Raw genomic sequence first — 50,764 nt, forward strand, 5'->3', positions numbered from 1 at the left:
CTCGCGGCTGGCGCTGACCGTCCCCTATCTGCTGACCCGCAGCCTCTGGTCCTCGCTGATCGCCCACATTACCCTGGACTGGTCGATCTTCGCGCTGGTGCTGCTGGGCGCGGCCAGAGGGTAGGGCGAGAGGGTAGGGGGCCAACCCCTTGCCCTGACTCAGCTTCCGGCGCTTTGCGCGGTTGACATCCCCGGCCGCCTCGCTTATCCACCGCCCCTCACTCGCGGCGGCCGCAAGGTTGTCCGCGTCAACGCTATTGTAATTCGGAGCCACGTCGTGAAGCGGACATTCCAGCCGTCGAAGCTCGTGCGAGCCCGCCGTCACGGCTACCGCACGCGTATGGCCACCAAGAACGGCCAAAAGATCGTCGCGCGTCGTCGCGCCAAGGGCCGCAAGCGCCTGACGGCCTAAGAGCGGGTCTCCCGCTCTTCTTTCCTGCTTCGGCAGGATCGTACGACATGACAAAAGCCGCCCCTTCCCTGAACCAGGCCTCCAGCCTGCGCCGGAAAGGGCGGCTTTTTTCATGACCGATTCCCAGGTTTCCGCCGCCCCCCTGGCCGAACCTCTCGCGCCCGACCCCAAGGGCCCGAAGATCGAGCGCATCAAGGTGCGCGCCGACTTCCTGAAGGCCGCCAAGGCCCCCTCGCTGTCGCGCGGCGCCGTCTTCATGCAGCTGCGCCCGCGAGGCGACGACGACGCCCTGATCCGCGTCGGCTTCACCGCTTCCAAGAAGGTCGGCGGCTCGGTGGAGCGCAATCGCGCGAAAAGACGCCTGCGCGAGGCCGCGAGGCTCCTTCTGCCCCTTCATGGACGGCCCGGTTGCGACTATGTGTTCATCGCCCGCGGCGGTACGCGCTCGCGGCCCTGGGGGCGTTTGCTTGACGATGTAAAAGCCGCGCTGATAAGCCTCGCGGCCGAAATAGACCGCGGGGGGAGACATCCCTCTCCATCTGCCCCTGCCGCGCCCGCCTCACCCTCTTCGCACGCGCCTGCGTCGAAGCCCTCCGATCCCGGTTAAGTCATCCATGCAGAACGACAACAAGAACACGCTGGTCTTCATCGTCAGCGCGTTCGCGATCCTTCTCGGCTACCAATTCTTCGTGCTGGGCCCGAACCAGAAGAAGATGGAAGAAGCCGCCCGCGCCAAGAAGGCCGCCGAGGCCCAGGCCGCCGCCGTCGCGCCTCCCGGCATGACCGTCGGTCCGGACGGCTCGCCCCAGCCGATCAAGCTGTCGCGCGACGTCGCCAAGGCCGCCAGCCCGCGGATCGCCGTCGACACCCCGGCCCTGGCCGGCTCGATCGCCCTGAAGGGCGCGCGGATCGACGACCTGTGGCTCAAGCGCTACGGCCAGACCACCAAGAAGAACGCCCCGCCCGTCGAGCTGCTGCGCCCGACCGGCGCCGAGAACGCCTTCTTCGCCGAATTCGGCTGGGCCGGCGCCAATCCGGCGGGCCTGCCGGACGCCAACACCGTCTGGACCGCTCCGGCCGGCGCGACCTTGCGCCCCGGCTCGCCGGTCGTGCTGACGCATGACAACGGCCAGGGCCTGATCTTCACCCGCACGCTCTCGGTCGACGCCGACGCCATGTTCACGGTGTCCGACAGCGTCAAGAACCAGGGTGGCCAGACCCTGACCCTGGCGCCCTACGCCTCGGTGCAGCGCTGGGGCATCCCCACCGATCTGGGCAAGAACCACATCGTCCACGAGGGCGGCATCGGCATCCTGGGCCAGGACGGCTACGAGCTGAAGCAGGCCAAGTACCAGGACTGGAAAAAGAAGAAGCCGCTGCAGGAGTTCTCCTCCAAGGGCGGCTGGACCGGCATCACCGACAAGTACTGGCTGGCGGCCCTGATCCCGAGCCAGGACGAGGCCATCACGGCCCGCTACAAGGTCACGCCCGTCTCCGGCGTCGATGTCTACGAGGCCAACTACACCGCCGCGGCGCGCGCCCTGGCCCCCGGCCAGACCCTGACCGAGACCACCCGCCTGTTCGCCGGCGCCAAGACCGTGCCGCTGCTGCGCCAGTACGAGTACAACGGCAACGCTCCCAGCGGCTGGGCCTTCTGGGACAAGCGCAAGGCCGACATCCCGCGCTTCGACGACGCCGTGGACTGGGGCATGTTCGCCCTGATCACCCGTCCGATCTTCAACGTGCTGGAGATCTTCTACAAGCTGGTCGGCAACTTCGGCATCGCCATCATGCTGCTGACCGTGACCCTGAAGCTCCTGCTCTATCCGCTGGCGGACAAGAGCTACGAGTCCATGGCCAAGATGAAGAAGATCGCCCCCGAGGTCGAAAAGCTGAAGGCCAAGAACAAGGAAGACCCGGCCAAGCTGCAGCAGGAAACCATGGCGCTGTACGCCAAGGAGAAGATCAACCCGTTCATGGGCTGCGTGCCCATGCTGATCCAGATCCCGGTGTTCTACTCGCTGTACAAGGTGCTGACGGTCACGATCGAAATGCGCCACGCGCCGTTCTTCGGCTGGATCCAGGACCTGTCCGCGCGTGACCCGACGACGTTCATGAACCTGTTCGGCCTGATCCCGTGGGATCCGGCGACGGCCCCGCTGATCGGCAACTTCCTGGGCGGCCCCCTGCACATCGGCGTCTGGCCGCTGCTGTACGGCTTCACCATGTGGCTGACCACGGCGATGAACCCGCCGGCCGGCGATCCGATGCAGCAGAAGATCTTCCAGTTCTTCCCGCTGATCTTCATGTTCACCCTGTCGCAGTTCGCGGTGGGCCTGGTGATCTACTGGTGCTGGTCGAACGTCCTGACCATCATCCAGCAGTACATCATCATGCGCCGCTACAAGGTCGACAACCCGATCGACCAGATCGTGGCTCGCCTGACCGGCAAGCAGACCGCGACGGCCACCTGATGACCGATCCGATCGATCCCATCTTCACCGAAGACGAGATCGAGGCGGCCCGGGTGCTCTTCGCCCAGCCGGTCTCGTTCATGATGGGGGCCGTCCGCATGGACGGCCTGCCGCCCTCCGACCTGCCGGAAGTGGCCTTCGCCGGCCGCTCCAACGTCGGCAAGTCGAGCCTGATCAACGGTCTGGTCGGCCAGAAGTACCTGGCCCGCGCCTCCAACGAGCCGGGCCGTACGCGGGAGATCAACTTCTTCCTGCTGGCCGAGAAGCTGCGTCTGGTCGACCTCCCGGGCTACGGCTTCGCGCGCGTCTCGCGCTCGACGGCCAGCAAGTTCCAGGACCTGGGCCGCCAGTTCCTGCGCGGCCGGCCCAACCTCAAGCGCGTCTACCTGCTGATCGACGCCCGTCACGGGCTGAAGAAGGTCGACGCCGAGGCGCTTGACGCCCTCGACATCTCGGCGGTCTCCTACCAGATCGTCCTGACCAAGGCCGACAAGATCAAGCCGGCGGAAGTCGAGAAGGTCGTCGAGGAAACCACCAAGGCCGTCGCCAAGCGTCCGGCCGCCTTCCCCCGGGTGCTGGCCACCTCGTCGGAGAAGGGCCTGGGGTTGCCGGAGCTGCGGGCGGAGATCTCGCGGACCTGCCTCGGCTGATCCTTCTCCCCTTGCGGGAGAAGGTGGCGCCGTAGGCGTCGGATGAGGGGTCTCTCAGAAATCAGACGCCGCGACAGCCGAAAGGCCGTCGCGGCGTTTTGCGTCTGCGCGACCCCTCACCCGACCCCACTTCGTGGGGCCACCCTCTCCCGCAAGGGGAGAGGGATTGGATGTTCCGAGCACGGATCATCCGCGCCGCTACATAAATTCGCAATAAAACTGTCGCCGAAACTTCTCTGGCCCCCAGGTTGTGGCGAAACTATGCCCTGCCCCGACAAAAACACGCGCGTCACCCGGTGTCATGCCCGGCCGCGAAGTGGGGGATGTTTCGATGAAGAAGACCGCTCTGTTGGCGCTGTGCGCCCTCGCGCCCCTGGCCATGGCGGCCCAGGCCGCGGCCGCCGATCTCGCCGACGCTCCGATCGCCACCGCCGAAGAGCCGGTCACGGCCTCGGAAGTCGTCGTCCAGGCCCAGATCGCCTACCGCAACCGCAGCGAGGAGACCGCCCCGGTCCTCGAATACGGCCTCGACTACTTCCAGCGCTTCGAGCCCCTGACCGCCGGCGACGCCCTCAAGCGCGTGCCCTCGGTGGCCTTCCTGTCGGACGTTCTGGAATCGGACGGCGTGCGCATGCGCGGCCTGGATCCGGGCTACACCCAGGTGCTGATCAACGGCGAGAAGGTGCCCGGCTCGGGCGTCGACCGCTCGTTCTTCGTCGACCGCATCCCCGCCGAACTGATCGAGCGCGTCGAGATCGTCCGCAGCGCCAGCGCCAACCGTAGCGGCGACGCCCTGGCCGGCGCCGTCAACATCGTGCTGCGCGACGCCTATTCGCTGGACGGCGGCTTCTTCCGCGTCGGGGCCCTGGGCTTCAACGATGGCCGCATCCGCGAGACCCTGGGCGGCGTCTGGGGCGGCCAGGTCGGCCCCGGCCGCCTGCTGCTGGGCGCCAACCTGCAGGGCCGCCGCAACCCCAAGGAAAAGACCAGCCTGCGCTACGCCAGCCCGAACGGCGCCTTCGTCAACCGCGAAGACCAGAGCGACGTGCGCAACGGCACCGACTACTCGTTCAACGCCAGCTACCAGACGCCCCTGGCCGGCGGCGACCTCGACCTGTCGGCCTTCTACGTCAAGACCGACCGCAAGCAGGACGAATACTCGCTCGAGTACAACACCCGCACCGGCGGCTCGACCGCGCCGATCGTGTTCGGCAAGACCACCGGCGGCAACCTGCTGACCATCAACCACCAGATCGTCGACACCGACCAGGAAACCCTGACCCTGTCGGCCAAGTACAAGCACGAGATGTTCGGCGGCGTCGGCTCGGCCCGGGTCACCTACGCCCGCTTCACCGAGACCGATTTCGACCGCGAGGACGACACCGACTACAATCGCTCCAAGCCGCGCTACACCTTCGACCGGACCACGACCGACATCGAGGACACCGAGACCACGCTGAAGCTGAAGCACGAGCGTGACCTGGGCGCGGCCAAGCTGGAGTTCGGCGTCGACCTGCAGGACAAGAGCCGCGACAGCGACATCCAGACCCTGCGCAACCGCTACAACATCGGCGCGACCGCGGTCAGCAACCCCTACGAAGCCGTCCCCGGCGGCGTGAACCAGATCGAGGAAAAGCGCGTCGATCCCTACGTCCAGCTGTCGGGCAAGGCCGGCGACGTGAAGTGGGAAGCGGGCCTGCGCTACGAGACCACCGACGTCTCGATCACCGACGAGACGGCCGCGGCCGCCCTGCGCGACACCAGCCTCGACTACGCCATCCTGCTGCCCTCGGCCCACCTGCGCTGGAGCCTGACCGACGACGACCGCGTCACCGCCTCGGTGGCCCGCACCGTGCGCCGCCCCGGCTTCGACCAGATCTCGCCGGCGGTTCTCGAGGAGGAGTACGGCGACAACGACTTCATCGGCAATCCGAACCTGAAGCCGGAAACCGCCTGGGGCCTGGACGTCGGCTATGAGCGCCGCCTCGGCCGTCAGGGCGTGGCGGGCGTCAACTTCTTCTACCGCGACGTCACCGACCTGATCGAACTGGCCGACACCGGCGTCGTGGGCTCGGCCGGCGGCACCGCCAGCGTGCTGCAGTCGCGCAACGTCGGCGACGGCAAGGTCTGGGGTCTGGAGTTCGACCTCTCCACCCCGCTGACCGTGGTGGGCCTGGAGAACACCGGCGTGTTCTTCAACTACTCCTGGCTCGACAGCGAGATCTCGGACGTGCTGGGCAAGCGTCGCTTCAACGGCCAGGCCAAGTACGTGGCCAATGTCGGCTTCATCCAGGACCTGCCGAAGCTGGGCGCGGCCTTCGGCGCCACCTACCGCAAGCAGGGCGAGGCCTTCGACCGCCTGATCGGCGAGGAAGTCCACACCACCTACGGCGGCGAGCTGGAGATCTTCGTCGAGAAGCGCATCGGCGAGCGCACCACCATCCGCCTGACCGGCTCGAACCTGCTGAACGGCAAGAAGAAGGAAAGCTTCGACAAGTTCGACAGCCTGGCCGACCAGAAGGCGCGCAACTACGCCGAGTACGAACTGGAATCGGAAGAAGCCGGCCCGGCCTTCCAGCTGATCGCCCGCATGGCGTTCTGATCCAGATCCCGAGCCTTCTCCCCTTGCGGGAGAAGGATAGGGGTCTCTCAAAAGCAAGACGCCGCGACAGCCGACCAGCTGTCGCGGCGTTTTCCGTTTAGACGCTCCTCCCCCGCTCGCGGGGGAGGGGGACCGGCGAAGCCGGTGGAGGGGGCGAGACTGGGCGGGGCGGCGGCGGTCGCCCCCTCCGTCACGTCGCCGATGGCGCCGCGCCACCTCCCCCGTTTCACGGGGGAGGAGAGGCTCGTCGATGCGTTCGACTTTCCTGTACGAAAAGGCGTGCTAGCCTGGCCCCATGTCGCAGGTTCTCCTCCGCCGCCTCGCCTTCGTCGCCCTGATCCTGGGCGTGCTCGCCAGCATCGCTTTGCTGAACAAGGGGCTGCAGGGGAACGTCCCCCTGGGCCAGCTGGCGGTGGTGCTGTTCCTGGCCTGCGTGGCCGGTTTCGCGCTGGTTTCGCGTCGGCGGACCTGAAGCGGCCCTAAGCCGCCCGGCCGTTGCCCTCGTCGGTCATGAAGCCCATCAGGGCGTCGATGCGCCTGACCAGTTCGGCGCGGCCGCCGCCGACCGAGAAGTCGGCCGTGGTGCAGCCGGCCAGGGCCGCGGCGGCCTCGACCAGGCGCGGATCCTTCACCGCCACGCCGACGGCGTTCAGCTCGGCCGCCTGAGCGGCCAGGGCCCGGCGGGCCTGGGCCGGATCGCTGTCCAGCGACTGGGCGGCCGACTTGACGATGCGCAGGGCCTGCGACAGGCGCGCGGCGGGCGTGCCGGCGGCGTCGGCCTTGCGCTTGCGCGGACCCTTGTATTCGGCCGAGTTGAAGCGGCGGCGGTCGGGACCGACGTACTGCACGGCCTCCACCCAGTCGCGCGGCTTCAGGGTCACGGCCTCGAGGCGGCGTTCCAGATCCTTGATCGTGAACGGCTTGCGCATGAACTCGTGGATGCCGGCGTCGCGGGCCCCGAAGATGGCTTCGGCGGTGGCTTCGGCCGTGCACATGATGATCGGGTTCTGGCGGCAGGCCAGGTCGCTGCGGCGGATCTTGCGGGCCAGGGCCAGGCCGTCGGCGCCCGAGCTGGCGTGCTCGACGAAGATCATCTGCGGGTCGACGGTGCGCACCATCCCCCAGCCCTGCTCGATGGTCGGGGCGGCGAAGACCTGCACATTGCCCACGTGGCGCAGCTGGTCGCCCAGCAGGCGGACGGCCGCGTTGCTCGGATCGACGACCAACACGCGCTGCATCTTGGCGGCGATGCGCTGCAGGGTGCGGGGGTTGTCGTCGAACACGGGGCGGGGCCTCCTCGCTGGTCGGGAAGATCGGACCCCGACTCTTAAGGCGCGAGGGTAAAAATCCGCTTGATGACCAGGCGGGCCCTCTGCGTCAGATCGCCTACCTCAGGTGGGCGATCTCAGATCGACAGCGAGGCCGACAACCCGGAGTCGAAGTCCTGCAGGATGTCGACGGCCTCTTCCACGTCGACGATGGCCGGCTGGCCCTCGGGGAAGCGGTAGCGCCAGAAGCTGGCGATGTGCGAGATCACCCCGACCTTCTCGCCCAGGGACAGGAACATCTCGGGCGCGCGCAGCAGGAACTCGCGGAAGGCCTGCGGCTTGCCGTTGTCGATCAGGTCCTCGAAGGCGTCGTCATAGACCTTGATCGTGCGCAGGATCGAGGCGCGCTCGACCACCACCCCGTGCTGCAGCCGCTTGCGGGCGTCGTCGACATAGCGGGCCGTCTCGGCCTCGCGGGCGCCGGTGATGATCATCTGGCCGATCTCGCCGGCCGTGGCGGTCAGCTGCGGCCACAGGCGCGTCAGCATCCACTTGTAATAGAGGAAGCCCTTCCAGCTGAAGACGCCCTCGCGGAAGCTCTCGCCCTCCAGGACCAGGGTCTCGCGCAGGGGCTCCAGCCGCTCGTCGACGTCGGTCGACAGCAGGGCCTCGACCAGGCGGGCGGCGGCCGCGCCGTTGACCCGGCCGCTGTCGCGATAGGCCAGGTCGATCAGCCGCGAGATCTCGACGGTGACGAAGCCCTGCATCTGCTCCAGGTCGCCGGGCGACAGGGCGAAGTAGCAGGGGGCCACGATCATGCCGTGGCGGCGCAGGTGCTCGCGCAGCAGGAACGGGTCCAGCGACGGCAGCATGTCGATCATGCGCAGCGTGGCCAGGTCCCGCGTCATGTCGGTGGGATCGTTGCAGGCCTCGCGCAGCAGGTCGATCCAACCACGCTGGCCCACGAAGAACGACTGGCCGCCCAGCGACAGGTCGCTGCGCTCGAACGGGATGATGATCTTGGTCGCCGTGGGGCGGGCTTCGTCGAACAGGAACAGGTCGTCGGCCCGCAGGCGGTGCTTGACGATCAGGGCGTTGTTCAGGACCCGGTTGCGAAACAGCGGATGCTGCGAATATTCCGGCCGCTTGTGGCTGTCGGCGGCGATGGCCAGCAGGTTCAGCACCCGGCTGGTCGAGGCCGTGCGCTCCAGGGCGCGCAGGCTGCGCGTCAATCGGTCCGGCTTGCGGACCGGAGAGAGCTTTCGACGCGCGGACAAGATCAGGCGACCCCCTTGGTGACACGAGGGTTGTAGCCTTGCCGACCTAAGCAATCGCTAACCGCGACCGTAGGTAGTCCTCATTATGGGGATTGTCGGCCTCCGTGAGTTCCTTCTCCCCTTGCGGGAGAAGGTGTCGGCGAAGCCGACGGATGAGGGGTCTCTCAAACGCAAAACGCCGCGACGGCTGAGCAGCTGTCGCGGCGTCTGATTTCTGAGAGACCCCTCACCCGACCTCCCTTCGGGAGGCCACCCTCTCCCGCAAGGGGAGAGGGACGCTGGGCTACCCCGCGAACGGGTCGCGCATCAGGATGGTGTCGTCGCGCTCGGGGCTGGTGGAGAGCAGGGCCACCGGGGCGCCGATCAGTTCCTCGACGCGGCGCACGTACTTGATGGCGTTGGCGTTGAGGTCCTTGAACGAGCGGGCGCCGGCGGTGCTTTCGCTCCAGCCTTCGATCTCCTCGTACACGGGCTCGGCGGCGGCCTGGTCGCGCATGCCGGCGGGCAGGTAGTCGAGGATCTTGTCGCCGATCTTGTAGCCGACGCAGATCTTCAGGGTCTTCAGTCCGTCCAGCACGTCCAGCTTGGTCAGGGCGATGCCGTCGATGCCGTTGATGGCCACCGACTGGCGCACCAGCACCGCGTCGAACCAGCCGCAGCGGCGCGGACGGCCGGTGTTGACGCCGACCTCGCGGCCGATCGTGGCCAGGTGCTTGCCCACTTCATCCTGCAGCTCGCAGGCGAACGGGCCTTCGCCGACGCGGGTGGTGTAGGCCTTGACGATGCCCAGCACGTAGCCCGGACCCTTGGGACCCATGCCCGAACCGGCCGCGGCCTGGCCGGCGACGGTGTTGGACGAGGTGACGAACGGATAGGTGCCGTGGTCGACGTCCAGCAGGGCGCCCTGGGCGCCTTCGAACAGGATGCGCTTGCCGGCCTTGTGGGCCTGGTCGAGCACGCGCCAGGCGGGCTGGGCGTAGGCCAGGATCTGCGGCGCGATCTCCATCAGCTGGTCGAACAGCGCGCCGGCGTCGGCGTCCGGCAGGCCAAGGCCGCGACGCAGGGCGCCGTGGTGGCTGAGCAGGCGCTCGATCTTCGGCTTCAGGGCTTCCGGATCGGCCAGGTCGGCGACGCGGATGGCGCGACGGCCCACCTTGTCCTCGTAGGCCGGGCCGATGCCGCGGCCGGTGGTGCCGATCTTCTGGCTGGAGGCGGCTTCACGCGCCTGGTCCAGGTCGCGGTGCAGCGGCAGGATCAGGGCGGCGTTGTCGGCCAGGATCAGCACGTCCGGCGTGATGGCCACGCCCTGGTCGGCGATCTTGGCGATCTCGCCCAGCAGGTGCCAGGGGTCGACGACGACGCCGTTGCCGATGACCGAGGTCTTGCCCTGCACGACGCCAGAGGGCAGCAGGGCCAGCTTGTAGACCTTGCCGTCCACCACCAGCGTATGGCCGGCGTTGTGGCCGCCCTGGAAGCGCACGACGACGTCGGCCCGGTTGGAGAGCCAGTCGACGATCTTGCCCTTGCCCTCGTCGCCCCATTGGGCGCCCACGACGGTCACGTTGGCCATGATAGAGATATGCCTTGTCACCTGCCCGGTAGCGCCCGCGGCCCTTCGACAGGACTCGGCGGCGGACGTTGTCTCGATTGTAGGTGACGAACGGGGGGCCGTCAGGCGGCCCCCGCGAAGTCAGAAGGCGTAAAGCAGTCGCACGCCCAGATCGTCAAGCCCCTGGTTCTTGCCCTGGTGGAAGATCTGGCCGTTCGACAGGTGCACGTAGGACAGTTCGGTCGCCCAACGGTCGTTGAAGCGGTAGCCCAGGTTCAGCTCCGGCTGGAACAGCACCTTCGAGCCGAAATCGATGCGGGTGTAGTAGAGCTTGAGGCGGCGATCGATCTCGGCCTGGCTGATGCCGGGCTGGTTCACCGGCGGCAGGTTGGTCTCGCCGTCGGTATAGGCCAGGCCCATGCCCGGGCGGAAATAGAAGCCGCCCTTGTCGCCGAAGTCGATCGGCCAGCTGAAGCCGGCGGCCACGAAGTTCGAGGTGTTTTCGCTGTTCAGGGACAGGAAAGCGTGGACCTGCGGCTTGCCCAGCCAGCGCAGGTTCTCCAGGCGATCGGTGCGGTAGCCGACGTGCAGGTCGACGCCGTCCTCGCGGCCGGCGGCGCCCAGGCCCACGGCCTCGCCGATGAAGGTGACGTCGTGCTTGTAGGCGCCGACGATCAGTTCGCCGGCGCTGGCGGCCGTGCCGGCGGCGAGCGACAGGACGGCGCAGGCCGCGGCGGCCAGCAGTGCGGTCTTCATGGTGTGAGAGCCCCTCAGCAGTCTTCCCGCTCTCTTATGGCGCGAACTTCCTGTGCGAGCTAGTAGCGGTGCGGTCGATTGTCGCGGCCCGTGGGGCCGCAGCCGCAACGGATGTTTTCATGACCGTCTCGCTCGCCGACATCCAGGCCGCCGCCGCCCGCCTCCAGGGCCAGGCCGTCGTCACGCCCTTGCTCGAAAGCGCCGCCCTGTCCGAGCGCCTGTCGGGGCGGATCTTCGTCAAGCCCGAGACCCTGCAGCTGGCCGGGGCCTTCAAGTTTCGCGGCGCCTACAACCGCCTCTCGCAGCTGTCGGACGAAGAGAAGGGCAGGGGCGTCGTCGCCTTCTCGTCGGGCAACCACGCCCAGGGCGTGGCGCTCGCCGCCCGCAAGCTTGGCCTGCCCGCCCTGATCGTCATGCCGCTCGACGCGCCGGGCGTGAAGGTCGAGGCCACGCGCGGCTTCGGCGCCGAGATCCGCTTCTTCGACCGCTTCAAGGAAGACCGCGAGGCCATCGCCGCGCAGATCGCGGCCGAGCGCGGCATGATCGTCGTGCCGTCCTACGACGACCCGCACATCATCGCCGGCCAGGGCACGGTGGGGCTGGAGATCATCGCCCAGGCCGAGGCGGCCGGCGCGACCCTCGACAAGGTGCTCTGCCCCGTCGGCGGCGGCGGGCTGATCGCCGGAACCTCGACCGCCGTGAAGGCCCTGTCGCCCGCCACCCAGGTCTGGGGCGCCGAACCGGCCGGCTTCGACGAGACCCGCCGCTCGCTGGGCAGCGGCCATCGCGAGGTGATCGACCCCGACGCCCGCTCGTTCTGCGACGCCCTGCTGACCCCGATCCCCGGCGCCCTGACCTGGCCGATCAACAGCCGGACGCTCACCGGGATCGCCGCCGTCACCGACGATGAAGTGGCCGCCGCCATGCGCTGGGCGTTCATGAACCTGAAGCTGGTGGTCGAGCCGGGCGGTTGCGTGGCTTTGGCCGCCGCGCTGAGCGGCAAGATCGACCTCTCCGGCCAGACGGCGGCCATCGTGCTGTCTGGCGGGAATGTGGATCCGGCGGTGTTTTCAAAAGTCCTCTGATCCTTCTCCCCTTGCGGGAGAAGGTGGCGCCGTAGGCGTCGGATGAGGGGTCTCTCAGAAAGACCAACCGCGAACGAGAGCAGACGGACAAATGGCAACTTGAGATTGTTCCTTATTTGTTCCAATCTCGACGCATGGCCGCCATCGCCCAAGCCCGCCACATGCGCCGCGCGCCCGTCTCCACCGAGCGCCTGCTATGGACCCTCCTGCGCGACCGCCAGCTCGACGGTCTGAAGTTCCGGCGGCAGGTCCTCCTGGGCCGCTACATCGCCGATTTCGTCTGTTTTCGGCATCGGCTGGTGATCGAGGCGGACGGTCCGCACCACGACGAGCGCGACCGGGATCTGGTTCGCGATTCCTGGCTACGGGAGCAGGGCTTTCGGGTGATGCGGTTTCCGAACCGGACGGTGCAGGAAGATCGGGAGACGGTGCTCGCGGCCATACTGGCGGCGTGCGGTCGCTAGCATTCGCCGTGCGCGGCGGCGCCGGCTTTCGACCCCTCATCCGACGCCTATCGGCGCCACCTTCTCCCGCAAGGGGAGAAGGAAGCTCGAGCACGCCCACTTTCTCCCCACCCCCTAGCGGCGGTCAAAACCACCCGCTAGGGTCCGCGCCTTCGAATGAACCGCTCGAAAAGAACAGCGACGATGAAACGCCTTCTCCTCGCCACGGCCCTGATCGCCGCGCCCATGCTCGCGCATGCCGCCGACGCGCCCAAGATCGACCCGGCCCGCCTGTCGCAGCACATCAAGGTGCTGTCCTCGGACGAGTTCGAGGGCCGGGGTCCCGCCACCGAGGGCGAGAAGAAGACCGTCGCCTACATCACCCAGCAGATGCAGGCGATCGGCCTGGAGCCGGCCGGCGACCTGCAGAAGGACGGCAAGCGCGCCTGGACCCAGGACGTGCCGCTGGGCAAGTTCGAGATCAAGGGCCCGGTCGCCGCCCACATCATGACGGCGTCCAACCACATCAACCTGGCCCAGGGCGAGCAGATCGCCATCCGCGCGGCCATGACCAATGTCGACAAGGTGTCGATCAAGGACGCGCCGCTGGTCTTCGCCGGCTACGGCGTCACCGCGCCCGAGCGCAACTGGGACGATTTCAAGGGCCTGGACGTCAAGGGCAAGATCGTCGTCGTGCTGATCAATGACCCGGACTTCGAAACGGGGAAGGGCGACTTCGGCGGCAAGGCCATGACCTATTACGGCCGCTGGACCTACAAGTACGAAGAGGCCGCCCGCCGCGGCGCCGCCGGCCTGCTGATCGTGCATGAGACCGCCCCGGCCTCCTACGGCTGGAACACGGTCAAGAACTCCAACACCAACACGATGTTCGACATCGTCCGCAAGGATCCGGGCAAGAGCCACCCGCCCCTGGAAGGCTGGATCCAGCGCGACCTGGCCGTTGAGCTCTTCAAGCAGGCTGGCCTGGATTTCGAGGCCCTGAAGCAGCAGGCCCAGACCCGCGACTTCAAGCCGGTGGACCTGAAGGCGACCTTCTCGGCCGACTACGCCGTCGATCACCAGGTCATCGTCTCCAAGAACATCGCCGGCCGGGTGAAGGGGGCGAAGTTCCCCGACGAGAGCATCATCTACAGCGGCCACTGGGACCACCTGGGCGTGGGCCTGCCGGACGCCAAGGGCGACAAGATCTATAACGGCGCCGTGGACAACGCCGACGGCATCGCCGCCCTGCTGGAACTGGGCCGCGCCTTCAAGGCCGGCCCCGCGCCGCAGCGCTCGGTGCTGTTCCTGGCGGTGACGGCGGAAGAAAAGGGCCTGCTGGGCTCGGAATACTACGCCGCCAACCCGCTGTTCCCGCTGGCCAAGACGGTCGCCGACCTGAACATCGACGCCCTGTCGGCCGCCGGCCCGGCCAAGGACGTCACCACCTCGGGCGACGGCAAGGTCGATCTGCAGGACATGCTGGTGGCCAAGGCCAAGGAAGAGGGCCGTTACTTCACGCCTGATCCCACGCCGCAGGCCGGCCACTTCTACCGCTCGGACCACTTCCCCTTCGCCAAGCGCGGCGTGCCGGCGATCTCGGTCGGCTCGGGCAATGATCTGGTCAACGGCGGCAAGGAAGCCGGCGAGAAGGCCGAGGAAGACTACACCACCAACCGCTACCACCAGCCGGCCGACGAATGGTCGGCGGACTGGGACCTGTCGGGCCAGGCGATGGACATCGGCCTGTTCTACAAGGTGGGCGCGGATCTGGCGAACTCGCGCGTGTGGCCCGAGTGGCAGGCGGGTTCGGAGTTCAAGGACCTGCGCGACAAGACCAAGGCTGAACGGAAGTAAGAGAAAGTAACCCGATCACCCCCGCGAAGGCGGGGGCCCAAGCCGAGTCGACCGCGCACCCCGTGGCCAGCTCAGCCTGGGTCCCCGCCTTCGCGGGGAAGAACGGTGAAGAATAAAAATGACCGCCTCCGTCTTCGATCTCTTCAAGCTGGGCGTCGGCCCTTCCAGCAGCCACACCATGGGGCCGATGACGGCGGGGGTGATGTTCGTCGAGCGGCTGCGCGCCGCCGGCAAGCTCCCGCTCGTCGCCAGGGTCGAGACCCGGCTCTACGCCTCGCTGGCCCTGACCGGCAAAGGCCACGCCACCGACCGCGCCGTGATCCTGGGCCTGATGGGTTTCGCGCCCGCCAACCTCGATCCCGACGCCGGCGAGGCGGCTCTCACCGAGACCAAGGCCACCCAGTGGATGCTGCTCGGCGGCGAGGTCGGCATCGGCTTCGACGAGGCCCGCGACATCGTCTTCGCCGGCCACGAGCGCCTGCCCCAGCATCCGAATGCGCTGACCTTCACCGCCTTCGACGCCGAAGGCGGCGTGCTGGCCGAGCGCACCTATTTCTCGATCGGCGGCGGCTTCGTGCGCGACGAGAGCGAGATGGGCCGCAACGCCCCGCCCGAGGAAGGTCCGGCCATCCCGTTCCCGTTCGAAAGCTCGGCCGACCTCTTGGAACGCGCCGACCAGGCCGGCCTGACCATCGCCCAGGTGATGGCCGCCAACGAGCTGGCCCGGATGAGCGAGGGCGAGATGAACGCCGGCCTCGACCGCATCTTCGGGGCCATGGAGGCCTGTATCGACCGGGGCATGCGCGAGGACGGGATCCTGCCCGGCGGCCTGTCGGTCAAGCGCCGCGCCCGCCAGATCCACCAGACCATCCTTGGCCGGATGGAGCGCCAGATGAGCGATCCGCTGGCGGCCATGGACTTCGTCAACCTGTGGGCCATGGCGGTCAACGAGGAGAACGCCGCCGGCGGCCGCGTCGTCACCGCCCCGACCAATGGCGCGGCGGGCCTGGTGCCGGCCGTGCTGCGGTTCTTCATGCGCTTCCACAAGGGCACGCCCGAGCAGGCGCGGGTGTTCCTGCTGACCGCCGCCGCGATCGGCGCGCTCTACAAGCGCAACGCCTCGATCTCGGGGGCCGAGGTCGGCTGCCAGGGCGAGGTGGGCGTGGCCTGCTCCATGGCCGCCGGCGGCCTCTGCGCCGCCCTGGGCGGGACCAACGCCCAGATCGAGAACGCCGCCGAGATCGGCATGGAGCACAACCTCGGCCTCACCTGCGATCCCATCGGCGGCCTGGTCCAGATCCCCTGCATCGAGCGCAACGCCATGGGCGCCATCAAGGCCATCGACGCCGCCCGCCTGGCTTTGCTCGGCGACGGCCAGCACTCGGTGTCGCTCGACAAGGTCATCGCCACGATGAAGCGCACGGGCGAGGACATGAACGAGATCTACAAGGAGACCTCGCTCGGCGGCCTGGCCGTGGGCCTGTCGGTGAACCGGGTGGAGTGCTGAGGCGGAGCTAGGCCTGGAGCCGCTCCAGCCCCCGATGCCAGACGTGCCGGACGGTTTCCAGGGCGTCTATGACGTCCTTCGCCGAGCGGTTCGATTGCGTGAGCTGGCGCTGATAGATCGTCATGAAATTGTAGAGCGGCATCTGCGTGATATCGACGAACGATCGAGCGGCCGAGACGACGAGCAGCCCCTCGATATGTTCCGACAGCGGGTGCGTCCCGTCCAGCGGAGAGACCCAGGTCCGGATGTCGATGCGGGCAAACGCGCTTTGGTAGGTCGAGGCGGTCCGGTCGAGATCGACGAGGTACCTCTGGGCCGGTTGCTCGGCCGTGGGCCGGTCGGCCGCGGCGGCGGCGAGCCTGATGATCAGCCGGGCCTCTGACTTTGAGAGGGAGGCGAAGTCCGCTTCCAGGGCGCCGGGAACGTCGCCGGCCCCGTAGCCGTAGCTCTGGTGTACGATCCTGTCCAACGCCGTGACCGGCACGTTCACCTGGTCTTGCGGATCGGGCGACTGGCGGAACGCCGCGTCGTCGAGCAGATGCCGAGCGGCGGCCAACTGTTCCAGAGCCTGGACGGCGTCGCTGTCGGCGCCTTTGTTCAGCAATGTGTTGAGCGGCGTCAGCTTGGCCATGTCGGCTCCCTCGCATCGATTGGTGAGGCTCAACTTCCGAGAGGCGAATTAACAAACTCCACCGACGGCGCCCCTTTCCACCTGATCGCCGATAATTAGAATGAGCGTTTGAAAGAGCGCCGCCCCCGTCCCAGGTTAGAGCGGCCCGGCAGGAGGATCCCCATGCGCGACTACCTGAAGTTCTACATCGACGGCCAATGGGTCGAGGCGAAGTCCGACAAGACGGTGGATGTCATCAACCCCGCCACCGAGGCCGTCGCCGGCCGGGTGACCCTGGGTTCGGTGGAAGACGTGGACCTGGCCGTTCGCGCCGCCCGCAAGGCCTTCGCCACCTTCTCCCAGACCAGCCGCGAAGAGCGCATCGACCTGCTCGAGCGGATCATTTCCGAGTACCAGAAGCGCTTCGAGGACATGGCCAAGGCCATCACCGAGGAGATGGGCGCCCCCGCCTGGCTGGCCCAGCGCGCCCAGGCGGCGATGGGCATCGCCCACGTCCAGACGGCGCTGCAGGTGCTGAAGGACTACAAGTTCGAAGAGGATCGCGGCACCACGCGTCTCGTGAAGGAGCCGATCGGCGTCTGCGCCTTCATCACCCCGTGGAACTGGCCGGTGAACCAGATCGCCTGCAAGGTCGCCCCGGCCCTGGCCGTCGGCTGCACCATGGTGCTGAAGCCCTCGGAAATCGCCCCGTTCTCGGCCTGGGTGTGGACCGAGATCCTCGAGGCCGCCGGCGTGCCGGCCGGGGTGTTCAACCTGGTCAATGGCGACGGCCCCACGGTCGGCGCGGCGCTGTCGAGCCATCCTGAAGTCGACATGGTGTCGTTCACCGGCTCGACCCGCGCCGGCATCGAGGTGGCCAGGAACGCCGCCCCGACCGTCAAGCGCGTGCACCAGGAACTGGGCGGCAAAAGCCCCAACATCATCCTCGACGACGCCGACTTCCAGCGCGCCGTTGGGGGAGGCGTGGCCTCGGTGATGATGAACTCGGGCCAGTCGTGCAACGCCCCCACCCGCATGCTGGTCCCCGCCAAGCGCATGGACGAGGTGATCGCCATCGCCAAGGCCGCCGCCGAGGCCCACACGGTCGGCGACCCCAGCGGCAATTCCAAGCTGGGTCCCGTCGTCTCCGAGGTGCAGTGGACCAAGATCCAGGGCCTGATCCAGAAGGGCGTCGACGAGGGCGCGACCCTGGTGTCCGGCGGCCCCGGCAAGCCCGAGGGGCTGGAGACCGGCTACTACGTCAAGCCGACCGTCTTCGCCAACGTCACCCCCGACATGACCATCGCCAAGGAAGAGATCTTCGGCCCGGTGCTGTCGATCCTCGGCTACGACAGCGTCGACCAGGCTGTCGAGATCGGCAACGACACCGAATACGGCCTGGCCGCCTACGTCTCGGGCGGCGATCCGGAAGGCGTCCGCAAGGTTGCCGCCAAGCTCCGCGCCGGCCAGGTCAATCTCAACGGCGCCAGTCCCGACCTGATGGCCCCCTTCGGCGGCTACAAGATGAGCGGCAACGGCCGCGAATGGGGCGACCACGCGTTCGGGGAATTCCTGGAGACCAAGGCGATCCTGGGCTACGCGCCGAAGCAGGCGGCGGAGTAAGGGGATCCTTCTCCCATCCGACCAACCCTTCTCCCATAGGGAGAAGGAGGGGCCCGTCCCGACGCATGTCGGGATGGGAGGATGAGGGGTTACGAGGCCGGCCGGCGTGCCGGCAAATCGTGGGCAATGCGGTGAGGGTGTAACCCCTCACCCTCCCACCGCTGCGCGGCGGGCCCCTCCCTCTCCCTATGGGAGAGGTTTTCCGAAACGGATCACCACTTCACGCTCGCCCGGGTCAGCACCAGGGTCTTGTCCGACAGCCCCCAGGCCATCAGCCCGTCCGGCTTGGCTCCCGGCGAGGGCGTGGCGCGGGGCCAGCCTTCGCGGACTTCCAGGGCGGCGGCCTCGACGCGGCCGGAGCCGTTCAGGCGGCTGAAGCTGAGGGTCACGCCGCTGGGGTCGGGGGCGTGGTAGGTCAGGCTGGTCCATTCGCCGGCCTTGGTGGTCAGGGGCACGGGGCGGCCGTTGAGGCGGGCGCCGGCCAGCATGCCGTCGGGCCTGATCCGCACCGTGACGTATTCGGCGCCGGGACCGGGGATCACCCGCACCAGCAGCCGCTCGCCGGCCTGTTCGAGCACCAGTTGCGGCGGGTCCAGCGGCACGGGCCGGGCGTCGGCCAGCCAGGCCTTGGACTTGAAGAACGGGACCAGTTCCTGCTGCACCGGCGTGCCGCCCTGGGCGGTCAGGGCCCCGCGCGACCAGGCGTCCAGCCGTGGCAGGGTCGAGATCCGGTAGGCGCGGCCGGTCGACAGGTCCGAAAGATGCGCGGCCTCGGTCAGCTCCGGCCGCGTGGCGCTGGCCCCGGCCAGCACGGCGTAGGCCACCAGCGCCGCGCCCAGCCCGGCGACCAGGGTGGCGGGGATGGCCGCCAGCTTCAGGGCCGAGAAGTCGTGGGCCAGGGGGATCAGGGCCGGCAGGGCCAGCAGGCCGAACGCCGCCAGGATCGCCGGCAGCTCGACGCCGAGGCCGGCGAAGGTCCAGCCGCCCCAGGCGCCGACCTGGGCGACCACGGCCACGGCGGCCAGCGCCACGAAGAAGGTCAGGGCCAGGGCCACGCGCTTGTTGCGGGTGCCGCCCTTGGCCAGCACCAGCACCGCCGCCAGGGCCGCCACCAGCAGCGGCCAGGTGGTCATCACCGAGCCGCCGGGCAGCAGCACCATGGTCGCGATGGCGATGGCCAGCAGGCCGACCAGCGCCCCGATCCAGGCCCCCAGCACGCCCACCGGCTTGCCCAGCGAGGCCCAGACCAGCACGGCGGCGGCGACGCCGAGGCCCAGGCCGATCGGGTCGAGCGCCGGTCCGCCGACCAGGCAGGTGAGGCCGCCGGCGGCCAGGGCCAGGAGGCTCGGCCAGATCCGCGCCGCGCCCTTGGCCTGGCCGATCACCACGGCCAGGGCCGTGCCGACGAGCAGCGCCGCGCCGCCCAGCAGCAGCGGATTGAACCGGCCCAGGAGGGCGTAGTGTCCCTGCAAATCCACGATGCCCAGCAGCTTGCCGGCCAGGTGCAGCACCAGGCCGCCCGAGACGCCCACCAGCAGGAAGCCGCACAGGCCCTTGAGCAGTTCGACGACGCTGGTCCCTTTGATCATCAGGCCGCGCACCAGGGCGTAGAGCACCAGCGCGCCGGCCAGGGCCAGCAGGCCCCAGGCGACTTCCACCGGATAGCTGACCATCACCAGGCCGAAGAGGTCCGAATAGACCGCGTTGGGGGCCTTGGCCGGCAGGTCGGCGGCGGTCGCCAGGGCGCGCACCGTCGGCAGCACCTGGTCGCCCAGGTGTTGCAGGCTGCCCTGGTCGAGGTGGTCGGCGCGGGCCAGGGGCGTGTGATAGGCCAACTGGTCGTCGATGAAGGCGAAGTTCAGCCCCGGCAGGCCGGCCTTCACCGCGTGGGTGAAGTCGGTGTCGTTGGGCATCTTCTCATAGACCGCCGCGGCCAGGGAATTGGCGGCCGGGCGGATGGCCTCGCGGGCGAAGAGGTGCATCAGGGCGCCGTTGCCGGGGCCGGTCTGGAACATCGCCGCGCGGCCGGAATCGCCGCGCGCCTCCATGTTGATCACCAGGCCTACGCGCTCGCGCAGCGGGTCGCGGGCGAAGAAGGCGTCGGCGCCCAGCAGGGCCTGCTCCTCGCCGTCGGTGAACAGGAAGATCACGTCGCGGGCCGGCCTGGGGCCGGCCTTCAGGGCGCGGGCCACTTCGAGGGCGGCGGCCACGCCGGCCGCGTCGTCGGCCGCGCCGGGCGAGTTGGCCACCGAGTCGTAGTGGCTCATCACCAGCACGGCGGGCTTGGTGCGGTCAGCGCCCGGCAGTACGCCGATGACGTTCTGCACCGCCCCGGCCGAGAGGAAACGGCCCTGGCCGCGCGCCGGGGCGTAGCCCTCGTCGGCGCGCACGGCCAGCTCCAGCCCCAGCGACGAGATCCGGCTCATCAGGTGCTCGCGCACCCGCACGATGTCGGTCGAGCCGGTGGGGTGGGGGCGCAGGGCGATGGTCCGCACGTCGGCCATGGCCCGCGTGGCCGAGAAGGCGTCGGGCGGGGCGTTGGCGGGCAGGGGCGGCGGCGCGCGCTGGGCCAGGGCGGCCAGGGCCAGGCCCAGCAGCAGGCAGATCCAGAACCCCAGGAGTCTGATCGCTTTCATTCGCGGCTCGCCCTCGCGTCTTCCCGGCGGTTCGCCCCCGTCAGGTGAGGTTAGAGGGGCGAGGGTGGGGGTGTTCGCGCGAACGGGAAACGGGAAAAGGCGGGCGTGCGGAGCGAAAATGCGCCGGCCGCGTCTCGCGTCAGCGCGTCGTCGGCTCGACCAGCAGGGGCGGCGTGCTGTCCATGAACTGGAGCCAGCTGGCCCAGACGGTGCGGGTGCGCGACTGGGTGACCAACCGCCAGCAGTCCTCGTACATGGCCCCGCGAATGGTGCCGTCGCTGAACCGCGTATAGACGGCCGAGCACTCGGCCTTGCGGAAGGCCTCCCACGCCGTCTGCGAGGCGTCGAACTCGGTCAGGGCGGCCTTGGCCGAGGCGCCGGTGAACTCATCCCGCGCCTCTTCCGTCAGGCGCTTGCGGGCCGTGGCGAGGTAGCGGGCCAGCTCGCGGTCGGCCCGGCGGGAATATTCGGCCTGGCAGGCGTTGATCTCGGGCGTGGATCCGGCGCGCTCGCAGATCGCCGGCTTGTCCGAGGTCGCCGCCAGCAGCTTGATCTGCCGCTGATAGGCGGCCGACAGGCAGGCGACGTCGACGCAGGCGGCGCGCTGCTTCAGCCAGGTCGTCTGCCGGGTCTTCACCGAGGTCGGATCGGCCGAACGGTCGAGCGCGCCGCGATAGGCGCCCTCGAGCTGGGAGTCGAAGGCGTCGAGATCGGGGTCTTCGCAGATCAGGCGCTCGACCTGGCTGGCGGCCTTCTTGCAGTCGAAGCTGGCGGCGCTTGCGGCTCCGCACCAAAGCAGGGCCGCGCCGAGCAGGACGGCGGTCAGGCCTGGTCGGGTCCACGCGCCCAACGCATCAAGATCCCAAACGCCCGCCATCGATCTTTCCCCAAAGCCGCCATCGTTCGATGGCCCAGCCTAGCCGCGCCGCCGGCCATCTTACACCCCGGGTTGATGTCTGGGCGCGGTCTCGCCAACGAAAAAGGGCGGCCCTCGCGGACCGCCCTTCCCGTGTTTCCCCAGGCGCCGGATCCCGTGACCGGGCTCTGGCGGCTCGGATCAGAACTTCGCCCGCAGGGTCACGCCGTAGGTGCGCGGCGCGCCGAGGAAGGCGTCGTAGGTGATGGTGTCCTTGGAGGCCGAGTAGGTCGGCGAGGTCGCCGAGAGGCCCGACGAGCCTTGCAGCGGCCCGTTGAACACCACCTGATAGTACTCTTCGTCGAACAGGTTCTGGGCCCACAGTTCGGCGGTCCACTTGTCGTCCGCGTCGCCGATGCCGATGCGGGCGTTGACCACCGTGTAGGCGTCCTGGTGCTTCAGCGGGAACAGGTCCGAGCCGGTGTTGTAGTCCGACACGTACTTGGCGCCGATGTTGTACTTGGCCTTCAGGGTCGCGCCGACCGGGTGCGAGTAGCTGATCGAGGCCGAACCCGACCATTCCGGCGCGAACGACACCTGGCTGCCGGGCAGCAGCGACAGGGCGTTGTTCGGGTCGTTCGGGATCGACTGATCGCCGTACTCGGTCTTGGCGTAGGTCAGGCCGCTCTGGATGGTCAGGCCGCGCAGCGGGGTGAACCACAGGAAGTCGGCGTCGACGCCCTTGGAGGTCACTTCCGGCACCGAGCGCACCGCGAACGAGGTGCCCAGGAAGGTGTTCAGCTGGAAGTCGGTGAACTTCTGGTAGAAGCCCGTGAAGTTCAGCAGCACCGAGCGGTTGAACAGGGTGTTCTTGACGCCGATTTCATAGCTGTCGACGAATTCGGCCGGGAACGAGGTGTCGTAGATCGGCGTCACGCCGTTGCCGCCGCTCTGGGTGCCGTTCGACGACTGGGTGCGGTCGAGGTTGTAACCGCCGCCCTTGTAGCCGCGGGCCGCCGACGCATAGGCGAACACCGACGGGTTGAAGCGGTACGAGGCCTTGACCGTGCCGGTCCATTCGCGGTCGGTGCGGCTTTGCTGGGTGCCGCGGCCGTTGAACAGCGGGTTGGCCCAGGGCAGGCACATGTTGCCGACGACGGTCGAGACCAGGGTGGTGCCGGTCGAGGTGGCGAACAGGGCCGCCGGCACGCCGCGGGCGACCAGCTGCTGGGCGACGCGGGTCTGGCCGGCGGTGGTCAGCAGGGCCGCGCAGCCCGGCGCGGAGCCGGTCTGGTAGGTGTCCAGGTCCTTGCTCTCGGAGGTGTAGCGCAGGCCCAGGGTGATATCGAAGGCCTCGGTGACCTTCAGGGTGTTGTTGGTGAACAGCGCCACGGTCTTGGAGCGCTGGTTGTAGGTGTCGTGCAGGCCGGTGCCGGTCGGGAACGACGAACCGTAGCTCAGGGCCGTCACCTGCGAGGCGAACAGCGCGCTGTTGGCCTGGTTGACGGTGATCCCGGCGGTGGCCAGCGAACTGGCGATGCCCGACAGGATGATCGTCGACATGTAGGCTTCGTAGTCGGCCCCGAACTTGAAGTTGGCCTCGTTGTCGAGGCGCTCGTCGGCCAGGAAGGCGCCGACCAGCCAGTTCAGGCGCTCGGTGTTCCCCGCCAGGCGCAGTTCCTGGGTGTAGGTGGTGAACTCGGCGTAGTTGGTGCCGTCCTTGGCGCGGTAGGTGATGTCGGCGGCGGTGAAGTCGCTGTCCTGGCCGGTGTCGGTGCGCCAGTTACGGATGGCGCTGATCGAGGTCAAGGTGCCGATCGGCAGGTCGATGTCGGCCTGCAGCGAGATGCCCTTGTCTTCCACTTCCTGCGGCGAGCCGCGGTTGGAATAGGCCACGCGCTTGAACGGGTCGGCCGGATTGGCGATGCCGGTGCCGGTGCTGAGGGCGTTGACCACGGCGTAGGTCGGGCCGGTGCGGATCTGCACGGCGCCGCAGCAGTTTTCGTCGCGCTTGGTGTAGTCGGCGATGATCTTGAAGGTGGCGTTGTCGTCCGGCACGAACAGCAACTGGCCGCGCACGGTGTAGAAGTTCTGGTCGGCGTCTTCCTTCTCGGCGCTGGGGCCTTCGCCCGTCACCACCGTGTTGAAGCCGTCGCGCTTGCGGGCGGCGGCGTACAGGCGGCCGGCCCACTTGTCGCTGCCGAACAGCGGCCCGGTGACCGAGGCGGCCAGGCCCTTGGCGTCGTAGTTGCCGACCGTGGCCTCGACATTGGCCCCGAAGCCGAACTCCGGCTCCTTGGTGATGATGTTGATGACGCCGGCCGAGGTGTTCTTGCCGAACAGGGTGCCTTGCGGGCCCTTCAGCACCTCGATGCGCTCCATCTCGCCCAGGTCGCCGAACGACACGCCGTTGCGCGGGCGGTAGACGCCGTCGATCACCACGCCGACCGAGCTTTCCAGGCCGGGGTTGTCGCCGACCGTGCCGACGCCGCGGATGCGGGCGGTGGTCGAGGCTTCCGACGTGGTCGAGGTCACGGTCAGGCCCGGGGTCAGGATCGTCAGGTCCTTGATGTCCTTGACGCCGGTGTCCTGCAGCAGCTTGGCGCCGACCGCGGTGACCACCACCGGGGTGTCCTGCAGGTTCTGCTCGCGCTTCTGGGCGGTGACGATGATGCTGTCGACGGTGAGGGTTTCGGGCTCCTGGGCGGCCGCCGCGGCCGTGTCCTGAGCATGGGCGACGCCGATCGCGGCGACGCCCGCGAGCACGACGGCGGACGCCGTGCCGCGAAGCACCTGGGTAAAGCGCATTTCCTACCTCGGTTCGTTATGACGAGAGCGCTTGCACCGCCCCCGCCGGCTTTTTGATTGGCCTACACCCGAACGATTGTTCGAATGGACAGCCAATGGTTATGGGCGGTCCGGATGCTCGGCAAGCGAAATCCTTGCTGGAACACGGATCGAGAGTTGCTGTTGCGAAACTGCGACAGCGTTATGTGAACATCCGCGCTTTCTTAAAACCGCGCGGCGGGGGCGGGCTTCTTGCGCGCGGGCGGCGCCGGGCGCATCTGGCGCACATGCCGGTCTCCGAACGCTATCGCCCCGATCCCCGATTCGCCGACCTCGTCGCGCAGGCGGGCGAGTTCGCAGACCCCGTCGCCCCGGCCGACTTTCCGCAGACGATCCTGCGCTTCCGCAACGATCGTGCGGCCGCCACGGTGGGGCTCGCGGGCCTGACCGACGCCGAGTGGATCGCCCATTTCGCGCGCTTCCAGGCCTTGCCGGACAATCAGTCCCGGCCCCTGGCCATGCGCTATCACGGCCACCAGTTCCGCTCTTACAACCCCGAGCTCGGCGACGGTCGCGGCTTCCTGTTCGCGCAACTTCGAGAGGCCGGTTCGGACCGCCTGCTCGACCTGGCCACCAAGGGCTCGGGCCAGACCCCCTGGTCGCGCCACGGCGACGGCCGGCTGACCCTGAAGGGCGGGATGCGCGAGATCCTGGCCGCCGGCCTGCTGGAGGCCCTGGGCGTTCCCACCTCGCGGGCCTTCTCGCTGGTCGAGACCGGCGAGGCCCTGACCCGCGGCGACGAGCCCAGCCCCACCCGCTCGGCGGTGCTGACGAGACTTTCCCATAGCCATGTACGCTTCGGGACCTTCCAGCGCCTGGCCTATTTCGAGCGCGCCGACCTGATCACGGCCATGGTCGACCACGTGGTCGAGACCTATTTCCCGCATCTGATCGACGCCCCCGACCGGCCGACGGCGATGTTCCAGGAGGTGGTGGCCCGCACCGCCCGCCTGGTCGCCCGCTGGATGGCCGCCGGCTTCGTGCACGGGGTGCTCAACACCGACAACATGGTCGTCACCGGCGAGAGCTTCGACTACGGCCCCTGGCGCTTCCTGCCGGGCAACGATCCCAACTTCACGGCCGCCTATTTCGACCATTCGGGCCTCTACAGCTTCGGCCGCCAGCCGGAGGCCGGGTTCTGGAACCTGCAGCAGCTGGCCGCCTGCCTGGCGCTGGTCTGCCCCGACCAGTCGGGCCTGATCGCCGCCCTCAACGGCTTCTCGGCCGCCTATCGCGACGCCCTGCGCGAGGCCGTGATCGCCCGCCTGGCCGTGAAGAGCCGGGGCGAGGAGGCCGACGTCGAGCTGGTCAACGCCGCCTTCAAGGCCCTGGCCGAAGGAACCAAGCTTTCCGGCGGCGAGGCCCTGCGCTGGGAGCCGTTCTTCTTCGACTGGTTCGGCGGCGAGGCCTCGGAAAGCCGCGCCCTGGAGGGGCCGCGCGGCGGGCTCTACCAGGACCCGGTCTTCGCCGACTTCCGCGCCCGCCTCTCCGGCTTTGAGCCGGATCGTCCGGAGCGCCTGGAAAACCCCGTGTTCGGACGAACCGAGCCCGAGGAACTGCTGATCGACGAGGTCGAGGCCCTGTGGGCCCCGATCGCCGACGCCGACGACTGGGCGCCGTTGAACGACAAACTCGCGCGGATCGAGACCACGAGGCTGGCCTACAACCTCGACCAGTGACATAAGTTTGAGGCAATTATGCCGCATGCTGAGTTTTCCGGCGGGCTGGCCGGAACAAACGTCACGCTAGCGGTTTAAGCGACCTGGACGGCGGTCTATCAACCCCGCGGCCGACCCCTCCCGGGGGACAAGGCGGGCTCTGAGGTGGAGAAAAACGCATGCGCATCTTCCAACCGATCCTGCTGGTCTGCGCCGTGGCCCTGTCGTTCATCGGCGCCCTCGGCATCCCCGGCTGCGCCCGCGCCATCGGCGAAGCGCTCTCGGACGGACCGGAACTGGCCTAAACGTCCTTCTCCCCTTGCGGGAGAAGGTGTCATCCGCAGGATGACGGATGAGGGGTCTCTCAGTCGAGAGACGCCTCGCCCAGCCTGTCCGCCGTCGCGGCGGCGAGTTCTGAGAAACCCCTCACCCGACCTGCTTCGCAGGCCACCCTCTCCCGCAAGGGGAGAGGGGGCGCCAAATTTACCACACCGCCCGCAACTTCCGCGCGCGCCGCTAGCGCGGCCCCTGGCGCGGGTTCGCGTAACCCTGTAATCGCCCGCCTCCCGATGAGGACCCGCAAGACCATGGCGCGCAAAGCCCCAGTCACGACCGTCAGCTACCAACTGGACCGCCAGGTCGAGGGTAATGGCGCGCGCGTGTCGGAGGGGAAGACGGCCTAGGTCCAAGCGGACTTCGGGAAGTACGGAAAAACCCCTCCTGGCCTTGGCCGGAGGGGTTTTTCGTTTTGCGCGGAAATTCCTCCGACCATGACGCCGGGAGGGGCGGATTGGAAAGGAGAAGCCCATGAGCGGCTTCACGCACATCGAAAGCGAAGGCGCGCCGATCAAGGCGTGGACCCAAGGCGTGCCGATCGAGGAGTCGGCGCTCAAGCAGCTGCGCAACGTCGCCAGCCTGCCGTTCATCCACAAGCACGTGGCGGTGATGCCCGACGTGCACTGGGGGATGGGCGCCACCGTCGGCTCGGTGATCCCGACCTACAAGGCGATCATCCCGGCCGCCGTGGGCGTCGACATCGGCTGCGGCATGATGGCGGTGCGCACCTCGATCCGCGCCGAGCACCTGCCCGACAACCTGTTCGGCGTGCGCTCGGCCATCGAGGCCGCGGTGCCGCACGGCCGCACCGACAACGGCGGGCGCAACGACAAGGGCGCCTGGCAGGTCGAGCCCCCGGCGGTCGCCGCCGAGAAGTGGGCCGGGCTGAAGGAGGGCTACGACGACATCGTCGCCCGCAACCCCAAGGCCGGCCACCCGCGCGGGTTCGGGCACCTCGGCACGCTGGGCACGGGCAACCATTTCGTCGAGCTGTGCCTCGACGAGGCCGGCGACGTCTGGGTGATGCTGCACTCGGGCTCGCGCGGCGTGGGCAACCGCTTCGGCACGTTCTTCATTGAGCGGGCCAAGCACGAGATGCGCCGCTGGTTCGTCAACCTGCCCGACGAGGACCTGGCCTACTTCGCCGAGGGCTCCGACGGCTTCGTCGACTACGTGCGGGCCGTGGCCTGGGCCCAGAAGTACGCCCGGGCCAACCGCGAGGTGATGATGCACGAGGTGCTGGGGGTGCTGCGCCAGCACTTCCCGGATCTGGTGGTGACGGAGGAAGCGGTGAACTGCCACCACAACTACGTCAGCAAGGAGAAGCACTTCGGCAAGGAGGTCTACCTCACCCGCAAGGGCGCGGTGTCGGCCAAGGCCGGAGAGCTCGGCATCATCCCCGGCTCGATGGGCGCCAAGTCGTTCATCGTGCGCGGCAAGGGCAACCCGGACTCGTTCTGCACCTGCTCCCACGGGGCGGGGCGGGCGATGAGCCGCAACGAAGCCAAGCGCCGGTTCACCGTGGCCGACCACATGGCCGCCACCGCCGGCGTCGAGTGCCGCAAGGACGAAGGCGTGATCGACGAAACCCCGATGGCCTACAAGGACATCGACGCCGTCATGGCCGCTCAGAGCGACCTGGTGGAAATCGTCCACACCCTGCGCCAGGTGGTGTGCGTGAAGGGCTAGCAGGACGCCGTCCGGTCGCGAGACCGGGCGGCGTTTTGCTGTGGGTCGGGGCGAGGGCGGGAAGGCGCGTCAGTGGCCGATCGACCAGCGGCCTTGCAGCCGCTGCGACAGCCAGCCGCCGCCGAGGCCGATGGCCATGCCGGCCGCCAGTTCGGCGACCGAGGCCAGGGCCGGTTCCAGGTGCGCGGCGAAGAAGGCGATCAGGCCCAGGAACCAGGCGGGGATGTTGTCGAGCAGGCGGACGGCCCGCATCGACACCACGGCCAGGGCGACGACGAAGACCACGACTCCGAGAGACACCGCGCCCAGGCTCGGACCCAGAATCCGCAAGGCCAGCACGGCGACGGCGCCGAGCGCCAGGCCGCAGGCCAGGCACAGCCAAGTCGCCAGGCCCTGCCGGGCCGAGAGCGGACGGGTGAACCAGGCCACCCATCCGATGAACATCACCCAGGGCGCAAGCCCAAGCGTCAGGCTGGTGGTGGCGGCGGCCGCCGCGGTGAGCGCCGCCACGCTCCCGAAGGCGAGGAAGGCCAGCGGGCGGCGGCCAGAGACGGACTGAAGATCGGTCATGGGAAACTCCGGAAGAAAGGCCGCCGACGCGAGGGGCGCGTCGGCGGCGTCGACTGTCGGGCGTCAGGCGCGTTCGGCGGGGCTCAGCAGGTTTTCGAGACCGATGTTGCGGTACATCTCGCGACGCATGCGATCGGCGACGGCGTTGACCACCTCGGCGCCGTCCTGGGACGGATCGACGTGCACCCGGAACGGCCGCCGGCCGAAGGGCGTGTCGACCACCCGCACGATCTGGCGCGCCACCTCGGCCGGATCGGCGTCTGCGGGTTCCAGCCCGGCCAGGCCCTTCAGCGCCTTGTCGGCGATCCCGGCATAGGGGCCGGCCTCGTACTCGGCGACGCGGGCCGTGTCGGAGGGCGAGCCGGAGTGGGCGAAGTGGTTGGTGCCCTTGGTGAAGGCGCCCGGCACCATGATCGTGGTCTCGACGCCCCAGAGGGCCAGTTCGGTGGAGTAGGAGACGGCCAGGGCGTCCATCGCCGCCTTGGCCGCGAAATAGGGCGCCAGGAACGGCGGGGTCCCGCCGCGCGTCGAGGACGAGCCGACCCAGACCAGCAGGCCCTGTCCCCGGCCGCGCAGGTGCGGCAGGGCGGCGCGGTTGACCCGTTGGGCGCCCAGGACGTTGACGTCGTACTGCTGGATGTATTGGTCGGGGGTGAAGGCCTCGGCCGGGCCGAACATCATGTGGCCGGCGTTGTGGACGATGGTGTCGAGACGGCCGGCGTCCTCGAGAATGAAGGCGATCCCGGCTTCGGCGGACGCATCGGACTGGACGTCCAGCTCGGCGGTGCGCAGATCGACGCCCTGGGCCTTGGCCCAGGCGGCGGTCTCGGACACGCGGGGGGCGTTGCGCTCCTGGGTTTCGCGCATCGAGGCGTAGACGGTGTGGCCGGCCTGGGCCAGGGCCTTGGCGGTCATGAGGCCGAAGCCCGAGGAGGCACCGGTGACGAGAATGACTTGCTTGGACATGACGAGATCTTTCCGAGGGGCTGTCCCGCCGTCGCTTCTGGCGATGTGGCTTGGGGACGAGGTTGTGGGTCGGGGCGTGGTGGCGCGTGCGGGGGTCAGGCGATCCCGCCGTTGGCGCGCAGGGTCTGGCCGTTGATCCAGGCGCCGTCCGGGCCGGCCAGGAAGGCGACGGCGGCGGCGATGTCCTCGGGCTGGCCCAGCCGTTCCAGCGGGGCCATCTTCGACAGGCGGTCGACCACCTCCTGCGGCTTGCCGTCGAGGAACAGCTTGGTGGCGGTCGGGCCGGGGGCGATGGCGTTGACGGTGATGTTGCGGCCGCGCAGTTCCTTGGTCAGGACGCCGGTCATGGCCTCGACCGCCGCCTTGGTCGCCGCATAGACGCCGTATGTCGGCTGCAGCATCGTGGTGACGCTGGACGAAATGTTGATGATCCGGCCGCCGTCGCGCAGGCGGCGCGAGGCTTCGCGCAGGGTGTTGAAGCTGCCCTTCAGGTTCACCGCCACCTGGCGGTCGAACAGGGCGTCGTCGCTGTCGGCGATCGTGGCCAGCTGCATGATCCCGGCGTTGTTGACCAGCACGTCCACGCCGCCGAAGGCCGCCTGGGTGGTGTCGAACAGCCGGGCCACGGCGGCGGCGTCGGCGATGTCGGCCTGGGCGGCGACGGCGCGCCCGCCGGCCGCCTCGATCCGGGCCACCAGGGCCTCGGCCGGGTCGGCCCGGCCGGCGTAGTTGACGACGACGAAGCCGTCGCTGGCCAGCCGCTCGGCGACCGCGGCGCCGATGCCGCCCGAAGCGCCGGTGACGATGGCGACCTTGTTGGCGAGGTGGGTCATGGGTCTGTCTCCTTGAGGGCCACCGGTCGTCGGCGGCTGATGAGGAGACAGTGCCTGTTTGCTTTGGCGCGATAATCAGGCACAAACCGGCATCACTATTCGAAGGTGCGAACAATGGATCGGTTCGAGGCGATGCGGGCCTTCACCCGGATCGTGGAGCGGCGCAGCTTCACCCGGGCGGCCGAGGACCTGGGCCTGCCCCGCTCGTCGGTCACCGACGCGGTCAAGGGGCTGGAGGCCCGGCTGGGCGTGCGGCTGCTTCAGCGTACGACCCGCCATGTCAGCCCCACGCTGGACGGCGAGGCCTATTACCGCCGCTGCGTCGACCTCATCTCCGACCTGGAAGACGCCGAGGCCGGCTTCACCGGCGCCAAGCCCTCAGGACTGGTGCGGATCGACGTCCACGGCACCCAGGCGCGGCACTTCCTGCTGCCGGGCCTGCCCGGTTTCCTGGAGGCCTATCCCGACATCCGCCTGCACATCGGCGAGGCGCACCAGGCGATGGACATGGTGCGCGAGGGCTTCGACTGCATGCTGCGGGCTGGCGAGCTGACCGTCGACAGTTCACTGATCCGCCGGCGGCTGGCGACCCTGCCGCGCGGCACCTTCGCCAGCCCCGACTATCTGCGCCGCTTCGGCCTGCCGCGAACGCCGGACGAGCTGGAGAGCGGCGGCCACCGGATGGTCGGCTATTACGCCCCCGACGCGCCGGAGATCGCGCCTTTCGACTTCACCGTCGGCGGCCAGTCGCGCCGCATGGTGCTGCCGGCCGCCATCACCGTGACCGGGCCGGAGACCAACGTCGCTTCGGCCTGTCTGGGGCTGGGCCTGATCCAGGTGCCCAAGTACCGGGTCGCGGCCGACCTCGCCGCCGGCGTGCTGGTCGAGGTGCTGGCCGACCATCCGCCCGCGCCCCTGCCCGTGCACGTGCTCTATTCGCACACAAGACAGCTCTCGCCGCGCCTTCGCGTGGTCATCGAGTGGATGGCCGAGCAATTTCGGGAACGCGCGGCCTAGCCGGGTTCTCGCTCACCCCTCCCAATCCGCCAGCACCCCCGCCCGCGCCAGGCTCCCGAACAGCCGCTGCACGTTCCCCGCGTTCGTCCGCGCCATCTCGACCACCCGCGCCGCCATCGCCGCCGGCAGGGCCGCGACCACGCCGTCGGCTTCGCGGCGGCAGAAGCCCAGCGTCTCCAGTTCAGCCACCCGGCGGCGGACGGTTTCTCTCGGCAGGTTGAGGGTGGCGGCGAGGGCGGCGACGCGGGTGGGGCGGCCCAGGCGGGCCAGGCCGCCGGCCGGGTCGAGGTCGGCCGTGATGGGGCCCGTCTCCTTCCCATTGGCGGCGGGGCGCGTGGCGATCAGCGCCAGCTCCATCAGCACGCGGCTGCTGACGACGTCGCCGGTCAGGGCGATCAGGTCGGCGCAGGCGCGCAGGGTGTATTCGGAGAGGGCCCAGTTGGCGGCGCGCACCGGCGGTTCGCCCCCCGGCGCGGCGGAGGCGGGCTCGAAGGCGGGCAGGGCGCCCAGGGCCTTCAGCGTCTCGTAGAACCGCCGGGCGCGGTCGTAGCGGGCCCGCTGGTCGGCGACATAGGACGGCGAGGTGGTCAGGCTGTGGGGCGCGACCATGCCCTGGGGGCCGATCACGCACAGGCCGGCCTTGGCCAGCCGGCGGGCGCGCCGGCGGACGGTCTCGAACGGCAGGTTCAGCGACTGGGCCACGGCGTTGACGCTGACCGGCCGGCGCAGGTCGTCCGGGGCCGAGACGCTGGGGCCGCCATAGGCCTGGCGCAGGTCGGGCGCGCGCTTGACCGGGGCCATGTTGGCGTCCAGCGCGGCGGTCAGGATCAGGGCGTCGAGCAGCTCGTGGTCGCCGCGGGTGATCTCGACCGTGTCGCGCACATGGTCGAGGCTGGCGCGGGCGACCGCCCAGAAGCGGTGGTCGTCGAGGCGAAGGGCGGTGGTCGTCGCCGGGGGGGAAGCGAACATCAGGCGCGATAGGGGGCGGGGTGCGAACGGGGGTATCGGAGTAATACCCATTTTGGGTCGCGCCTGCTTACAGATTTTACGGGTATTGCTAAACCCGCCCTTCGGGGTTGATCGGGGAGGCGCGCCATGGCCCAGGAAATCCTGTTTCCGAACGAGCCGTTCTTCATCGTCTCCAGTCTCGACCACGCCGGCCTGGCGCTGTCGCTGGACAAGGCGGGCAAGCTGGTTCTGGCGCCGCTGCTGGGTTCGCCCGGCCAGCGCTGGGTCGCCGAGCGCGATCGGCGCGGCGGCGCCCTGCTACGCCACGTCGCCAGCGGCCTGGCCCTGACCTGCAAGGTCCGGCGCGTCGGGTCGAGCGGCTCGGACGTGGCCATCGACGGTCCCGAGGCGCTGGTCTTCGCCGCGCCGCCCGGCCAGCCGGACCTCGCCCAGCGCTGGCGGGCCGAGACCCTGGGCTTCTGGACCTGCCTCAACAGCCAGATGGACTGGGAATACAAGCTCAATGTCTTCGGCGGCGACAAGACGGGCCGGATCGGCGTGCGTCGCTGGGAGAACGGCGCGCCCCAGGAGTGCTGGCTGCTGCCGACCGAGGCCGGCGTGATCGCGCTGCAGTACGTCCGCTACGATCTCGACCGGGCCGTGGCCGAGCACCTGCCGCCGACCCCGGCGGACCCGGCCCTGATCGTCGACAATCGCGCCGGCGGGGAACCGCTGGAGAAGCGCATCGTCCTTGCCCGCACCTGCGTCTCCGAGCGCGGCTGCAGGCTGGACCCGGCCGATCGCGCGCGCCTGGCCGGCGCGACGATCCATGAAGACGAGGTCTCGCTCGGCGTGGTGGTCACCGACCAGGGGGACTGCGTCGAGCGCGAGATGGCGCCGACCCCGCTGGACGATCCGGATCCGCATCGGACGGTGTCGGAGGAGCGGGTCGAGGTCGCGGTGCATGTGCCGCCCGGCCGGGTCTACAGCTACCAGGCGCTGGTTCGCCACGCGAAGGTGCAGGCGCCGTTCACGGCTCGCCTGTTGTTCCACGGGCAGGGGGTGGGCGTGGAGTCGCGCGCATTCGACGTGGCGGGCGTCTTCACCGGCGTCAATCCGGTGGAGACCAGGATCCAGGTCCGCGACCTCACCCCCAAGGACGGAGACACGCGAGCGGCGAGGCAGGGCGAGGAGTCGCCGGTGATCGCGGAGCTGACGCCGGCCTGACCGGCGCGGTTCGCAACGAGCTCGTCGACGCGCGTGGGGGCGCGCGTCCGGGAGAGGGGGAGGCCTGGCCCGCCGTCAGGCTTCCCCCTTGCTCCCGCCCGAGCGCTGGAAGAGCTGCAGGGTGCGCAGCATCGACAGCCGGGCGCTGTCGGCGTGGTGGCCGCTGGGGGCCACGAAGGCGTGGCCGGCCTCGTACTGGAAGATCGGCAGGTCGGGATGGGCCCCGGCGATGGCCTCGACGTCGGCCAGGGGGATCATCTCGTCGGTCTTGCCGAAGTGCAGGATGGTCGGGACCTTCGGCGTCTCGTCGCGATACCTGACGATGTCGCCGCCGTAGAAGGCCGAGACCGCCGTGACCCCGCTCGCCCGCGTCGCGGCCAGCCAGGCGGTGGTGCCGCCGAAGCAGAAACCGACCACGAACACCGGCCCGCCCTCCAGGGCGTCGATCGCCGTCTGCACGCGCGGCAGGCAGGCCGCGCCCCAGGCGGCCTGTTCGCCGAGGGCCATGCGGTCGTCGAGGATGGCCGGCTCGGTGTTGAGTTCCGGCCAGGCCGCGTCGGCGGAGTCCAGCAGGTCGGGGGCGATCACCTCGTAGCCGTGCTCGGCCAGGCTTTCGCTGAACTCGCGGATGTGCGGGGTGATCCCCCAGATGGCGTGCAGCACCACCACGCCCCCGCGCCGCGCCTCGCCCGGCGGCACGCGCCAGGCGCTGAACGGGCCGCCCTCGCGGTCGGCCAGGGCGATGCGGGTTCCGGCGGTGGTCACGCGCCGGCTCCATTCGCCTCGAACAGGGCGAGCGTCCGCTCGCGGGCCAGTTCGGCGTCGGAAAGGTCGCTGTCGGGGCGGCCGTCGTTGTTGAAGCCGTGGCCGCTGTTCTCATAGACGTAGACCGGCAGGTCGGGATGCGATGTCCACACGGCCGCCTTGACGGCCTCGGCGTCGATGTGGCCGTCCTTGGCGCCCAGGTGGACGATCACCGGGCAGTTCAGCGGCAGGGCCGCGTTGGCCCCCACCTGGCTGCCGTAATAGCTGGAGCCGGCGGCCAGGTCCGTCAGCTTCGAGGCCGCCACCCACACCAGCGAGCCGCCCATGCAGTAGCCGACGGCGAACACCGGGCCCTTGTCCTTCAGGGCGTCGATGCTGGCCTGGATGTCCGACAGCATGGCCGGGAAGCCCACCTGGCCGACGGCGGCGATGCCGTTCTGGAAGCCCTCCGGGTCGTGCTCGGCGACGTAGCCCGGCGTGACGCGGTCGAACAGCGACGGCGCGATCGCCTCATAGCCGCGGGCGGCCCAGCGTTCGACGTCGGCCTGGACGTACTGGTCGAGGCCGAAGATTTCCTGGATCACCACGACCCCGCCCTTGCGCGGCCCTTGCGGCGCGGCGTGCAGGGCGGAGAACGCGAAGCCGTCGACGGCGGAGGTCAGGGTGATGGTGTCGGACATGCGCGGCTCCCGGCTCGGTTTGGCGCGCATCCAGACCCGCGCCGCCCTTCCGGTCAAGGCGCTCAGTCGTCGAAGTCGATCAGCGGCGCCTGCGGGGCGGCGCCTCGAGCGTCTTGCTCATCGGGTCCGCTCGGAGGCTTGAGGGAAGAGGTGCGGCGCGCGCCGGTGGATCTCCGCCTTCAGGTCGCGGGTCGCGATGTCGAGATTGTCGAGATCGATGTCGACGGGCGCCGATACGGGCCACTCGGGAGCGTTCCGTTCCTCCACGGCCGGCGCCCCCAGGATCAGGCGCAGGGCCTCGCCGTCCTCGCCGTACGACTGGACCGAGGCCGAGGCGATCCGCGTCCAGGGCAGGAAGTAGAGCGGCCCGTCGTGGCCCTCGCGCCAGCTGATCCCGTCGAAGGCGACGATCAGACGGGGGGTCTTGTCGCGCAGGGCGAAGGGCAGCCGTCCGATCACAACGGCGGCGATCGCCACGGGCAGCAGCGAAAGCCAGGCCGTCGGCGAGATCGGCCACGCCCAGACCTGCGAGAGCCAGTCCCGCCAGGACCAGATCGCATGGGCGTCGAGCGCCTGCGACCAGGCCGCCACGCCGGCGAAGGCGACCAGGATCAGCGCGAGCGCGGCGTGCATGGCCACCATGCGCCGCAGATCGGGGCGGACCACGACGGAGGAGGTGTCGATCGCTTGGCTCATGGCGTGATCCTCACCGTCGCGCCGTCGCGCACCAGGGTCCAGACCTCTTCTATCTCGGGATCGGTGAGCGCTATGCAGCCGTCGGTCCAGTCGCGGCCCGCATAGAGCGCCGCCAGGGCGCCGCGGCCGTTGGGCAGGCCGTGAATCATGATGTCGCCGCCGGGCGAGACCCCCGCCGCCCGGGCCGCGGCGACCTGGGCCGGGGTCGGATAGCCGATGCGCAGGGCCAGGTGATAGCGGCTGCTGGGGTTGCGGCCGGTGATGCGGTAGTCGCCCTCGGGCGTGCGCCGGTCGCCTTCGCGGGTCTTGGGCGCCAGGCCGCCGGCCCCCAGCGAGACCGTGTAGGCGCGCACCAGCCGCTGGCCGGCATAGAGGCTCATGCGGTGGGCGGCCTTCTCGATGACGATCCGGTCGACGGAGCCTTTGCCGACCGGGGCGGGCGCCTGGGCCGTGGCCGCGCCGCAAGCGCTCAGCGCGGAGGCGGTCAGCAGCAAGGTCGCGGCGACGGACAGTTCCAGGACGCTGCGGGTCATGGGCGGTCCGGCGGGAACTGCATGGCGCGCGACAGCTGGACCGCCAGCTCCCGGGTGATCGTCGGCCGCAGCAGGGTCTCGCCGACCGGCAGGGCCGACAGCAGGCGGATGTCGGCCCTGCCGTCGATCGTGACGTTCGAGATGTCCACGACATAGCCGGCAGGCGTCACCAGCCGCCCGACGCCGGCCGGATCGAGGTGCACGACCAGCGAGAAGGCCTCCTTCAGCGACTCCGGCGCGGCGCCGATCAGGATGTGGAACTCGGCCCGGCCATCGCACAGGAAGCTGCCGGACTTCAGCCGGCCCGAGATCGGGCCGACATAGCGCAGCGCCATCCATTCGGGCGCGGCGGCCGGCGGCGCCGTGGCCTGGGGCGAGGTCTGGGTGGCGGCGTAGGCGACCGGCTCGCGCAGCGGGCGGATCGGCCCCAGGCCGCCGATCTGGAAGCCGCTGTCGTTGAGCATCGGCTTGCCGCGGTCGGCGACGCCCTCGAAACGGCCGTCGTCGTCCTGGTCGAGGAAGCAGACGGCCCACTGCGGGCGGGGCGAGCGGCAGTAGGTCTTGCCCCAGGCGGTGACGGCGGGCCAAAGCGCCTGGCCGGGCGCGCCCAGGGCGGTCTTGCCGTCGGGCGCCGCCGCCAGGACGACGCCGGGGCCGGGACGCACCCGTTGCAGGGCCAGGACGGTCCCCGGCGACAGACGCCGCGTCGCCGCGTCGGGCTTCACCGCGGTCTCGACCACCAGGCGCGACTGGGCGACGATCCGGCCGATCCTGGTTTCGAAGAACGTCCGGTGATCGTCGGGCAGGGTCTCCCACGAGCGCAGCGGCGTGGTCGGGTCGGCGATGGGAGCGGGCGGGGGCGGGATGGCGGGCTGGGCCGACACGGCCCCGGCGGCGATCAGGGCGGCCAGAGCGGCGCCGGCGAAGATCAGGCGTCGCATCACGGCTTCCTCGGACGTTGCGCACCGGTGGCGTCGGGCTCGAACCGCGCCTCGTCGAGGTGCGGGTTCATCGGCTCCAGCACCTCGTAGCGCAGCGCGCCGTCGGCGGCGTAGCCCAGCAGCCGGATGCGCGCGCCGCGAGGGCGCACCTGCGCCGACTTGTCCGGCGCGGCCGTCAGCGCCCGGGAGGTCGACATCGGTTGCAGGCCCTTGCGGGTTTCGAAGGCCAGGCCGATGTCGACCACGGGCGGGGTCTTGAGCTTCGGGTCGGGCTTGCGTCCGTCGGCGGCCGCCGGGCTCCAGATCACCGCGAAGTTCATCGCGGGGCCTTCGGCGTAGGGCAGGCGGTTATAGGCGGCGGGCTTGGTCAGCTTGCGCATGGCGCCGTAGTCGACGACGAAGAACGGAACGTCGAGGCCCAGCTTGGTCGACGGCATGATCTCGTCGAAGCGGCCGTCGTCGTCGCGGTCGTAGAGGCACAGGAAGTAGGGCTCGCGCCACCAGTCGGGCCGGTCCTTGACGGCGCAGTAGGCGATCGAGAGGCCGTAGCGCACGCCGAACATGCGGCTGCCGGCCGGCGGTCCGCCCGCCGGGAAGGAGGGGACGTCCACCGTGTCGACCAGTTGGGCGGCCCAGGGCGAGACGGCGCGCTGCACGAGAAGGGGCTGGTTCTGAAGCGCGGTGCGTTCGCCGGCCGGCGCAGAGCCGGGCAGCACCGCATAGCGGAACGAGCTGTAGTCCACCGGCTCGGGCTCGGCCAGGGTCGCCTGCCGGGCGACCGCGAACGGAGCCGCAAGAAGGGTCGCCGCCAGGGCGACCGCCGCGGATCGAATTGAACGCACCTGAACCGAGCTCCCCCACGCAACGCGGGCAAGCTCGGCCAGGTGGAGCTTTATTTCAAGTCTGCGATCAGACGTTGAAGCGGAAGTGCATCACGTCGCCGTCCTTGACGACGTAGTCCTTGCCCTCGGCCCGCATCTTGCCGGCTTCCTTGGCGCCGTTTTCGCCGCCCAGCTTGACGAAGTCGTCGAAGGCGATGGTCTCGGCGCGGATGTAGCCCTTCTCGAAGTCGGTGTGGATGACGCCGGCCGCCTGCGGGCCGGTGTCGCCGACATGGATGGTCCAGGCGCGGGCTTCTTTGGGGCCGACCGTGAAATAGGTCTGCAGGTCCAGCAGCTTGTAGGCTTCGCGGATCAGGCGGTTGAGGCCCGGCTCTTCGAGGCCCAGGGTCTCCAGGAACTCGGCGCGCTCCTCGGCGTCGAGCAGGGCGATCTCGCTCTCGATCTGGGCCGAGATGACCACGCTCTTGGCGTTGTCCTTGGCGGCGCGTTCGGTCACCAGGTCGCTGTACTTGTTGCCCTTGTCGGCGCTGCCTTCATCGACGTTGCAGACATAGAGGGCCGGCAGCGAGGTCAGCAGCTGCAGCATGTGCCAGGCCTTCTCGTCGTCGGCGTCGATCTTGGCGGCGCGGGCCGGACGGCCTTCGCGCAGCAGGGCGAGAGCGACATTGGCCAGGCGCAGGGTGTTGGCGCTTTCCTTGTCGGCGCCGACCTTGGCGCGCTTCTCCAGGGCGGGAACGCGCTTTTCCAGGCTCTCCAGGTCGGCCAGCATCAGCTCCATCTCGATGATCTCGAGATCGCTGAGCGGGTCGATGCGGCCTTCCACGTGGACGATGTCGCCGTCCTCGAAGCAGCGGGCCACGAAGGCCACGGCGTCGCAGTCGCGGATGTTGGCCAGGAACTGGTTGCCCAGGCCCTCGCCCTTCGACGCGCCGCGCACCAGGCCGGCGATGTCGACGAAGGTGATCCGGGCCGGGATGATCTCCTTGGAGCCGGCGATCTTGGCCAGGGCGTCCAGGCGAGGTTCCGGCACGGCGACTTCGCCGGTGTTGGGCTCGATGGTGCAGAACGGATAGTTGGCGGCCTGGGCCGACGCCGTCTGGGTCAGGGCGTTGAACAGGGTGGACTTGCCGACGTTGGGCAGGCCGACGATGGCGACTTTCAGGGCCATGGAACTCTCGTGAATTTCGTTGGCCGGGCGCTTAGCACGGATCGCGCGGGAAGTCGCGGGGCGCGGGCCCGGGGCGGCCGCCTGATGCGACGCGACCGCTCCTGTCGCAGCCGCGATGCAATCTGAAGACGCCGACGCGACGGCCCGATCGGGCGGCGGCGGATTTTTCAAGATCCTTTATTTCAAGGCATTTCCAATGATCATCAACGTCAAGAACGCGCCCTACAACGCCGTCGGCGACGGCGTGACCGACGACACGGCCGCCATCCAGGCCGCCATCGACGCGTCGGGCGTCAATCAGGTCTACCTGCCCTCGGGCACCTACCGCACCACGGCCGCCCTGGTGATCGAAAAGCACGGCGTCACGCTGTGTGGCGACTCCCAGTGCGGCTATCCGTTCGTCTCGACCTCGCAGAGCGGGATCTACGGCTCGGTCATCTCGCCCGACCCGGACGTCGTGGTCGGCCTGCGCATCGGCGGGCCGAGCATCAGCCCCAGCTTCGTGACCCTGCGCGACCTGGCCGTCATCCGCGCCAAGACCACCTCGGCGCCGATCCGCACCGACAGCATCGGCATCCTGTGGCAGAGCTTCAACTACGGTCGCGAGCAGCGCGTGCTGTCCAGCCGCCACGCCTTCGGCCGGGTGATCACCGGCACGAGCCCCTCGGCGATCTCGATCGGCTATGAGGCGACCAACATCTCCACCTCGGTCTGCCCGCTCGCCTACATGCGGATCGAGGAGGCGGCCGGGATCAAGGTCGCCCAGAGCGACTTCGGCCTCAACGGCGGCGAGGAGGGCGTGATCCCCAACGTGCTCGTCCAGATCGGCGGCTCGGCCAACGACGTCAGCTTCGTCGACGTCAACGCCTTCCCGACCGCGACCGGGGCCGGCGACACCGCCACGGTTCTCGGCTTCTTCAACCTGGACAGCGCGACGGGGATCTACACCTTCGTCAACTGGAACTCCGAGAACGTGAAGTCGGCGATCATCGACAGCGGCACGTCCGAGATCGTCGCCCTGTCGATCATCGGCGGCCGCTGGACGGGCGCGAGCACGGGCGACTTCTTCACCCAGGGCGCGGCTACCCGCTACAAGGCCCTGTCGATGAGCGGGATCAATGTCGGTGGCTTCACCGGCTTCACGCTCCACAACCCGACCTGGAGCAAGATCACCGGCGGCTTCTTCGGCGTCCCGGTGTCGCTGGTGGCGGGCACGGACGCCGACATGGCCTTCGTCGGCAATGTCGTGGCCGACGCCGCCTACCTGACGGGCGACTGGCGCTCGCTCGCGGTGACGGGCAACTGCCTGCTGAACGGGGGCGGCAAGAACGTCACCGGCGACGTCGCCATCAGCACCAACACTCCGTTCAACTTCTGACGGGGGAAGAAGGAGGGCGGCCGTCGGCCGTCCTCCACGTCTTCGTTTTCGGCGAGCCCGCGAAACGCTCGCTCAGGTTTCCTGGCAGGCTTCCTGGCAGGCTTCCAGGATCGCCCGCAGTTCGGGAACCAGGGCGCTGCCGGCCATGCCGTCGCCGATGTCGTCCAGGGCGAACCGGGCGAAGCCGTGGGCGGCGGTCCGATCGCCGGCCGCCAGGCGCATGTGGGCCAGGGCGCGGGCCATCCGGACGGGGGTCTGGCGGAAGACCTGGAAGTGCCGCGCCCCGTCCCTGAAGTCCTGCGGCGTCGCCGTCCGCAGGGGCGAGAACGGGCCGGCCATGATCTGCAGGAACGGCCGGCCGAAGGCGCGATAGGTCTCGGCGGCGGCGCCCATGGCCGCGTCCATCGCTTCCCGCGTGGGCTGGTAGCGCCATCGGCCGTCGTTCTCGGCCGGCCCCAGGTCGCGGCTGAATTCGCAGTGGGCGGCCGTCAGCTTTCCGCGCGCGATGGGCGTCGCCTGCTCGGAGGGGACGGCGACGGGCTGGAGGCCCAGGCTCAGCGCGACCTCGCCGCCATAGCGCGTGCCGCTCACCGCGACGACCAGCGTCAGGTCCCTGTAGAGACGGCGGAAGACGCGCCCCGAACCGGAGAAGCCGTCCTCGGCCAGCACCGGCGCCAGCAGGGCGTGGATCGACGGCTCCAGCTTCGGCGGCGGATCGTCGGACGGCGCGGGCTCGACCTGCCTGGAAAAGGTCCTGGGGGACGGCTCGCTCATCGCCTCACCACATCGGATCCACTTCCGCCCCATGCAGCGCCTCGGCGATGCGCTGGCGGGTGGCGGCGGTGACGTCGTCGGGCAGGGCGTCGGGATGGTGCCAGGCGACCTCGTGGATCTCGCCCTGGGCCGAGGCCTCGCAGGGCTCCCAGGCGTGGACGCGATAGACCAGCACGTGGTCGCCCGGATGGCGCGGCTCGTTGCTGTGCACCGACAGCAGGGTCGGCCGGCCCAGCACCCGCACGCCGGCTTCTTCCTGAAGCTCGCGGGCCAGGGCGGTCTCGGTCGTCTCGCGCTTCTCCACCCCGCCACCGGGCAGGTACCAGCCGGGCACGTAGGTGTGCTGGATCATCAGCACCCGGCCCTCGGCGTCGGTCACCAGACCGCGCACGCCCAGGGTCAGGCCCCGGTTCCAGCGGAACCAGGCGAAGACGAAGGGGCGGGTGAACGGTTCGACCTTGCGGCGCCAGAGCATGGTCGCGAGCCTAGATCGCTTTCCGCAAGAACGGCAGGGGGCAAAGCGGCAAGGAGGCGGGACGCCTTCGTCCGCCGCATGTCGGCCCTTGCTCCACAGAACGCCGACCGCTAAAGCCGCTGACAGAGGAAACCAGAGAACAACAAGCGGAGACACGCCCATGCTCGCGATCCTGATCATCGCCATCTTCCTGGGCGTCATCGTCGGCCTGAACGCCTTCGAATTCGGCCGCATCGACTAAGGTCCGCCACCCGATCCCCTCTCTCTTAGAGAGAGGGAGGGGCCCGCCGCGAAGCGGTGGGAGGGTGAGAGGTTTCACCCTCGGCCGGGAATTCTCGACTCTTTCCGCTCCACCCCTTCCGTTATCCCTGCCGAACGACGCGGACCGTAGAGCTGCCGCCGGGGCGAAATCGGCTGGCTTTGTTACCTCTCACCCTCCCACGCCTTGCGGCGTGGGCCCCTCCCTCTCTCAAAGAGAGAGGGCGTTTCTCCTCAACCCTCCCCCAGCCGGGACATCAGCCGCCGGCCGCCGGCGCGCATCAGCCAGCGGGTCTCGGCGTTGGCCGGGATGCGGGGATCGTCCCACAGCGCCAGCTGCAGCCAGGCCTCGACGCGCAGGCGGCGGGTGAGGCCGCGCGCCGTCTCGAAGGCGTCGCCCAGTTCGCGCACCGTGCGGGCCTCGACCGCCTGGGCCACGGCCTCGCCGTCGGAGAGCAACGGATCAGCATGCGCCAGCACCCAGTCGCGCACGTCCTCGCGGGCCTCGGTCGGCGGGGCCAGGTCGCGGGCGAAGAACAGCGGCCAGTGCGCCAGCGGGCGGCGGCCGGCCTCCAGGTCCTGCGCCGCCAGCTCCAGGGCGCGGCTGAGCAGCTGGTCGCGGGCCAGGGGCGAGCTGGCCAGCTCCTCGGCGTGCAGCGACAGGCGCACGACCGCCTCGCGGGCGGGCTTGCGGGTCCAGGCGTCCTCGACCACGTCGGCCGCGGCGATCAGGGCCGCCGCCGCGGCGGTGGACAGGCCCTGGCCGGGGCTGGGGCACGGTCCGGGGTCATCGACGTCGGCGGCCATGACGTCGGGAGGCCTGACATCGGGAGGAAGCGCGTCACGCGTCATTGCGCACCGCCAGGATCTCGATGGTCCGCGCGCGGCCGTCGGCCTGGGTCCACGAAAGCCGCTGGCCGGGCGAAAGGCCCAGCAGCGCCGCCCCGATCGGGGCGGTGACCGACACGCGGCCCTCGTCATGGGCGGCGTGGGGCAGGGCCAGCACCACCGTGCGCACCCGGCCCCGGTCGAGGTCGCGATAGGTCGCCCGCGAGCCCAGCCGCACGCGGTCGGCGGCCGGCGCGCCCTCGACCAGGGCGGCGCGTTCCAGCTCGGCGGCCAGCAGGGCGTGGCCCGGGGCGGCGTGCGGGCCGCCGGCCACCAGCAGGGCCAGGCGGTCGTAGTCCTCGCCGCAGACGGCGATCGGCGGGCGGTCTTCAGGCTCGCGGGCGGGGATGGACGCAGGCATGTGGGCGCTCCTTTGCGGACGCGCGGCCGCGGCCCGTCGGGCGGCCATGCGTCATCGCATGGCGCGGCCCAGGATCAGGTCGCGGCGCAGTAATCGGATGAAAGGCGCAAGATCGCGAAGCCTCGAACGTTGATGCTCGAAGTCTTGCGCAACGAAGATGTCGCGTTGATTTTCGTCCCGAGCCCGACGTCTAGGCGTCGATGGGGGCTCGGGACTAGGCTCCTGCGATGAGGTGGCCCGCCCGATGCTGGTCGCGATTGAACAATTCGATCCGATACATGGCGAGAAGCATCATAGGCCCGGCAGCGCTGCTGTCAAATCGATCAACAGGCGCCGGCTTTTCGAGCGCTATTTTGGCGAGGGGAGGCGCCGAAGGGCGTTGCGGCGCGCCGCTCTACGACTACGCCGACCGCCTGGCCATCGACCAGGGCGGCCAGCTGCCGGCGACGATCCTGCTGCCCGACATGGCGGCGGTGGACCACACGAAGATCGCGGCCACGACGTTCCCCGTCTTCATGTTCCTGGGCCGCCACGACATCACCACCCCCGTCCTCGGTTGTCGAGCCCTGGCTCGCCCGCCTGAAGGCCCCTAGGAAGGAACTGGTCTGGTTCGAGAACTCTGCCCACCTGCCCCGCACTAGGAGCCGGGCAGGTTCCTGGTCGCCCTGGTAGACAGGGTGCGGGCCGCTGGCTGTGGAGAAGGGGCCGTCAGCGTCCTGACCAAGGCCCCGATCGAAGCGGCGGCGGAACGCTGATGCTAGAGGGCGGTCGGCTCTCGGTACCTTTGGCGAGCTACGATCAGTTCCTCATCCGTGAAGAGGTCGCGCCATTCCGGCTTTTGAATCAGAGCTTCGACACTCAGGTGAGATAAGCCTTTATCGTATAGACGGGCCAGTCCCTCGCTGCCCGGGCCGGGGCGTAGTAGGCGCTTCGCCGTGGCCAACCCTCCATGCTCGTTGATGAGCCCAAGAAAGTAATTGGCGGTATATCCGTGACGGTGCGCGGTTTCGTAGATGTTGCGCATGGCGCGTTCAAAAGCCGCCATGCGTGCGGGGGGCGACTGCTTTTCACGGGGCTCGGGCTGGGTTTCGGCTGTCCTCAGGCGTTTCATGGCCAGTGGAAATGGGATGACGCCATCCTTGGCGTTCGCCAGGATCGTCGGCAAATGGCGAACTAGACGTTCTTTTTCGTCATCGTCGAGCTTTAAGCCGAAGAAGCCTGGAAGTCGTATCGCGGGTTGTTTTCGAACATACCGTAGAGCGTTCTGCATTCCGGTAATGGCGGTGCTTCGCCAATAGCCGTTGAAGGTCGCCGGTTTGTGGATAGCATCAAATTCGACGATCCAATCGCCTGCTTGCAGCAAATCGGTCCAACCTTCGTAAGCGTCGAAACCGTGCATTTTCGGAGTCGTTGCTATGGTGCGAGCTATTTCTTGCCGGGCTGTCGAGGTGACATCATCGGCGAATACGACCAGCTTGAGCTTTTTCCAGCCGGCGTGTTCGGGTGCTGCGAAGTAAGCGTTTAGAAGGCTCTTCATCGCGCTTCCGGGAGGCGTTTGAGCTCGACGTGTTTTCCAAAGTTCTTTCGCTCTCAGAATGTCGGATTCGCCGATTGGGCTTCCCGCTTGCCAGTGCATGTCGATCCATTCCTTGCTTTCGGTGAGGATCTGCGGGTCTGAGATCAGTAGGTTGGCTTCCCTCCAACCGCTGAGAGGGGAAGCTTCGACAGCCAAGCCATTGCTGGATGCGTTCGACGAGCCGATCACGACGGCTTTCGGCGTCCAGTAGACCTTGCCATGAAGTTGTGGGTGCGTGCGCACCTTCGCGCCTAGCGCCTGTAGGGCGGCAATCTCATTGGGATTACATGCGCCGGACTCGAGATTGCAGAGAATTTCCAGATTGAGGCCCTGGCGGTTTAGCCCCAGCTGTTCGATCGCGCCCTTGCCCCAGAAAGCAACCGCCAAGCGAGCCTTTGGGGCATCGGCTATGATCGTGCGAATGGCTTCCAACGCCTGCATCTCGTCCAGAAACCGCATTCCGTTTCCCCTGGCTGTCGTGCTCGGCTTCGTCCCCTTTTGATCCAAAGGGGCGAGTTCATGTACGATAGTCGTACACGTTGGCGTTCCCGGCTATGAGCATGGGCCGCTCGCCAGACCCGGACCCAGCATGCCCGCCACCACCTCCACCCCATCCCCTCGCGGCGTCGCCCTGGTCACCGGCGCGGGCCGGCGGATCGGGCGGGTGTTGGCGCTGGAGGCGGCGCGGGCGGGGTATGACGTGGCGGTGCACTACCGCTCGGCGCGGGGCGAGGCCGACGAGGTCGTGGCCGAGATCGCCGCCCTGGGCCGCCGGGCCGTCGCCGTGCAGGGCGAGCTTGCCGATCCCGACATCGGCGCGGCCCTGGTCGGGGCGGCCGCCGCGGCGGTCGGACCGCTGACCCTGCTGGTCAATTCCGCCTCGACCTTCGAGGACGACCGCATCGGCGCCGTCACCGCCGACAGCTGGGACCGCCACATGGACGCCAACCTGCGCGCGCCGGTGCTGCTGGCCCAGGCCTTCGCCGCCGCCCTGCCGGCGGAAACCAAGGGCCTGGTGGTCAACCTGGTCGACCAGCGGGTGCTGAAGCCCAACCCGCAGTTCTTCAGCTACACCGTCTCCAAGGCCGGTCTCTGGTGGGCGACCCAGACCCTGGCCCAGGCCCTGGCGCCGGCCGTCCGCGTCAATGCGATAGGGCCTGGACCGGTGCTGGCCTCGGTGCATCAGGCCCCCGGCGAGTTCGAGGCCGAGGCCGCCGCCACCCCCCTCGGCGCGGCCGTCGATCCGGCCGAACTGGCCGCCGCCATGCGCTATCTCATTGACGCGCCGTCGGTCACGGGCCAGATGATCGCGGTCGACGGCGGCCAGCACCTGGCCTGGCGCACGCCCGACGTCCTCGGTTCCTGAAAGCCTCCGCCGTGTCCGCCTCCCCCCGCTCCGAAACGCCGTTCGCGGCCCCTGTCGCCTCCGGCGCTCCCGCCCCGATCGTCAAGGTCATCGTGACCAAGGTCTTCGTGCGCGGCCTCAAGGTCGAGGCCGAGATCGGCGTCTACGACCACGAGCACGGCCGCGTGCAGCCGCTGGTCATCGACGTCGAGCTCGATGTCGCCGCCGTGCACTGCGAGCAGCTGGGCGACACGGTGAACTACGAGACCATCCGCAACGCCGCCCAGGACATCGCCGCCGCCGGCCATATCGACCTGGTCGAGACCTTCGCCGAGCGCCTGGCCCAGGCCTGCTTCGACGACCATCGCGTCACCCGCGCCCGGGTGCGGGTGGAAAAGCCCCTGGCCCTGGCCCCGCACGCCGCCGCCGCCGGCGTCGAGATCACCGCCGTCCGGGGGTGAGCGACCTGCTCCACAAGGCGCGCCTCGCCCCGTTCCAGCCCGAGACGGCCTGGAGCCTGGAGGGCGGGACGCTGGTGGAACGGCGCGGCGGCCGCGAACGCCGCTTCGACCTGCAGGACCTCACCCGCTACCGCCTGGCCATGCCGCGCGGCGGCGGCCGCCAGCGCGCCCTGATCCTCAGCTTCGGCCGCCGCAAGCTGGCGATCGCCTCGCAGAGCTGGCGCGGTCCCGGCCGCTTCGACGACCGGCTGGAGAGCTTCTCGCTGCTGGCCCGCGCGCTGGCCGCCGTCGGCGCCGACCTTGCGCCCCGCGCCCGCTTCGAGACCGCCGGCTTCAAGCTGGCCGACGCCGTGACCCTGGTGGCCGGCCTGCTGGCGATCGGCACGCTCACCCTGCTGCTGCTGGCCGTGTCGTCCTCGATGCGCGGCATGGCCATCGACGTCGCCGCCCGCATGGCCTTCCTGCTCCTGCTGCTGTTCGCCGCCGTCCCGTGGCTGCCGCGCGGCGAGACGCTGGACCCGCACGACCTGCCGACGCGGTGGCTGCCTTAAGATCCTCCCCCTCTGGGGGAGGTGGCGCGAAGCGCCGGAGGGGGACGTTTTCAGCTTTCGACGCGCCGACCTTCCTCCTCCCGTAAAATCCCCGCGAAAGCGGGGACCCAGGTGTTTTATCGTCGAGCGCTTCACGTTTCAGAAAAAGCCTGGGTCCCCGCTTTCGCGGGGATTTTACGGCGTTGGGAGGCTGGGAAGCGAGAAGCTGTCTTCCGCCACCTCTCCGAACCTTCATTTGCATCGCCGCGCGTTTTTGGCGAGCATCCGGAAAACATCGCTTTTCAATGAAGGACGCCCGTGACCGATCCCGTGCAAGACCCCGCCGTCCCGCCCGCCTTGCAGGACGACAAGACCATGGCGATCGTCGTCTACGCCTGCTACCTGGCCGGCTGGGTGACGGGCTTCTCGCCGATCGTCGGCCTGGTGCTGGCCTATGTCTCCAAGGGCTCGGCGCCGGAATGGCTGCAGAGCCACTACGTCTTCTCCATCCGCACCTTCTGGCTGTCGCTGCTGTTCGCGGTGATCGGCGTCCTGACCCTGATCATCGGCGTCGGCGCCCTGATCCTGGTGGCCGTCGGCATCTGGGTGACGGTGCGCGCCGCCGTCGGCCTGTCGTGGCTGCTGAAGGGCCAGGCCTATCCCACGCCGCGCAACTGGATGCTGTGAGCCGATGAGCGACTTCATCCAGGCCGACCTCGATCCGTCGGCGGAACGTCACTCGGAGGACAAGATCCTGCCGGGGGTGGTCTACGGCCTCTACCTGCTGGGCTTCACCAACGGCCTGACCTTCTTCATCGGCCTGATCGTCGCCTATGTGCAGCGCGGCTCGGCCGGGCCGATCAACGAGAGCCACTACACCTTCGCGATCCGCACCTTCTGGCTGTCGATCGCCTGGTTCCTGATCGGCGCGATGCTGGTGCTGTTCGGCATTCCGCTGGTGCTGGTGCTGATCGGCGTGCCGATGCTGATCGCGGGGGTGGCGATCCTGTCGGCGATCAGCCTGTGGTTCGTGATCCGCTGCATCGCCGGCATCGCCTATCTGGTGAGGGGCGAGGCCTATCCGCGTCCGCGCGCGTGGCTGATTTAGAGGCAGACTGCGCCGTGGGCGCCTGCACCGGCGTCGTACAGGTTATCGGTGTTCCCCTGACAGGCGAGCAGGCTCGACGCGACCCCCTCGCTCCTATGACTTTCCGCCCCTGGCGGACGGACGTCGTGGAGGGGGCGACATGCTGGCTCGCATCGTAGGGATCATCTTGGGGCTGATCCTGACGACGTCGGGATACGTGATTTCGGGTCTGGGCGCGCTGGGGACGTGGGCCGCGGACTGGGATCTCGGCCCGTTCGAGCCGCACCGGCCGTTCGCCGGTTGGGCGGCGATGACGATAGGGGGGATCCTTCTCGTCGCCGCCCTAACTCCTCGAAAGGGGATGCCGCGAAGAGGTGCGAGCCGCACCGAGTCGCGGACCAAGAGGAGCGCCCGTGGGGACGGGCGCTCCTCGGCCGGTCCGGCCGTGCTGGATCTGGGGGAGGCCGTCGCGACGCCGGCGCTGGCCGTCGAGCCCGCGCCGGCCGCGACCCCGGTCGTGCAAGTCGAACCCGCCGTTCAGTCCGAGCCTGTCCTGCCAGAGCCGGTCCAGCCCGAGCCCGTCGCGGCCGTCGCGCCGCCCCCTGTCGCGCCTGCGCCCGTCGTCCAGCCGGCGCCGGTCGCCCTGCCGCCGGCCGAGGCGGATTTCGAGACCCTGCGCGCCGAACTGCTGACGCTCACCGCCGCCGAATCCTGGAACCCGGCCGCCCGCGTGCTGGCCCGGATGGTCCGCGCCGCCCGCACCGACCGCGAGCGCGCCGTCGCCCACCGCGACCTCGGCGACTTCGCCGCCGGCCAGGGCCGCCACGACGACGCCGCCGAGGCCTATGAAGAAGCCGTCTCCTACGCCCGCTCGGTCCGCAAGGCCTCGCCGGGCGATCCGTCGGCGGACGAACTTCTGGCCGGCGCCCTGGCCGGGATCGGCGACGTCGCCGAGGCCGAAGGCCGCCTGAACGAGGCCCTGTCGGCCTTCGAGGAGGCCCTGACCCTGCGTCGCTCGCCCGGCGGCCGCGAAGCCGTCGACCCCGGCGCTCAACGGGCGCTGTCGGTGGCGCTGGAGCGCCTGGCGGACCTGCGCGAGGACCGCGGCCACCGCATGCGCGCGCTCGACCTCTATCGCGAGAGCTACGACGTCACCGCCCGCCTCGCCGCCGCCGACCCGGCCCGCTTCGGCCTCGACCTCGCCGCCACGCGTGCGAGGCTGGCCGAGATCGAAGCCAAGGTGGCGGGCTGAGAGTTTCCCTCTCTCTTTGAGAGAGGGAGGGGCCCGCGCCGATAGGCGTGGGAGGGTGAGAGGTAACAAATTCTCCGAATGAGGCGCGGCAGGGCCGGCCGCAGACTCAGATGTTCCGATATCTCTGACGCCACGTCTTCGAGCCTGGTCGCTCGACGCAACCGAACACGCCGGGATCGGCCTGCAAGCGGTGAAACCCTCACCCTCCCACCGCTTCGCGGCGGGCCCCTCCCTCTCTCAAAGAGAGAGGGAATATCATTGCGGTTCCACACGCGTGGCGACGTCTAACCCTGGTCTGGTAAACTCCCGGGGGAAAACGCGATGGTCTACATGCGCTGGCGACGGTTCGTCGAAATGGCCTCGCTGGACCGTCCGTGGCTGGGCGACCTGATGGAGAAGCGCAAAGGCGAGGCGTTCCGCGCCGCCCCGGTCGAGCGCTGGGACCAGGAATATCGCGACGGCGTCTACGACCGCCTGCACCGCTCCGACCAGCGTCATCATCACCGCCTGCTGGCCGCCATGATCGCCGACCGCTGGCCAAAGGCGCGGGTGCTCGAGATCGGGGCCGGCGAGGGGGTGTTCTTCGAGGCCCTGCGCGCCCACGGCCCGGCCCGCTATGTCGGGGTCGACTTCTCCGCCCCCGCCGTGGCCAAGGGCGTCGAACGTCTGGCGGGGGAGATCGCCGCCGGCCAGGTCGAGCTGCTGCTCGGCGACGGGCGCACGTTCAGCACCGACGAGACCTTCGACGTCGTCGTGTTCTCCGAGTGCATCGAGCACCTGGGCGAGGTCGAGCCGCTGATCGCCCACTACCGATCGATGCTGGCCCCCGGCGGCGCGGTGGGCCTGACCATGTGGCTGTCGCTAAAGCCCCTGCGCCTGTGGCGGCGGCTGAAGGCCCTGGGCGCGGTGCTCGACGAGGCGGTGGTCAACACGCCGTGGGGCGGCGGCTGGCTGGTGGCGACGGTGGAGCCCCGCTGAAGCGGGCCCCCCTCCGGCCCTCCGGGCCACCTCCCCCAGAGGGGGAGGATCTAGCAAGACAGATGCTCCCCCTCTGGGGG

Annotated in this window: 50 protein-coding genes (1 of these 50 only partly in view); 26 read left to right on the forward strand and 24 right to left on the reverse strand. The window is 69.3% G+C overall.

Annotated elements, in window-relative coordinates; all coding sequences use genetic code 11:
• From AC07NG_RS10560 to AC07NG_RS10590, 7 genes are all read left to right on the forward strand, one after another.
• Positions 1 to 124, forward strand: partial view of a CPBP family intramembrane glutamic endopeptidase gene (locus AC07NG_RS10560; protein WP_494593857.1) — the final stretch only. 605 nt of this gene lie to the left of the window's left edge; the window shows 124 of its 729 coding nt (coding positions 606-729); its start codon lies beyond the left edge, outside the window; its stop codon occupies positions 122 to 124.
• 153 nt (positions 125 to 277) lie between these two features.
• Positions 278 to 412 (forward strand): 50S ribosomal protein L34, encoded by a 135-nt coding sequence (rpmH, locus tag AC07NG_RS10565; protein ID WP_110118343.1) that lies wholly within the window; start codon positions 278 to 280, stop codon positions 410 to 412.
• Positions 413 to 524: 112 nt separating this feature from the next.
• Complete coding sequence (rnpA, locus tag AC07NG_RS10570) at positions 525 to 1,019, forward strand: ribonuclease P protein component (protein ID WP_494593859.1); 495 nt, start codon at positions 525 to 527, stop codon at positions 1,017 to 1,019.
• A 7-nt stretch (positions 1,020 to 1,026) separates the two neighbouring features.
• On the forward strand, positions 1,027 to 2,886 hold the full coding sequence (yidC, locus tag AC07NG_RS10575) for a membrane protein insertase YidC (protein ID WP_494593861.1): 1,860 nt from the start codon (positions 1,027 to 1,029) through the stop codon (positions 2,884 to 2,886).
• Positions 2,886 to 3,536, forward strand: a complete 651-nt coding sequence (gene yihA / locus AC07NG_RS10580) for a ribosome biogenesis GTP-binding protein YihA/YsxC (RefSeq protein ID WP_492853917.1) — start codon at positions 2,886 to 2,888, stop codon at positions 3,534 to 3,536. The genes yidC and yihA overlap by 1 nt, the downstream gene beginning before the upstream one ends.
• A 331-nt stretch (positions 3,537 to 3,867) precedes the next feature.
• Positions 3,868 to 6,138 carry a TonB-dependent receptor plug domain-containing protein gene (locus AC07NG_RS10585; RefSeq protein ID WP_494593863.1) on the forward strand — a complete coding sequence of 757 codons (2,271 nt, stop codon included), beginning with the start codon at positions 3,868 to 3,870 and terminating at the stop codon, positions 6,136 to 6,138.
• A 295-nt stretch (positions 6,139 to 6,433) separates the two neighbouring features.
• Entirely contained in the window at positions 6,434 to 6,610 is a 177-nt protein-coding gene (locus AC07NG_RS10590; protein WP_492853915.1) for a hypothetical protein, read from the forward strand.
• Between the two features lie 7 nt (positions 6,611 to 6,617).
• On the opposite strand, the gene AC07NG_RS10595 is transcribed toward AC07NG_RS10590, so the two are convergent.
• From AC07NG_RS10595 to AC07NG_RS10610, 4 genes are all read right to left on the reverse strand, one after another.
• Positions 6,618 to 7,421 carry a response regulator gene (locus tag AC07NG_RS10595; protein ID WP_110118347.1) on the reverse strand — a complete coding sequence of 268 codons (804 nt, stop codon included), beginning with the start codon at positions 7,419 to 7,421 and terminating at the stop codon, positions 6,618 to 6,620.
• Positions 7,422 to 7,543: 122 nt separating this feature from the next.
• Entirely contained in the window at positions 7,544 to 8,689 is a 1,146-nt protein-coding gene (locus AC07NG_RS10600) for a hypothetical protein (protein ID WP_492854001.1), read from the reverse strand.
• Between the two features lie 277 nt (positions 8,690 to 8,966).
• A complete protein-coding gene (locus AC07NG_RS10605; RefSeq protein ID WP_110118348.1) occupies positions 8,967 to 10,253 on the reverse strand; it encodes an adenylosuccinate synthase in 1,287 nt (428 codons plus the stop codon).
• 120 nt (positions 10,254 to 10,373) lie between these two features.
• Positions 10,374 to 10,988 carry an acyloxyacyl hydrolase gene (locus AC07NG_RS10610; RefSeq protein WP_487290424.1) on the reverse strand — a complete coding sequence of 205 codons (615 nt, stop codon included), beginning with the start codon at positions 10,986 to 10,988 and terminating at the stop codon, positions 10,374 to 10,376.
• Positions 10,989 to 11,107: 119 nt separating this feature from the next.
• Between AC07NG_RS10610 and AC07NG_RS10615 the strand changes: the two genes are divergently transcribed.
• From AC07NG_RS10615 to AC07NG_RS10630, 4 genes are all read left to right on the forward strand, one after another.
• A complete protein-coding gene (locus AC07NG_RS10615; protein ID WP_494593866.1) occupies positions 11,108 to 12,073 on the forward strand; it encodes a threonine ammonia-lyase in 966 nt (321 codons plus the stop codon).
• Positions 12,074 to 12,207: 134 nt separating this feature from the next.
• On the forward strand, positions 12,208 to 12,537 hold the full coding sequence (locus tag AC07NG_RS10620; protein ID WP_492853913.1) for an endonuclease domain-containing protein: 330 nt from the start codon (positions 12,208 to 12,210) through the stop codon (positions 12,535 to 12,537).
• 183 nt (positions 12,538 to 12,720) lie between these two features.
• A complete protein-coding gene (locus AC07NG_RS10625; RefSeq protein WP_494593868.1) occupies positions 12,721 to 14,373 on the forward strand; it encodes a M28 family metallopeptidase in 1,653 nt (550 codons plus the stop codon).
• 118 nt (positions 14,374 to 14,491) lie between these two features.
• Complete coding sequence (locus AC07NG_RS10630) at positions 14,492 to 15,880, forward strand: L-serine ammonia-lyase (protein WP_494593870.1); 1,389 nt, start codon at positions 14,492 to 14,494, stop codon at positions 15,878 to 15,880.
• A gap of 7 nt (positions 15,881 to 15,887) precedes the next feature.
• On the opposite strand, the gene AC07NG_RS10635 is transcribed toward AC07NG_RS10630, so the two are convergent.
• On the reverse strand, positions 15,888 to 16,511 hold the full coding sequence (locus tag AC07NG_RS10635; RefSeq protein WP_494593872.1) for a hypothetical protein: 624 nt from the start codon (positions 16,509 to 16,511) through the stop codon (positions 15,888 to 15,890).
• 162 nt (positions 16,512 to 16,673) lie between these two features.
• On the opposite strand from AC07NG_RS10635, the gene AC07NG_RS10640 reads away from it, so the two are divergent.
• A complete protein-coding gene (locus tag AC07NG_RS10640) occupies positions 16,674 to 18,113 on the forward strand; it encodes an aldehyde dehydrogenase family protein (protein ID WP_494593874.1) in 1,440 nt (479 codons plus the stop codon).
• A gap of 212 nt (positions 18,114 to 18,325) precedes the next feature.
• Here the strand turns inward: AC07NG_RS10640 and AC07NG_RS10645 are convergent, their stop codons facing one another.
• The 3 genes from AC07NG_RS10645 to AC07NG_RS10655 all read right to left on the reverse strand — a co-directional run bounded on the left by AC07NG_RS10645 (position 18,326) and on the right by AC07NG_RS10655 (position 24,413).
• Positions 18,326 to 20,749, reverse strand: coding sequence for a M20/M25/M40 family metallo-hydrolase (locus AC07NG_RS10645; RefSeq protein ID WP_494593876.1), 2,424 nt, complete (start codon positions 20,747 to 20,749; stop codon positions 18,326 to 18,328).
• A gap of 139 nt (positions 20,750 to 20,888) precedes the next feature.
• Positions 20,889 to 21,626, reverse strand: coding sequence for a lysozyme inhibitor LprI family protein (locus AC07NG_RS10650; protein ID WP_494593878.1), 738 nt, complete (start codon positions 21,624 to 21,626; stop codon positions 20,889 to 20,891).
• Between the two features lie 180 nt (positions 21,627 to 21,806).
• Positions 21,807 to 24,413 (reverse strand): TonB-dependent receptor, encoded by a 2,607-nt coding sequence (locus AC07NG_RS10655; RefSeq protein WP_492853906.1) that lies wholly within the window; start codon positions 24,411 to 24,413, stop codon positions 21,807 to 21,809.
• 266 nt (positions 24,414 to 24,679) lie between these two features.
• On the opposite strand from AC07NG_RS10655, the gene AC07NG_RS10660 reads away from it, so the two are divergent.
• The 3 genes from AC07NG_RS10660 (at position 24,680) to AC07NG_RS10670 (ending at position 28,135) form a co-directional block, all read left to right on the forward strand.
• The gene (locus AC07NG_RS10660) at positions 24,680 to 26,131 is read left to right on the forward strand and encodes a protein adenylyltransferase SelO (protein ID WP_494593880.1); all 1,452 of its coding nucleotides are present in this window, start codon (positions 24,680 to 24,682) and stop codon (positions 26,129 to 26,131) included.
• Positions 26,132 to 26,289: 158 nt separating this feature from the next.
• A complete protein-coding gene (locus tag AC07NG_RS10665) occupies positions 26,290 to 26,415 on the forward strand; it encodes a hypothetical protein (RefSeq protein WP_110120497.1) in 126 nt (41 codons plus the stop codon).
• A gap of 502 nt (positions 26,416 to 26,917) precedes the next feature.
• Positions 26,918 to 28,135, forward strand: coding sequence for an RtcB family protein (locus tag AC07NG_RS10670; protein ID WP_494593882.1), 1,218 nt, complete (start codon positions 26,918 to 26,920; stop codon positions 28,133 to 28,135).
• Between the two features lie 69 nt (positions 28,136 to 28,204).
• Here AC07NG_RS10670 and AC07NG_RS10675 read toward each other — a convergent pair whose 3' ends face one another.
• The 3 genes from AC07NG_RS10675 to AC07NG_RS10685 all read right to left on the reverse strand — a co-directional run bounded on the left by AC07NG_RS10675 (position 28,205) and on the right by AC07NG_RS10685 (position 30,504).
• The gene (locus tag AC07NG_RS10675; protein ID WP_492853903.1) at positions 28,205 to 28,705 is read right to left on the reverse strand and encodes a DUF1097 domain-containing protein; all 501 of its coding nucleotides are present in this window, start codon (positions 28,703 to 28,705) and stop codon (positions 28,205 to 28,207) included.
• Between the two features lie 63 nt (positions 28,706 to 28,768).
• Positions 28,769 to 29,671 carry an SDR family oxidoreductase gene (locus AC07NG_RS10680; protein ID WP_494593884.1) on the reverse strand — a complete coding sequence of 301 codons (903 nt, stop codon included), beginning with the start codon at positions 29,669 to 29,671 and terminating at the stop codon, positions 28,769 to 28,771.
• A gap of 95 nt (positions 29,672 to 29,766) precedes the next feature.
• A complete protein-coding gene (locus AC07NG_RS10685) occupies positions 29,767 to 30,504 on the reverse strand; it encodes an SDR family oxidoreductase (RefSeq protein ID WP_494593886.1) in 738 nt (245 codons plus the stop codon).
• Positions 30,505 to 30,618: 114 nt separating this feature from the next.
• Between AC07NG_RS10685 and AC07NG_RS10690 the strand changes: the two genes are divergently transcribed.
• Positions 30,619 to 31,521, forward strand: coding sequence for a LysR family transcriptional regulator (locus AC07NG_RS10690; RefSeq protein WP_494593888.1), 903 nt, complete (start codon positions 30,619 to 30,621; stop codon positions 31,519 to 31,521).
• A 12-nt stretch (positions 31,522 to 31,533) separates the two neighbouring features.
• On the opposite strand, the gene AC07NG_RS10695 is transcribed toward AC07NG_RS10690, so the two are convergent.
• On the reverse strand, positions 31,534 to 32,490 hold the full coding sequence (locus tag AC07NG_RS10695) for a hypothetical protein (RefSeq protein ID WP_494593890.1): 957 nt from the start codon (positions 32,488 to 32,490) through the stop codon (positions 31,534 to 31,536).
• Between the two features lie 126 nt (positions 32,491 to 32,616).
• Here AC07NG_RS10695 and AC07NG_RS10700 point away from each other — a divergent pair, with 126 nt between their 5' ends.
• Positions 32,617 to 33,696, forward strand: coding sequence for a hypothetical protein (locus AC07NG_RS10700; protein WP_494593892.1), 1,080 nt, complete (start codon positions 32,617 to 32,619; stop codon positions 33,694 to 33,696).
• Positions 33,697 to 33,771: 75 nt separating this feature from the next.
• On the opposite strand, the gene AC07NG_RS10705 is transcribed toward AC07NG_RS10700, so the two are convergent.
• The 7 genes from AC07NG_RS10705 to ychF all read right to left on the reverse strand — a co-directional run bounded on the left by AC07NG_RS10705 (position 33,772) and on the right by ychF (position 39,321).
• Entirely contained in the window at positions 33,772 to 34,461 is a 690-nt protein-coding gene (locus AC07NG_RS10705; RefSeq protein WP_494593894.1) for a dienelactone hydrolase family protein, read from the reverse strand.
• Positions 34,458 to 35,141, reverse strand: a complete 684-nt coding sequence (locus tag AC07NG_RS10710) for a dienelactone hydrolase family protein (RefSeq protein ID WP_494593896.1) — start codon at positions 35,139 to 35,141, stop codon at positions 34,458 to 34,460. Before AC07NG_RS10710 ends, AC07NG_RS10705 begins: the two co-directional genes overlap by 4 nt.
• A gap of 117 nt (positions 35,142 to 35,258) precedes the next feature.
• Entirely contained in the window at positions 35,259 to 35,837 is a 579-nt protein-coding gene (locus AC07NG_RS10715) for a hypothetical protein (protein ID WP_494593898.1), read from the reverse strand.
• Positions 35,834 to 36,370 carry a L,D-transpeptidase family protein gene (locus tag AC07NG_RS10720; protein ID WP_494593900.1) on the reverse strand — a complete coding sequence of 179 codons (537 nt, stop codon included), beginning with the start codon at positions 36,368 to 36,370 and terminating at the stop codon, positions 35,834 to 35,836. Before AC07NG_RS10720 ends, AC07NG_RS10715 begins: the two co-directional genes overlap by 4 nt.
• On the reverse strand, positions 36,367 to 37,311 hold the full coding sequence (locus AC07NG_RS10725; RefSeq protein ID WP_494593902.1) for a hypothetical protein: 945 nt from the start codon (positions 37,309 to 37,311) through the stop codon (positions 36,367 to 36,369). The genes AC07NG_RS10720 and AC07NG_RS10725 overlap by 4 nt, the downstream gene beginning before the upstream one ends.
• Positions 37,311 to 38,153 (reverse strand): hypothetical protein, encoded by an 843-nt coding sequence (locus tag AC07NG_RS10730; protein WP_494593904.1) that lies wholly within the window; start codon positions 38,151 to 38,153, stop codon positions 37,311 to 37,313. The genes AC07NG_RS10725 and AC07NG_RS10730 overlap by 1 nt, the downstream gene beginning before the upstream one ends.
• Positions 38,154 to 38,220: 67 nt before the next feature.
• The gene (ychF, locus tag AC07NG_RS10735) at positions 38,221 to 39,321 is read right to left on the reverse strand and encodes a redox-regulated ATPase YchF (protein ID WP_487290445.1); all 1,101 of its coding nucleotides are present in this window, start codon (positions 39,319 to 39,321) and stop codon (positions 38,221 to 38,223) included.
• Between the two features lie 196 nt (positions 39,322 to 39,517).
• On the opposite strand from ychF, the gene AC07NG_RS10740 reads away from it, so the two are divergent.
• Positions 39,518 to 40,699, forward strand: a complete 1,182-nt coding sequence (locus tag AC07NG_RS10740) for a glycosyl hydrolase family 28-related protein (protein WP_494593906.1) — start codon at positions 39,518 to 39,520, stop codon at positions 40,697 to 40,699.
• 72 nt (positions 40,700 to 40,771) lie between these two features.
• On the opposite strand, the gene AC07NG_RS10745 is transcribed toward AC07NG_RS10740, so the two are convergent.
• From AC07NG_RS10745 to AC07NG_RS10760, 4 genes are all read right to left on the reverse strand, one after another.
• Positions 40,772 to 41,473, reverse strand: coding sequence for a DUF4304 domain-containing protein (locus tag AC07NG_RS10745; RefSeq protein WP_494593908.1), 702 nt, complete (start codon positions 41,471 to 41,473; stop codon positions 40,772 to 40,774).
• A 4-nt stretch (positions 41,474 to 41,477) separates the two neighbouring features.
• A complete protein-coding gene (locus AC07NG_RS10750; RefSeq protein WP_492853888.1) occupies positions 41,478 to 41,948 on the reverse strand; it encodes an NUDIX domain-containing protein in 471 nt (156 codons plus the stop codon).
• A 492-nt stretch (positions 41,949 to 42,440) separates the two neighbouring features.
• Positions 42,441 to 43,013, reverse strand: a complete 573-nt coding sequence (locus AC07NG_RS10755) for a hypothetical protein (RefSeq protein WP_494593910.1) — start codon at positions 43,011 to 43,013, stop codon at positions 42,441 to 42,443.
• 34 nt (positions 43,014 to 43,047) lie between these two features.
• Complete coding sequence (locus AC07NG_RS10760; protein WP_494593912.1) at positions 43,048 to 43,455, reverse strand: GreA/GreB family elongation factor; 408 nt, start codon at positions 43,453 to 43,455, stop codon at positions 43,048 to 43,050.
• A 353-nt stretch (positions 43,456 to 43,808) separates the two neighbouring features.
• Here AC07NG_RS10760 and AC07NG_RS10765 point away from each other — a divergent pair, with 353 nt between their 5' ends.
• Entirely contained in the window at positions 43,809 to 44,048 is a 240-nt protein-coding gene (locus AC07NG_RS10765; RefSeq protein ID WP_494593914.1) for a hypothetical protein, read from the forward strand.
• Between the two features lie 164 nt (positions 44,049 to 44,212).
• Here the strand turns inward: AC07NG_RS10765 and AC07NG_RS10770 are convergent, their stop codons facing one another.
• Positions 44,213 to 45,490, reverse strand: coding sequence for a phospholipase D family protein (locus AC07NG_RS10770; RefSeq protein ID WP_494593916.1), 1,278 nt, complete (start codon positions 45,488 to 45,490; stop codon positions 44,213 to 44,215).
• A gap of 130 nt (positions 45,491 to 45,620) precedes the next feature.
• On the opposite strand from AC07NG_RS10770, the gene AC07NG_RS10775 reads away from it, so the two are divergent.
• The 7 genes from AC07NG_RS10775 (at position 45,621) to AC07NG_RS10805 (ending at position 50,684) form a co-directional block, all read left to right on the forward strand.
• On the forward strand, positions 45,621 to 46,397 hold the full coding sequence (locus AC07NG_RS10775; protein WP_494593918.1) for an SDR family oxidoreductase: 777 nt from the start codon (positions 45,621 to 45,623) through the stop codon (positions 46,395 to 46,397).
• Between the two features lie 11 nt (positions 46,398 to 46,408).
• Entirely contained in the window at positions 46,409 to 46,837 is a 429-nt protein-coding gene (folB, locus tag AC07NG_RS10780) for a dihydroneopterin aldolase (RefSeq protein WP_487290455.1), read from the forward strand.
• On the forward strand, positions 46,834 to 47,388 hold the full coding sequence (locus AC07NG_RS10785) for a hypothetical protein (RefSeq protein WP_494593920.1): 555 nt from the start codon (positions 46,834 to 46,836) through the stop codon (positions 47,386 to 47,388). Before folB ends, AC07NG_RS10785 begins: the two co-directional genes overlap by 4 nt.
• Positions 47,389 to 47,685: 297 nt before the next feature.
• A complete protein-coding gene (locus tag AC07NG_RS10790) occupies positions 47,686 to 48,054 on the forward strand; it encodes a DUF4870 family protein (protein WP_492853882.1) in 369 nt (122 codons plus the stop codon).
• Between the two features lie 4 nt (positions 48,055 to 48,058).
• Entirely contained in the window at positions 48,059 to 48,475 is a 417-nt protein-coding gene (locus tag AC07NG_RS10795; RefSeq protein WP_494593923.1) for a DUF4870 family protein, read from the forward strand.
• A 424-nt stretch (positions 48,476 to 48,899) separates the two neighbouring features.
• Complete coding sequence (locus AC07NG_RS10800; protein ID WP_494593925.1) at positions 48,900 to 49,706, forward strand: tetratricopeptide repeat protein; 807 nt, start codon at positions 48,900 to 48,902, stop codon at positions 49,704 to 49,706.
• 321 nt (positions 49,707 to 50,027) lie between these two features.
• A complete protein-coding gene (locus tag AC07NG_RS10805; protein ID WP_494593927.1) occupies positions 50,028 to 50,684 on the forward strand; it encodes an SAM-dependent methyltransferase in 657 nt (218 codons plus the stop codon).
• The last annotated feature ends 80 nt before the right edge of the window (positions 50,685 to 50,764 follow it).

The sequence above is a fragment of the Caulobacter sp. GW821-FHT10C03 genome (assembly GCF_059415485.1).

Excerpts from the sequence above, each read along its gene's own strand:
- rnpA (WP_494593859.1), top strand. The coding sequence starts at position 525 with ATGACCGATTCCCAGGTTTCCGCCGCCCCCCTGGCCGAACCTCTCGCG.
- yidC (WP_494593861.1), top strand. The coding sequence starts at position 1,027 with ATGCAGAACGACAACAAGAACACGCTGGTCTTCATCGTCAGCGCGTTC.
- yihA (WP_492853917.1), top strand. The coding sequence starts at position 2,886 with ATGACCGATCCGATCGATCCCATCTTCACCGAAGACGAGATCGAGGCG.
- AC07NG_RS10585 (WP_494593863.1), top strand. The coding sequence starts at position 3,868 with ATGAAGAAGACCGCTCTGTTGGCGCTGTGCGCCCTCGCGCCCCTGGCC.
- AC07NG_RS10590 (WP_492853915.1), top strand. The coding sequence starts at position 6,434 with ATGTCGCAGGTTCTCCTCCGCCGCCTCGCCTTCGTCGCCCTGATCCTG.
- AC07NG_RS10605 (WP_110118348.1), bottom strand. The coding sequence starts at position 10,253 with ATGGCCAACGTGACCGTCGTGGGCGCCCAATGGGGCGACGAGGGCAAG.
- AC07NG_RS10610 (WP_487290424.1), bottom strand. The coding sequence starts at position 10,988 with ATGAAGACCGCACTGCTGGCCGCCGCGGCCTGCGCCGTCCTGTCGCTC.
- AC07NG_RS10615 (WP_494593866.1), top strand. The coding sequence starts at position 11,108 with ATGACCGTCTCGCTCGCCGACATCCAGGCCGCCGCCGCCCGCCTCCAG.
- AC07NG_RS10620 (WP_492853913.1), top strand. The coding sequence starts at position 12,208 with ATGGCCGCCATCGCCCAAGCCCGCCACATGCGCCGCGCGCCCGTCTCC.
- AC07NG_RS10625 (WP_494593868.1), top strand. The coding sequence starts at position 12,721 with ATGAAACGCCTTCTCCTCGCCACGGCCCTGATCGCCGCGCCCATGCTC.
- AC07NG_RS10630 (WP_494593870.1), top strand. The coding sequence starts at position 14,492 with ATGACCGCCTCCGTCTTCGATCTCTTCAAGCTGGGCGTCGGCCCTTCC.
- AC07NG_RS10635 (WP_494593872.1), bottom strand. The coding sequence starts at position 16,511 with ATGGCCAAGCTGACGCCGCTCAACACATTGCTGAACAAAGGCGCCGAC.
- AC07NG_RS10640 (WP_494593874.1), top strand. The coding sequence starts at position 16,674 with ATGCGCGACTACCTGAAGTTCTACATCGACGGCCAATGGGTCGAGGCG.
- AC07NG_RS10645 (WP_494593876.1), bottom strand. The coding sequence starts at position 20,749 with ATGAAAGCGATCAGACTCCTGGGGTTCTGGATCTGCCTGCTGCTGGGC.
- AC07NG_RS10650 (WP_494593878.1), bottom strand. The coding sequence starts at position 21,626 with ATGGCGGGCGTTTGGGATCTTGATGCGTTGGGCGCGTGGACCCGACCA.
- AC07NG_RS10655 (WP_492853906.1), bottom strand. The coding sequence starts at position 24,413 with ATGCGCTTTACCCAGGTGCTTCGCGGCACGGCGTCCGCCGTCGTGCTC.
- AC07NG_RS10660 (WP_494593880.1), top strand. The coding sequence starts at position 24,680 with ATGCCGGTCTCCGAACGCTATCGCCCCGATCCCCGATTCGCCGACCTC.
- AC07NG_RS10665 (WP_110120497.1), top strand. The coding sequence starts at position 26,290 with ATGCGCATCTTCCAACCGATCCTGCTGGTCTGCGCCGTGGCCCTGTCG.
- AC07NG_RS10670 (WP_494593882.1), top strand. The coding sequence starts at position 26,918 with ATGAGCGGCTTCACGCACATCGAAAGCGAAGGCGCGCCGATCAAGGCG.
- AC07NG_RS10675 (WP_492853903.1), bottom strand. The coding sequence starts at position 28,705 with ATGACCGATCTTCAGTCCGTCTCTGGCCGCCGCCCGCTGGCCTTCCTC.
- AC07NG_RS10680 (WP_494593884.1), bottom strand. The coding sequence starts at position 29,671 with ATGTCCAAGCAAGTCATTCTCGTCACCGGTGCCTCCTCGGGCTTCGGC.
- AC07NG_RS10685 (WP_494593886.1), bottom strand. The coding sequence starts at position 30,504 with ATGACCCACCTCGCCAACAAGGTCGCCATCGTCACCGGCGCTTCGGGC.
- AC07NG_RS10690 (WP_494593888.1), top strand. The coding sequence starts at position 30,619 with ATGGATCGGTTCGAGGCGATGCGGGCCTTCACCCGGATCGTGGAGCGG.
- AC07NG_RS10695 (WP_494593890.1), bottom strand. The coding sequence starts at position 32,490 with ATGTTCGCTTCCCCCCCGGCGACGACCACCGCCCTTCGCCTCGACGAC.
- AC07NG_RS10700 (WP_494593892.1), top strand. The coding sequence starts at position 32,617 with ATGGCCCAGGAAATCCTGTTTCCGAACGAGCCGTTCTTCATCGTCTCC.
- AC07NG_RS10710 (WP_494593896.1), bottom strand. The coding sequence starts at position 35,141 with ATGTCCGACACCATCACCCTGACCTCCGCCGTCGACGGCTTCGCGTTC.
- AC07NG_RS10715 (WP_494593898.1), bottom strand. The coding sequence starts at position 35,837 with ATGAGCCAAGCGATCGACACCTCCTCCGTCGTGGTCCGCCCCGATCTG.
- AC07NG_RS10720 (WP_494593900.1), bottom strand. The coding sequence starts at position 36,370 with ATGACCCGCAGCGTCCTGGAACTGTCCGTCGCCGCGACCTTGCTGCTG.
- AC07NG_RS10725 (WP_494593902.1), bottom strand. The coding sequence starts at position 37,311 with ATGCGACGCCTGATCTTCGCCGGCGCCGCTCTGGCCGCCCTGATCGCC.
- ychF (WP_487290445.1), bottom strand. The coding sequence starts at position 39,321 with ATGGCCCTGAAAGTCGCCATCGTCGGCCTGCCCAACGTCGGCAAGTCC.
- AC07NG_RS10740 (WP_494593906.1), top strand. The coding sequence starts at position 39,518 with ATGATCATCAACGTCAAGAACGCGCCCTACAACGCCGTCGGCGACGGC.
- AC07NG_RS10745 (WP_494593908.1), bottom strand. The coding sequence starts at position 41,473 with ATGAGCGAGCCGTCCCCCAGGACCTTTTCCAGGCAGGTCGAGCCCGCG.
- AC07NG_RS10750 (WP_492853888.1), bottom strand. The coding sequence starts at position 41,948 with ATGCTCTGGCGCCGCAAGGTCGAACCGTTCACCCGCCCCTTCGTCTTC.
- AC07NG_RS10755 (WP_494593910.1), bottom strand. The coding sequence starts at position 43,013 with ATGGCCGCCGACGTCGATGACCCCGGACCGTGCCCCAGCCCCGGCCAG.
- AC07NG_RS10760 (WP_494593912.1), bottom strand. The coding sequence starts at position 43,455 with ATGCCTGCGTCCATCCCCGCCCGCGAGCCTGAAGACCGCCCGCCGATC.
- AC07NG_RS10770 (WP_494593916.1), bottom strand. The coding sequence starts at position 45,490 with ATGCGGTTTCTGGACGAGATGCAGGCGTTGGAAGCCATTCGCACGATC.
- AC07NG_RS10775 (WP_494593918.1), top strand. The coding sequence starts at position 45,621 with ATGCCCGCCACCACCTCCACCCCATCCCCTCGCGGCGTCGCCCTGGTC.
- AC07NG_RS10795 (WP_494593923.1), top strand. The coding sequence starts at position 48,059 with ATGAGCGACTTCATCCAGGCCGACCTCGATCCGTCGGCGGAACGTCAC.
- AC07NG_RS10805 (WP_494593927.1), top strand. The coding sequence starts at position 50,028 with ATGGTCTACATGCGCTGGCGACGGTTCGTCGAAATGGCCTCGCTGGAC.